A 57,671-nucleotide genomic window follows, 5' to 3' on the forward strand; every position below is an offset into this window, starting at 1 on the left:
CGCGCCGGTCCCGCCCGCCCTGGGCCGGCTGCTGTGGGGGTTCTTCTCCTCCCCCCCCCCCCCCCCCCCCCGCTACCGTAGATGGACCGCATACGCTGCCGGATTGAAATGAATACGCAATCGCCTGTTCATGAGGCGACTCAACCGCTGGCGCGAGCGCTCCGGCAGCGCTACAATTCGCACTCGCCGAATCACCAAAGCCGGACCGGTCCTGAACCGCACGTCCGCGCTTTTTTGCAACCGGATTTCCGTGAAGCACAGGCGTGACTTCGGCACCCCCTCGGTAGCCAAAGTGAGATTTCCGTGACCCAAGCCGCAATCCTCGTCCTCGAAGACGGCACCGTATTCGAGGGCGAATCCGTAGGCGCGCCCGGCCTGTCCGTCGGTGAAGTGGTGTTCAACACCGCCATGACCGGTTACCAGGAAGTGCTGACCGATCCGTCCTACGCCCGGCAGATGGTCACGCTGACCTATCCGCATATTGGCAACACCGGCATGACCGACCAGGACGACGAAGCCTCCAAAGTGTGGTCGGCCGGCCTGATCGTGCGCGATGTGCCGCGCCGCCCCAGCAACTGGCGCAGCCAGGTGTCGCTGCAGGACTGGCTGATCCAGCGTGGCGTGGTGGCCATCGCTGGCATCGATACCCGCAAGCTCACCCGCATCCTGCGCGAGAACGGCGCCCAGAACGGTGCGCTGATGGCAGGTGACATCGATGTTGAGAAGGCGCTGGAAGCCGCCCGCAAGTTCCCGGGCCTGAAGGGCATGGATCTGGCCAAGGTCGTCACTACCGAGAAGACCTATGTCTGGACCGAGGGCCAGCTGGACCTGGATGCCAACGCCTTCGTCAGCGTGCCGGCCCGCTTCAAGGTCGTGGCCTACGATTTCGGCGTGAAGACCAACATCCTGCGCATGCTGGCCGAACGCGGCTGCGAAGTGACCGTGGTGCCGGCGCAGACCCCGGCGGCTGAAGTGCTGGCGCTGAAGCCCGACGGTGTCTTCCTGTCCAATGGCCCGGGTGACCCGGAGCCGTGCGATTACGCGATCGCCGCGATCAAGACCTTCATCGATGTGAAGATTCCGACCTTCGGCATCTGCCTGGGCCACCAGCTGCTGGGCCTGGCCTCGGGCGCGCAGACCGTCAAGATGGGCCATGGCCACCATGGTGCGAACCATCCGGTGCAGGACCTGGACAGTGGCCGGGTGATGATCACCTCGCAGAACCATGGTTTCGCGGTCGATGAAGCCACCCTGCCGGCGACGTTGCGCGTGACCCACCGGTCGCTGTTCGATGGCACCAACCAGGGCATCGCACGCACCGATGTGCCGGCGTTCTCCTTCCAGGGCCATCCGGAAGCGTCGCCGGGCCCGCACGACGTCGGTCCGCTGTTCGACCGTTTCGTGACCCTGATGGAACAGGCCAAGGCGTGATCCGCAGGCCACCGGCCACCGGTGGCACCGCGATGGACCGTAAGCCCCCGCATTGCTGCTGCCTCCCGGCGCGGCGCTGCGGATCGAGATTCCTGATCGACAGCGTGCGATCACTCCCCCTTGTCACGCTGTACTGACTTAGAGAAGAAAATGCCCAAGCGCACTGACCTAAAGACCATCCTCATCATCGGTGCCGGCCCGATCGTCATCGGCCAGGCCTGCGAGTTCGACTACTCCGGCGCCCAGGCCTGCAAGGCCCTGCGCGACGAGGGTTACCGCGTGGTGCTGGTCAACAGCAACCCGGCCACGATCATGACCGACCCGGAGATGGCCGACGCCGTCTACATCGAGCCGATCAACTGGCAGACGGTCGAGAAGATCATCGCCAAGGAGAAGCCCGACGCGCTGCTGCCGACCATGGGGGGACAGACCGCGCTGAACTGCGCGCTGGATCTGGCCGACAACGGCGTGCTGGAGAAGTACAACGTCGAGCTGATCGGTGCCAAGCGCGAAGCGATCCGCATGGCCGAAGACCGCGAGCTGTTCCGCGTGGCGATGGGCGAGATCGGCCTGGAGTGCCCGACCGCCGCCGTCGCTCACACGCTGGACGAAGCGCTGGAGATCCAGACCCGCGTCGGCTACCCGACCATCATCCGTCCGAGCTTCACCCTGGGCGGCAGTGGCGGTGGTATCGCCTACAACCGCGAAGAGCTGGTGGAAATCGTCAGCCGCGGCCTGGAACTGTCGCCGACCACCGAAGTGCTGGTGGAAGAGTCGGTGCTGGGCTGGAAGGAATTCGAGATGGAGGTGGTGCGTGACACCGCCGACAACTGCATCATCGTGTGCTCGATCGAGAATCTCGATCCGATGGGCGTGCACACCGGTGACTCGATCACCGTGGCCCCGGCGCAGACCCTGACCGACAAGGAATACCAGCGCCTGCGCGATGCCTCCATCGCCGTGCTGCGCAAGATCGGCGTCGATACCGGCGGCTCCAACGTGCAGTTCGGCATCAACCCGAAGACCGGCCGTGTGGTCGTCATCGAGATGAATCCGCGCGTGTCGCGCTCCTCGGCGCTGGCCTCCAAGGCCACCGGCTTCCCGATCGCGAAGGTGGCCGCCAAGCTGGCCGTGGGCTACACCCTGGACGAACTGAAGAACGAGATCACCGGTGGCCTGACCCCGGCGTCGTTCGAGCCGTCCATCGACTACGTGGTCACCAAGATCCCGCGCTTCGCCTTCGAGAAGTTCCCGGCCGCCGATGCACGCCTGACCACCCAGATGAAGTCGGTGGGCGAAGTCATGGCGATGGGCCGCACCTTCCAGGAATCGGTACAGAAGGCGCTGCGCGGCCTGGAAACCGGCAAGGTCGGCTTCGACCCGACCGGCCTGGACCTGGCCAACGAGGAAGACCTGCAGACCCTGCGCCGCGAGCTGAAGGCACCGGGTCCGGAGCGCCTGTTCTACGTGGCCGACGCGTTCCGCGCCGGCATGAGCGTGGAAGAGATCCATGCGCTGTCGTTCATCGACCACTGGTTCCTGGACCAGATCGAGGAAATCATCGCTGCCGAAGGTGAAGTCGCTGCCGACGGCATCGACGCGCTCGACGCTGCGCGTCTGCGCAAGCTCAAGCGTGCCGGTTTCTCCGACGCCCGCCTGGCCCAGCTGACCGGCACCAACGAAGCGGCCATCCGCGCACTGCGTCGTGCCCACAAGGTGCGCCCGGTCTACAAGCGCGTGGACTCCTGTGCTGCCGAGTTCGCCACCGGCACCGCCTACCTGTACTCGACCTACGAGGACGAGTGCGAGGCCGCGCCGAGCAACCGCGACAAGATCATGATCCTGGGCGGCGGTCCGAACCGCATCGGCCAGGGCATCGAGTTCGACTACTGCTGCGTGCATGCGGCGCTGGCGCTGCGCGAGGATGGCTATGAAACCATCATGGTCAACTGCAACCCGGAAACCGTTTCGACCGACTACGACACCTCCGACCGCCTGTACTTCGAGCCGCTGACGCTGGAAGACGTGCTGGAGATCGTCGAGCTGGAACAGCCGAAGGGCGTGATCGTGCAGTACGGCGGGCAGACGCCGCTGAAGCTGGCGCGCGCGCTGGAAGCCAATGGCGTGCCGGTGATCGGCACCAGCCCGGACTCCATCGACCTGGCCGAGGACCGCGAGCGTTTCCAGCAGCTGGTGGACAAGCTGGGCCTGAAGCAGCCGCCGAACCGTATCGCCCGCAACGACCAGGAAGCCCTGCTGCTGGCCCGCGAGATCGGCTACCCGCTGGTGGTGCGTCCGAGCTACGTGCTCGGTGGCCGTGCGATGGAGATCGTGTACGGCGAAGCCGATCTGGCCCGCTACGTGCGTGATGCGGTGAAGGTGTCCAACGATTCGCCGGTGCTGCTGGACCGCTTCCTCGACAACGCTGTCGAGTGCGATGTCGACATCATCGCCGACAAGGATGGCAACGTGCTGATCGGTGGCGTGATGGAGCACATCGAAGAAGCCGGCGTGCACTCGGGCGACTCCTCGTGCTCGCTGCCACCGTACTCGCTGTCGGCCGAGACCCAGGCCGAGCTGCGTCGCCAGGTGGTGGAGCTGGCCAAGGCGCTGAACGTGGTTGGCCTGATGAACACCCAGTTCGCGATCCAGACCAGCGACGAGGGCGACGACACCGTCTACCTGCTTGAAGTGAACCCGCGTGCCTCGCGCACGGTGCCGTTCGTGTCCAAGGCCACCGGCATGCCGCTGGCCAAGATCGCCGCACGCTGCATGGCCGGCAAGACCCTGGCCGAGCAGGGCGCGACCGAAGAGATCGTGCCGGACTACTACTCGGTGAAGGAAGCGATCTTCCCGTTCGCCAAGTTCCAGGGCGTCGACCCGATCCTCGGGCCGGAAATGCGGTCCACCGGCGAGGTGATGGGCGTCGGTCGCAGCTTCAACGCCGCCTTCGCACGCGCGCAGGAAGCCGGCGGCATCAAGGCCCCGCCGATCGGCAAGGCCTTCGTGTCGGTGCGCGACCCGGACAAGAAGCGCGTGTTGCCGGTCGCCAAGGCGCTGCTGGCGCGCGGCTACAGCCTGGTGGCCACCCGTGGCACCGCCGCCTGGCTGCAGCAGCATGGCATGCAGTGCGAGATCATCAACAAGGTGGTCGAGGGTCGTCCGCACATCGTCGATTCGATCAAGAACGGCGAGATCGTCTACATCGTCAACACGACCGAAGGTCGCTCGGCGATCAACGACTCGTTCTCGATCCGTCGCGAGGCGCTGCAGCACCGCGTCACCTACTCGACCACCATTGCCGGCGCCAAGGCGCTGGTGGATTCACTGGAATTCCGCGGCACCGGCCCCGTCTGGTCGCTGCAGGAGCTGCACAAGGAGTTGAATGCATGAGAGCCCCCATCACGATGAAGGGCGCGCAGAAGCTGCGCGACGAACTGGATCACCTGAAGTCGGTCAAGCGGCCGAAGGTGATCGCCGCGATCGCCGAAGCGCGTGAGCATGGCGACCTGAAGGAGAATGCCGAGTACCACGCCGCGCGCGAGGAACAGGGCTTCATCGAAGGCCGCATCAAGCAGCTGGAAGGCGAGCTGTCGCACGCCGAGATCATCGACGTGAGCAAGCTCAATGCCGGCTCCAAGGTGGTGTTCGGCGCCAGCGTGACCCTGGCCGACGTGGAAACCGACGAAGAGAAGAAGTACCAGATCGTGGGTGACCTCGAAGCGGATATCAAGCTGGGGTTGATCGCGATTTCCTCGCCGGTGGCGCGCGCGATGATCGGCAAGCTGGAAGGCGATTCGATCGTGATCGACGCCCCGGCTGGGCAGCGCGAGTACGAGATCGTCAGCGTCAGCTACGTGGACTGAGCACGTGGCGACGGCGACCCTGCTGTTGCCCGCACGCAGCCGCTTTGCCGCGGCTGCGCTGCCGGACGATGTGGCACGTGCGCTCGGCCGTGCCACTACGGTGCAGGTCGAGCCGGGTGAACGGGCGCAGCTGATGCGCCATTTCAAGGTCGCCGCGCCGCACTGGCCGGTGGCCGCGCTGACCCGCCAGCGTGACGTGGGCGATGCGGCCGGTGCCAGCTGGCTGCGCGCCGATCCGGCCTGCATGGTGCCGGACATGCATGGCGCGCGGATGATGGCCTACGGCGAAACCCTGCGACCAACCCTGGCAGACAGCCTCGCCCTGCTGCCGGTGCTGCAGCCGTTGTTCGCCGAGGCCGGCTTCGTGCTCGACGCGCCTGATCCGTCGCGCTGGTATCTGCGGCTGCCGATCGATACCGCACTGCCGGCGTTCGACGGTCCCGACGAGGTGCTCGGCGATGACCTGTTCTCGCACCTGCCGGAAGGCGAGGGCGGCCGCCGCTGGCGGGCGCTGATGACCGAGGCGCAGGTGCTGCTGCACAACCACTCCTGGAACCAGCAGCGTGCCGCGCAGGGCCAGCAGCCGATCAATTCGCTGTGGTTCTGGGGCGGTGGCGTGATGCCGGTGTCGGTCAGCACGGTGCATGCGCAGGTGCGCAGCCGCGATGCGCTGCTGCAGAGCCTGGCGCAGGCCGCTGGCGTGGCGGTGGATGGTGAGCAGGCTGTCGATGCGCTGGTTGACCTGCGCCAGCTGCGTTCGCTGCAGCAGTTGGGCAACGAGGCGATCCGCCCGCTGCTGGCCGCGTTGAAGCGTGGCGAACTGCAGCGGCTGGTGCTCGATTTCGAGGACGGCCTGCAGTTCCAGCTGGATCGCGGACAGCGCTGGCAGTTCTGGAAGAAGCCGCGCCAGCTGCACGACTGACCGGGGACTCGGTCGAGCGGGGGTCGGATCCGTTTTCCATCGGAGAACGGCTCTGACCCCGATGTTTGCCGGGGTTGCCGCCAGCGGCCGGCACTACCGCAGGTGCCGGGCGCAATCCCGCCAGCCTCTCCCACGCGCGGTATCATCCCTCTGTCTTTCGTAACCGGCGATGCCGATGTCCCTTGCCGCCGATCCAGCGCTGCCGTCTTCCGATACGCCGACAATCCGACGCCGTGAGGCTGCGACGCCGGCTGCATGGCCGGAAGGAACGCTGCCACTGCTTGCACGTCTCTATGCCAGCCGTGGCGCGGGGACGCCGGAACTGGCGCTGCCGAAGCTGGGCAATCTGCATGCCCCCGAACTGCTGACCGGCATCGACGCTGCGGTCGACCTGCTGGTCGAGGCCATCGCCAATGACAAGCGCATCCTGGTGGTCGGCGATTTCGACTGTGATGGCGCTACCGCCTGTGCGGTCGGCGTGCGCGGCCTGCGCATGCTCGGCGCACAGCATGTCTTCCATGCGGTGCCCAACCGGATGGTGCACGGCTATGGACTGTCGCCCTCGCTGGTGGAGGAACTGGCCGCGCTGAAGCCGGACCTGCTGGTCACCGTCGACCATGGCATTGCATGCCATGCCGGCGTCGCGGCCGCCAAGGCGCGTGGCTGGCAGGTGCTGGTCACCGACCATCATCTGCCGGGCCCGCAGCTGCCTGCGGCCGACGTGATCGTCGATCCGAACCTGGATGGCGACGCATTTCCCAGCAAGTCGCTGGCCGGTGTCGGCGTGATCTTCTACGTGCTGATGGCGCTGCGCCGGCGGATGCGCGAGGCCGGCGTGTTCGCCGATGGCAAGGGCCCGGACCTGACCACGCTGCTGGACCTGGTGGCGGTCGGCACCGTGGCCGACCTGGTGGCGCTGGATCCGAACAACCGCGCACTGGTCAGTGCGGGCCTGCGCAGATTGCGTTCGGGGCAGGGCTGTGTCGGCCTGAAGGCGCTGATCGAAGCCAGTGGGCGCGACGCGGCGCGGCTGACCGCGACCGACATCGGCTTCGCCCTGGGCCCACGCCTGAATGCCGCCGGTCGGCTGGAAGACATGGCGCTGGGCATCGCGCTGCTGCTGACCGAGGACCCGCGGCAGGCGCGGGAGATCGCGCAGACGCTGGAGCAGATCAATGCGGAACGCCGCGCCGTGCAGCAGTCGATGACCGACGACGCGGAGCAGGCGCTGGCGCGGGTCGTGCTGGATACCTCCGGCCAGCGTCCGGTGGCCGCCTGCCTGTTCGATGCGGACTGGCATCCGGGCGTGGTCGGGCTGGTGGCCTCGAAGATGAAGGACCGCCTGCACCGGCCGGTGATCGCCTTCGCGCCGGCCGAGCCCGGTGCCGACACCCTGCGTGGCTCCGCGCGTTCGATTCCGGGCCTGCATATCCGTGACGCGCTGGCATTGGTCGATTCACGGCATCCCGGCCTGATCGAACGCTTCGGCGGTCACGCCATGGCGGCCGGCCTCAGCCTGCGGCTCGATCATGTCGACGCCTTCAAGGCGGCCTTCGTTGCCGTCGTGCTGGAGATGCTCGACCCAGCGGCACTTCAACAGCAGGTGCTCAGCGACGGTGAACTGGCGGCGGACGAGCTCGACCATCGCCATGCCGATGCGCTGCGCCTGGCCGGTCCTTGGGGGCAGGGCTTCCCGGAGCCGCTGTTCGATGGCCATTTCGAGGTGGCCAACTGGCGCGTGCTGAAGGAACGCCACCTCAAGCTGGAACTGCGCCTGCCGGGCGTGCCTGGCACGATCAACGCGATCCATTTTGGCGGCTGGCACGGCAATGCGCCGAGCCGCCATGTGCATCTGGCCTACCGGCTGGCCTGCGACGACTATCGCGGTGGTAGCGCCATCCAGCTGATCGTCGAGCATTGCCTGCCGGCGTGAGGCAGCGTTCGCGCACTCCCGCCGGGGCCAGCGTTGGCGACAGCGTCGCGGGGAAGGAAATGTGAGGAAATTCGCAGTTCCTTGAATTTCCTTAATGAATTCATCTCTCTATCCAGAGGCAAAAGCGTCAAAAAGCTGGCGCATGTCACCTCCCGGTGGCAAAGTCGGGCCACGACCAACATGGGACGACGGAACGCCCGATGTACGCCGAATCACTGCTTCCCGGCGCCGCACTGCAGCGCCTGCACCAGGACCGACGCCTGATCCGCGTCGAAACCGCTCTGGATCCGGATACTTTCCTGGTCAAGCGTTTCGAGGGCAGCGAGGCGGTGTCCAGCCCGTTCGCCTACCGCATCGAACTGCTGTCGATCCAGCCGCGGCTGGAACTGAAACAACTGGTCGGGCAGCCGCTGCGCCTGCAGCTGGGCGATGAATTCGGCAACCGCAGCGTGCACGGCTACGTGCGCGAGTTCGCCAGTACGGGCCAGCAGGCCCAGTTCAGTGCCTACCGGGCCGAGCTCGCGCCCTGGTTCGCCTTCCTCGATTACACCTGCAACTGCCGGATCTTCCAGGACCGCAACGTGCTGCAGATCATCGAGGAGGTGTTCCAGGGCTACGCACAGCTGGCGAAGTTCCGCTACGACCTCAATGCCGGCAAGCTGCCGCCACTGCCGTACTGCGTGCAGTACAACGAGTCCGATTTCGCCTTCGTCAGTCGCCTGCTGGAAGATGCCGGCCTGTACTACAGCTTCGTCCATGACGAAGAGGGCCATACGATGGTGATCAGCGACGATTCAACGCTGAGCACCGCGCACGGCGAACCGCAGCCCATCGCGTTCGTGTCCGACCAGGGCACGCTGGCCAGCACCGGCCTGCACCGCTGGGGTGCACGCCGACGCGTCGGGCCCAGCGTGCAGACCCTGCGCAGTTTCGACTTCAAGCAGCCGGGCCAGACGCTGGATGGCAACCAGGGCAATCAGGTGCCGCTGGGCCTGCTGCCGCCGCTCGAGCAGTACCGCTACGACGGTGCGGCGCGTTTCACCAACAGCCGCATTGGCCAGGCGCTGGCGGCGGTGCGCAACGAGGAAGTGGCGTGGCCGACCAAGCTGTTCGAGTGCGCGGGCAATGCCGGTGAACTCGATGCCGGCGCCTGCTTCGAACTGGAGCGGCACCCGGATTTCATCGGACGTGACGATACCGACCGCAGCTTCTTCGTGGTGAGTGTGCAGCGGGAAGGCCACAATAATTTCGCTGCCGATTTCGGCAGCGCTGAAGCCCCGAGTGTCGAAGTGCAGGCCGAGGTGCTGCGCCGTCGTATCCCCTACAGGCCGCTGCGGCGGACGCCATGGCCACGCATGCCGGGTCCGCAGACCGCCACCGTGGTCGGTCCGCCGGGGGAGGAACTGCATGCCGACCGCTATGGCCGGGTGAAAGTGCAGTTCCATTGGGACCGCCAGCTCGATCGCCGCGAGAATGCCTCGTGCTGGATCCGCAGTGCGAGTCCGTGGGCAGGCGCCGACATGGGTGGCGTGTCGCCGCCGCGCGTGGGCCAGGAGGTGATCGTCGATTTCCTCGATGGCGACCCGGACCGGCCCATCATCACCGGTCGTGTCTACAACGAGGACAACATGCCGCCGTTCGGCATGGAGGTGAGCGGCCTCAAGTCGAAGACGGTCAAGGGCGCGGGCTGGAATGAGATCACCATGCATGATGGCGCCGGTGGCGAGCTGCTGAACATGCGGGCGCAGCGTGACATGGTCACCACCGTGCTCAACGACCAGAACGCCAGCGTCAAGAACAACAAGTCCACATCGGTGTCGGTCAACCATCGAATGGACGTCGGCGCCAACCAGGACATCAGCGTCGGCGGCAACCGTGGCATCACGGTCACCGGCACCGACACGCTCGGCGTTACCGGCACCCGCACCACCAATGTGACCGGCGCGGTGACCGAGAAGTACGAAGCAGGGGAAACCAAGACGATCTCTGCGGCCGGCTATACCGAAACCATCACCGGCGACTTCAAGACCACCCTGACCGGCAACTTCACCAGCCAGCGCACCGGCACGTGGACCGAGACCGTCACCTCGACCTCCAGTCGCACGGTTGGCGGACTGGTGACGGAGACGCTGAATGCCGCGCGGGAGGTGACCATTACCGGTCATGACAAGCGCAGCGTGCAGGGCAAGGTCGACGACAGCAATGTCGGCGAGCGGGTGATCGACGTCACCGGCAATTTCAGCCAGGACGTGACCGGTACGCACAGCCAGGGCTCGGATGGCGCGATGAGCCTGGAGTCGGCGGTCAATCTGTCCACCAAGGTGGGTGGCTCGGTCATCGAGATCACCGACAGCGCCATCAAGATCACCGCCGGTGGCTCGGAAGTGGTCATCGACGCAGGCGGTGTGTCAGTCAACGGCAGCGAGATCAAGCTCAACTGCTGAACAGCACGGGAGATACACCATGCAGGACACCCCCATGCTGCGCGGCCTGAACGCATTGCGCGATGCCTGGCTGGAGGCCAGCGCCGACAGCAGCAGGCGCCTGTTGGTATGGCGTCTGCCGGCTGCCGCCAGCCGCCTGCTGGCCGCGTTCTTCGAGATGCAGCGCAACGACGCAGGGCGTGATACGCCGGACTGCTTCCTGCGCATCGATACCGCCTATGAGCTGGGCTTCCGTTACAGCCGGCAGGTCAAGCAGGATCTGCTCGACCGTTATCTGGCCAGCCAGGACGATCTGCGCGCGCAGCAGGTGCCATTGGGCTGGCGTGGCCCGAGCGAGGCGCATCCGGACAGCGCGCAGGGTGTGGTCGATGTGCTGGAGAGTTTCATCGACCATCACGGCGAGCATCTGCGCCTGCTGGCTGCCGTGCTGGAACCGGAGCGTTGCGTGCCCGGTGAAGGCTTCGAGCGCTGGCTGGATGCGGCGCTGGCCGCTGCGCCGGGAGAGCGCCTGCGACTGGTGCTGGTGGATACCGAAGAGGACCCGCGCTGGCAGCCGCTGCTGGAGCGTCATGCCAGGACCGCACGGGTGGTCACCGCACCGGTCGACATGTTTGCGATTGCCCGGGATACCGCCGCGCAATCCGGTGGTCGCGGTCCGGAAGTGCTGTACCGGCAGCTGCTGGCGGACCTGATGCTGCTGCTGGAGCGAGGCAGTCCGTCGCAGGTGGTGGCCCGCGCCGGACGCGCGCAGGGCCTGGCGCAGCAGCATGGCTGGCAGGACCAGCAGTCGGTGGTGCAGATGATGGTGGCTGGTGCCTGGCTGAAACATGGCGATCACAGCCAGGCGATCAACAGCTACCGGCAGGCACGCAGCGCCGCCGAAGGTGCACGTGCCGGCGGCAATCCTGCCGCGCCGGAACTGGTGATGCAGAGCTGGTTCGGTGAAGCGGGCTGCTGGTTGGCGGCCAAGCAACCCGAGCGTGCGGCACACACCTACCTGCAGGCATCCGCGTCCGCAGCCAGCATTCCGCACCCCATGTTCGCACTGGAGGGCCAGCGCATGGCGGGCTGGTGTCATGTGCAGGCGGGCCAGCGAGAGGCTGCGCGCACGCAGCTGCTGGAGGCGATCCGCATCGCCAAGCCGCTGGCGCCGGCCGACCGCAAGGCGACGACGCTGCCCCAGGCACTGTGGGATCTGCTGCAGCTTCAGGACGCACGACGCTGCGAACAACTGCGGCAGGTCGCCACTGACTACCTGCAGGCCAGCACCGGCCTGCTGGAGAAGGCGGACGCGCAGGGGCGCGCACTCGGCCCGCGTCCTCCGCGTCCGGCGCTGGATGCCATCGACGCCGAGCTCGATGCCGCGCTGGAGCGCGGCTTTCATCGTGCGCAGCAGGAACGCGAGCGGCTGATCCAGGGCGGTGACGAATTCTTCCGCAAGATCGTGGCCGTTGGCCGTGATTTCCTCGACCCGGGCTGGAACGGCCTGCCGGCGATCGAACACCCGCTCGACCACGAGATTCCGGTGTGGAGCGAGCCCCCGGCGATGCAGCCGCTGCCCGATCCCAGTGGCCTGCTGCAGCCGCCCGTGGCCGCGCCTGCCGGGCCCGCCGTTACAGGAGTGGCTGTTGCATGAAGTCGAACAAGACCGTGGTGATGCTGGTGGCCATCGTGCTTGGCATCATCGTCGTGACCTGGATCAGCGCCGAGTACCGTGACGAAGTAAAGGCGTTCCTGCGCGCGTTGTTCCGCGCCTTGTAAAGCAACAGGGAGTGTTGCCGTGAGCATCGCCGCCAAGCATTTCGATCCGCAGTTGGGTATCGACATCCACATGTATGCGGTGCCGCCGTGCCCGCTGCCGACGCCGCACATCGGCCTGGTGCTGGATCCGTTCGACTACATCCCGTTCATCGGTTCGACCATCAAGGTCAACGGCGTGCATCGCGGCACCGCCGGTACCGGCGGCCTGGATATCCACATCCCGCTCGGTGTGTGGGGGCCGCCGTTGGCGGCACCGATGGGCCCTCAGTTCGACGGCGAAGAGATCTTCATGGGCAGTCGTACCGTGTCGGCCGATGGCGAGCCGTTCTCGCGGCTGGCGATGCCGGTGCTGGACTGCAATCTGGCCGGCATGATCAACCCGTTCCGGGTGAAGAAGCCGAAGAAGCCACTTCGGGCGATGTCACTGCCGACCGGCCTGAACGTGGCCATTCCCACCAGCGTCAAGGTGGGAGGACCACCGACGGTGTCATGGACGGCGCTCGCGTTCCGCGCGGCGTTCGCAGGCCTGGGCAAGCTGCGCAAGAGTGCGTTCTTCCGCAAGAAGATGGATGCCTTTGCCAATTGGCGGCGGGGCAAGTGGGGAAACCTGCCCTCGGGTTTCCTGAAGTGCAAGGTGCTTCGCGCCGAGCCGGTGGATATCCGTGATGGCAGCGTGGTGGTCAACCACCAGGATTTCGATGTACCGGGCCGCTTGCCGCTCACTTGGCAACGCAGCTACGGCTCGCGCCACGCGGACGCGCCGGGTCTGTGCGGCGCGGGCTGGCAGACGCCGGCAGACATCCGCCTGGAGCTGCTGGCCGATGGCAGCGTCTGGCTGTCCGGCCCCGACCAGGTCGCGTTCTTCCCCGAGCTGCCGCCCGCTGAGGGAGAGGCTGGGGCGATTCTCGATTTCGTCGATGGCGCGCGCCTGCTGAGGCGGCGCGGGCAGTGGCGGGTGCGCTTCAAGAACGGCCTGCAGTACGTGTTCGGTGGCGAGCTGCCTGCAGGTGTCAGCGCGTTGCCGGGCCCGCAGTCCTGGCCGATCGAGCGCATCGAGGATGCGCATGGCAACCACTGGCGCTTCGAGCGTCGCGACGGCCATCTGGTGCGCATCGTCGAGAGCGGTATCGGTGACCTGCAGGGCCGCTTCATCGAAGTGGAGGCGCGCCACGGCCACATTGAGCGCATGGCCCTGCACGACCCCGCCACCGGCCTGGCCCATCCGCTGGTGAGCTACCGGTACAGTGCCGAAGGTGACCTGCTGGCGGCAGTCGACGCACTGGGGGCGCCACGCACGTTTGCCTATGAACGTCACCGCATGGTGCGGCATACCGACCGCGTGGGCCTGTCGTTCCACTATGCGTTCGATGCGCAGGGCAGGGTGGTGCATTCGTGGGGCGATGGTGGTCTCTACGATTATCACTTCGAGTACGACGCGCTGCTGCGCGAGACCCGGGTGACCGACTCGCTGGGTCACCTGAGCGTGGTCAAGTTCGACGAGAACCAGCTGCCACTGTGCGAGATCGATCCGCTCGATGGCGTGACGCTGTTCGAGTACGACGATTTCGGGCGGACCGTGGCGGTGACCGATCCGGAAGGACTGCGAACGGCGTTTGCCTATGATGCGCATGGCAACCTGGTCTGCCTGACCCGCGCCGATGGCACGTCGATCCAGATGGAGTACGACCTGGACGACCACATGGTGTCGTTGCGTACGCCGGATGGTGTCGACTGGCAGCAGGCCTACAATGGCCAGGGCCTGCTGGTCAGCCAGACCGATCCACTGGGTGCAACCACCCGCTTCGACTACGACGCACAGGGCCAGTTGCAGGCGCAGACCAACGCACGGCACGCGGTCACGCAACTGCGCTATGACCGTCATGGACTGGTGGCCGCGGTTATCGATGCGCTGGGCCATCAGAGCCGGTTTGAGCATGATCCACTCGGCAACCTGCTGCGCCAGGTCGACCCGCTGGGGCAGGTCAGCCGCTACGAGTACGACGCCAAGGGACGCCTACTGGCCACCGCTGGCCCCGACGGCAACGGTGTGCGTTGCGAGTATGATGCCGAAGATCAGCTGCTGCGCTATACCGACGAAGCGGGCGCGCAGACGCGACTGCAGTACGTGGGCATCGGACAGATCAGCAAGCGCCTGCAGGCCGATGGGCACAGCGTGGAGTACCGCTACGACACCGAAGAGCAGCTCATCGCGGTCATCAACCAGCGCGGCGAAACCTATCAGCTGGTGCGCGACGCGCTGGGCCGCATCGTCGAGGAAGTGGACTACTGGGGGCAGTCGCGGCGCTATACCTATGACGCGGCCGGACGACTGACCGCCACCGTGGATCCGCTGGGCCAGCGCATCGCCTTCACTACCGACAAGCTCGGGCGCATCACCCGCAAGACGCTGCCGGATGTACGCCATCCTGGACAGCAGGTACAGGAACACTTTGTCTACGACGTGCAGGGCCAGATTGTCGAGCTGCGCAATCCGGTGCGTACAGTGAAGCGCCGGTATGACCTGCTGGGGCAATTGCTGGAGGAACTGCAGGACGGGTTCCGCGTCGGCTATGCCTATGATGAAGTAGGCAACCGCGTACTGCGCGAGACCGCTGCCGGCAATCGGTTAGCGTTCGGCTACGACTTGCGCGACCAGACCGTATCGGTGGCCATCAATGACGAGCCGCCGATCTCGATGGAGCGCGACGCGCTGGGCCGCACCACGCGCGAGCAGCTGAGCCCGCAATTGCAACGCGAGTTCACCTACGACAGCCGCAACCTGCTGACCTCACAGTCGGTGTTGAAAGATGCCGCCCCGTTGTTCGAGACGCGTTACGACTACGACCGCAGTGGCAACCTGACCAAACGTAGCGACAGCGCACAGGGCGTCGATGAGTACCGCTACGACGCGATCGGGCGCCTGCTGCAGCATATCGACCCGAAGGGAAGGGTCGAGCGCTACTTCAACGATCCGGCCGGCGACCGGCTGCGCACCGAAGTGAAGCAGGTGCAGGCGCGCAAGGTGGTAGGCGGCGACGACGACGACCTGACCACCTGGACGCGCGAAGGCACCTATCAGGGCGTGCACTACGTGTTTGACCGGGCGGGTGATCTGGTGCGCAAGGGCGCACCGCAAGGGGATGCGCCGGATGACCTGACGCTGATCTGGGATGCCAACCATCGGTTGGCGGAGAGCCGCCGCAACGGGCAGTCAACGTACTACGGCTATGACCCGCTGGGGCGGCGGGTGTTCAAGCGCAACCCGACGCAGACGACGTGGTTCTTCTGGGATGGTGATGCGTTGCTGGGCGAAGTGCAGCAGGCCAATGACGCCGAAGAGGCGGCGCCGGTGTGGGTGGGGAATGTGGGCAGCCTGGTCGAGGTACGGCGTCGGCAGCGGCAGCTGGAGAGGCTGCATGAGCGGGTGCGGGAGTATGTGTACTACCCGGGTACGTTTGTGCCGTTGGCGTTGGTTGTAGAGCGCTCCAGCAGGGGCGTAAGCGCAACTAGCAGTGCTCCAACTCCCGCAGCGAGCGGCGCAGATGCTCTGCTACATCGTAATCGTGCTTCAATACCAGTGAGTTCCACAGTTGGGGCCAGTAAACGCGGTATCGGTCTGTTGGGCGGTGGAGCATCATTGGGCTCAAGTGGGTTAATCATTGCCGCCGAGGTGGTCGAGCGCGGTGAAAAGCCACCCGAGCCGCTTCACAGTGAAGCGGCATTTGCCGATCCCGTTTCAAGCCTAGTGGGCGAGCTGGGATCTTCAGGTGCCAAGGTCAAGGAAAACCAACCGGGCAAGGAGGTATGGGTCTATCAAGTTGATCCTAATGGACGGCCCATCCGGCTGCTTTGTCGCGACGGGAGGTGCGGCTGGTCAGGCTCGTATGATGGTTGGGGCAAGTTGCATGAGGAACGCTTCGATGACGGGGTTCACAACTTCATCAGATTCCAAGGGCAGTACGCGGACCTTGAAACCGGCCTCCACTACAATAGATATCGCTATTACGATCCGCACGCGGGTTCGTATGTTTCAGAGGATCCAATTTCTATTGCTGGTGGAGTAAACATATATGGATATGCAAGGAATCCGTTTCGCTGGTTTGATGCGCTGGGGCTCTATGTAACAAAAACACTTGCTGAGTGGTTGAAGGATTACCCAGATCTATTGCAGGAGGCTAGGGATAAATTCAAGAGCGCGCCTGAGTGGCAGGGCATCGACCCGGATAGTACGCCCGTGTTCTATCGGCCGAAATCGGAAGTGGACGTTATTCGCGCTAAACCTGGAGAATCCGGTGGCCATCATCCTCACGGCTTGGCGCTGGGTGGGCCAGAGGGGCAGGTACTAACGATTACGAATGAAACGAGAAAGATTAAGAATCCGAATCATAGTGCTGCAACTGGATTGCAGAGAAGAATAATAAATGTGATAAAGGCGCAGTGTAGGAGCTGATATGAATATTCTGTATTCGAATTTCCTGGATTTTCTTGTGGGAAAGGGCTGGATTTTGGTTGGTAGGGATGGTGGTGATGGATCGCCACCTGTTATCGATGATTCGATAAATGCAGATGTTCCGGCCTTTTACTTGGAGTTTCTTTCGAATTTCACATCGCTCTCGAACAAGGATGAGTCACGGTGGTTCGTCTCAATCGAGGAGTTTGCGGGTGTCTCGGATGGCGCGTTCTCCTGGGATGAGTTTGAGAAGATGAGCATTGACGCTGCAATGACGGATGCTGATGGCGAGGATGTTCGAAAGTTCTGGGCAGAGTATTTGCCGATTTTTATGGCGGTCGACGGAGACTATCAATTCGTTGGGCTGGGCCGGAGCTCTGGGGCGGTTGTGCACGGCGTTGAGCCTGAGTTTGAAAGTGTTACTAGGCTTGCCGAGACATTCGACGAATTTCTCACTGCGGCGATGAATGGCCAGTACGACGAACTATTCTTTGGGCGCTAGTTGCCGGGTGCGCACCGGCAGCATCCGCTGGCGCGCAGACGCGGCTGCAGCACGTGGGCATCGGCCAGATCGGAAAGCGCGTGCAGAAAGTTGTTCTGATGCATGGCAGACACGAAGCAGCATTCCCGACTCCGGGTGCTGAGCTGGTGTTCTTCAACGCCCCTTTCAACACTGAGAGGCTCGCCCGGATCGAGCAGGTTCACCTCTGGTCACCTCCCGGCGACAAGCTCGAAGCGCTTCCGGAGATCCTCAGGGAAATGCGGGGTCTCAAGACGCTCAGCATCGGGCCGGGATCGATCGCACCGTCGATCATGGATGGACTCGAGGAGGGGCTTCTGCCTGAGAGCATCGAGGCATTGAGCATCCATCTTGGCACGGGGACGTTGGCCTGGCCGGGCGTTGTGCTACCCAATCGGAGGACGCTGTATGTCGACGTGCCGGTGCGCTTCGACACATCAAGCTTCCCCGCGTTGAAAGTACTTTCGCTCTATCCAGACAGGTCATTGAAGAATCTCAGGCAGGCCCTGGCCCTGCCTCTGGAAGAACTGAACATTCTGAATGTCCCCGTGGATGGTGAGATCTTCAACATCCTGTCTGCATCGGCTGGTGGCCTCGAACGCCTGGGACTGTTGGGTGGCACGAAGCTGAAAAGCCTCGATGGCATCGAGACACTTGCCGCGTTGACGTCGGTATGGCTGAAGAATCTGAGTTCGCTGACAGACATCCGTGCACTGGTGGGGCTCGAGCAGCTCAGGAAACTGGATATCCAGTACTGCAAGAAGATTGCCAACATCGAGGTCATCAATGATCTTTCCGCGCTTCGTGAGTTGACGCTCGTGGGTTGCGGAAAGGTGGGTCTGAAGAAAATACAGGCAAAGATCGAATCGCTTCAGAAGCGCACCATCGGGGCGACGACCTAGCCACATTGCATGTGCGGTGCCGGTCTGCTGAGCCAGGTGGATCGGTGCCGCTGCGCACCATCCGGCGGGTTGTGCGAGGAGGTGCCGGTGCCCCGGGGACCGCGGAAGCCAGGTGTTCGGGGAAATCGCTCGTCGCGGCGTCGATCCGTGCCCGCTGAAACTGCATAAGGTTCATGCGTGACTGAAACTGCATTCTCCCGCGTTTATGCCTCGGGTTCGTTGGAGGTGAGTGCCCAGGTCCTTCGGGATTTCGGACTGGAACCGTCGACGAGTGAGCTGATGCTTCGGCTGGGGCTTCCTTCACGGCTGCCGGGCGATGTACCTGTTGTTCAGTTCGAAGTGCCCCACGTGGTCGAGATCGATGGCACCGGACTTCTGGCTATCGCGCGAGAGCCATGGGGCGAGGATCTGCTGCTGTGCCTGTCGGCGAGTGGCGAGGTACTTGCCGTGGGCGATGGCGGACGTCAGATCGTGAATGGACGCCTGTCGAGCTTCCTTGGGTTTCTCGAAGCGTATGAGGCATTCCAGGCCCAGGCAAAGGCGGATGATTCCGGTCCGATGGTCTACTCCCAGGCGGAGATGCAGGCCCGGCTGGAGGCATTCGAGCGGGGTGAGATTCCCAAGCGCTCTGCAAAGCCGCGATTCGATCGCAGTAGGGCGATCAGGACGCTGGTGTCGGAGTGGAGGAGGCTTGATGCCGCTGCACTGACGGAAGGGTCACGGTGGTCAATTGTTCTGGAACAGATCCAGGATGGCCTTGTTTGAGATGTCGGTCCTGTAAGGCGACATTCGGGCAGCAGAATCCGGACGACCACTGGGTGGCGTCCGGCAGCAATATCTTCCAGAGCCATCGCGGACGATCACCCGATCAACCCCGATCCGGCCTGCCATGCGTTGAACAGTTCGTCCTCGCTCTGGAGACGTACCATGTCGCCCGTCCTTCGTCGTGTGCTGTGCCTGCTGGCGCTGCTGCTCTGTGCCTTCACCACGGCCGCCCAGACCCACGGCCGTCCGGCCGTCCGCCCGGTTCGTGCGGTCCCGTTGCTGCAGGTCGCGGGCGCCGAGCAGCCCATCGTGCTGCGTCGGGCCTCCATCGAAGGGGAGGTCCAGGCGGGTATCGCCCAGACCCGCGTCACGTTGGAGTTCCATAACCCCAACCGCCGGGTCATGGAGGGCGAGCTGCAGTTCCCGCTGGCTGACGGCCAGCAGATCACCGGCTTCGCCCTGGATATCGATGGCCAGTTGCGCGAGGCGGTGCCCGTGCCGAAGGACCGGGGGCGTCAGGTGTTCGAGGACATCGCGCGTCGCGGCGTCGATCCGGGCCTGCTGGAGCAGACCGCCGGCAATCAGTTCCGCCTGCGTGTCTACCCGTTGCCCGCCGGCGGCAGCCGCCGTGTGCAGCTGGTGCTGCGCGAACCGCTGGCGTTTGCCGCCCACGGCTGGCAATGGACTTTGCCGTTGCAGTTCGCAGCCAGCGCGGCCTCGGTCGAGCTGACCTTGCAGGCGCCGGATGCGGCGACCACGAGCGCAGGGCCGTTCCGCTTCACTGAGGGGCAACTGCATTGGCAGGGCCGAGGCGCCCTGTTGCCGGCGCAGCTGCAGTGGACGCTCCCGGCATCACGTCAGGCACGGGTACAGGTCGCACCGTGGCAGGACGGTCACTATCTGCTGGCACAGCTGCCGGTGCCGGTCGATAACGCGCCGCGTACGCTGCCGACCGATATCGGCCTGCTGTGGGATGGCTCCGGCTCATCAGGCAGGCGTGACCGTTCGCGGGAGTTTGCACTGCTGGACCGTTACTTTGCTGTGCTGGGAAACGGCACGGTCGCGTTGACGGTCCTGCGTGACCGGGCCGAGCCGGTGCGTCGCTTCCGTATCCGCGGCGGTGACTGGTCGGCATTGCGGCAGGCGTTGCAGGCCGTCCGCCCGGATGGCGCCAGCGCGCTGGCGCAGTGGCAGCCGCAGGCAGCCGTGAAGGAGTACCTGCTGGTCAGCGACGGTCTGTTGACCTACGGCCCGCAGGTGTTGCCGACGCTCGCCGCCGACCAGCGCCTGTTCGCGGTCAGCAGTGCGGGCGCACATACCGATGTCGTTCGGCTGCGCGGTTGGAGCGAATCACATGGCGGTCGCTTCATCGCCCTGGGGACGGATGTCGATGCCGCTGCACGCGAACTGCTGTCTTCGCCGCTGGACGTGCAGGTCGATGCGGGCCGCGGTGTACAGGACGTGGTGATCGATCGTCGCAGTGAAGCCCAGGGCTGGCTGTGGCTGCACTCGCGGCTGGCGGCGGACGGCGTGCCGATGCGGGTCCGCGTCGGCGGCCAATGGCTGGCGCTGCCCGCGACACAGACGAGCGGCAATGGAGAACTGCTGGCCGGCCTGTGGGCGCAGGCGCGCCTGCAGCAGCTGGCCGCCGACCGTCGCGGCAACCGTGAGGCGATGCAGCGCCTGTCGCAGCAGTTCGGCCTGGTCGGTCCGGATACCTCGTTGATCGTGCTGGAGACGCTGGACGATTACCTGCGCTACGCGATCCGGCCTGCCGGCGCGCTGCGGACCGAGTACGACGCCCGCTTTGCACGCGTGGTCGCTGACCGCAGCGCCGCCGAGCGCCGTCGCCTGGACGACATCGCCGCACAGTGGCAGGAGCGCCGGGAGTGGTGGCGCCGCAGCTGGCCGAAAGACACGCCGCCGCAGTTGCAGGGAAAGGCGTTGGACAGGGTTGCCGTCTCTGCTTCGGCCGCTGCGCCGGTAGCGATGCTGGCGGCCGCACCTCCCGCGCCCGCACCGATGCTTGCGGCCGCGGAACGCGACGTCCAGGTGTCGCGTGCACGCGCCCGTCGCTCGGCACCTGCACAGGAAGCCGCACGCGATGCGAGCACGGGGAGCGGCGCTGCCGCCGCGCCAGAGGCCGCAGCGAACAGCGGTGCGCTCGGCATCCAACTGGCCGCATGGCAGCCAGATTCGGCCATTGCCCGGCGCCTGCGCCAGGGGCCGTCCTCGCAGCTGTACGACCGCTACCTGGCCGAGCGCGCCGCGCATGCCGACAGCAGTGCGTTCTTTCTCGACGTGGCCGATCTGTTGCTGGAGCAGGGGCAGCGGGATCTGGCCCTGCGCGTGCTGTCCAACCTGGCCGAGATGGACCTGGACAACCGCCATCTGCTGCGCGTGCTCGGCTACCGCCTGATGCAGGCCGACGAACCGATGCTGGCGGTGCCGGTGTTCGAGCAGGTGTTGGCGATGGGCGAGGAGGAGCCGCAGAGCTTCCGTGATCTCGGCCTGGCCCTGGCGGCGGCGGGCCGGCCACAGCAGGCGCTGGCGCCGCTGTACCAGGTGGTGACGCGGCCCTGGGACAGCCGGTTCAACGGCATTGCACTGATCGCGCTGGACGAGCTGACCCAACTGGTTGCACGCAGCACGCCAGGGCTTGATACCTCGGCCATCGACCCGCGCCTGCTGCAGCCGATGCCGCTGGACCTGCGGGTAGTGCTGTCGTGGGATGCGGACAACAGCGACATGGACCTGTGGGTGACGGACCCGAACGGCGAGCGCGCGTACTACGGCAATCGTCTGACCTACCAGGGAGGACAGATGTCACAGGACTTCACCGGGGGCTATGGACCCGAGCAGTTCTCACTGCGTGATGCCAAGCCGGGCAGGTACAAGGTGGAGGCCAATTATTTCGGCAGTCGCCAGCAGCTGGTGACCGGTGCCACGACCCTGATGCTGCGCCTGACCACCCATTGGGGCACGCCGAAGCAGAAGGACCAGCGGGTGACGATGCGATTGAAGGATCGTGCCGAAACGGTGCTGGTGGGCGAGTTCGAGGTCAGATAGCGCCGAGCTCAGTTCGGGCAGGCTTGAGTCGGAGCCGGGCATGACCCGGCTCCACGCGATGGTGTCACGGTGCCGTCGTTGCGCCTGCCACCGAAGGCGATGGCGGATGGACGCGCAGGCCGAACAGGGGGCGCAGCCAGCGGACACGACGGATCAGCAGCTCGTGGATCAGCAGGCAGCCGGCGACGGTGCCGGCAACCAGCAGAGCCGGTTCCAGCCAGGGGCCGAGCTGAAGGGGCCGCAGCCAGTAGAGCAGGACGATCAGCACGGTCTGGTGCAGGATGTACCAGCTGAAGACCGCCTCTCGGCAGTAGTCGAGGCCACGCCACGGCTGGTCGAGCAGCACGCGGGCCCAGCCGAACATCGCCAGCAGTGCGCACCAGGTGTACAGGGCCCGGCCGACGCGCTCGGTCTGCGCCCATGGCAGCGACAGCACCCATGGATCGAGCTGGTCAAGGTCGGGCATCCGGCCCAGGGCGCGGATGCCGAGTTCGACCAGCAGCCCGATCACGGCCAGCGCCAACGTCAGGCGCCTGCCGCGCACGAGCAGGTCCCAGCCGCGTTGCCAGCGTGCGGCCCAGAAACCGGCCAGGAACAGGGGCAGGGATTCGGCATGCACGTAGAGGTCGTTCAGCAGCGCATGGGTGGGCGGCCACGCAGGCATCACCACCAGCAGGGCCCAGGCCAGCCAGAGCACCGGCAGCAGCAGGCCGATGATCGCGATCAGGCGGTCATCGGGCCGCCATGACGGCAGCCGCGCCCACAGGGCCTGCATCGGACCGGCCAGCGCGATGGCCAGCAGGGTGTAGGGCACCAGGTACGCCAGATACCACAAGTGATTCCAGGTGAACCCGTAGGCTGCGCCGTCGAAATGCGCGCCCGGCCACGGCCGGAACTGCCAGTAACGCCACAGGAAGGCGCCGAGTCCTGGCGTCACATCGCCCTTGTCCACCGCTTCGCAGTAAGCCTGCAGCGAGACGACAGCGACGATGCCGAACAACAGCGGCAGCAGCAGGCGTCCGCTGCGTTTCAGTGCGAACCGGTGCCGCCCGTGCCGCGGCAGCGAGAGGCCCAGAGCGATACCCGAGATCACGAACAGCAGTGGCATGCGCCAGCGGTTCAGAGCGATCATCGGCCACTGCAGCCACTCGGCGGTGTAGGCGCTCTTGAGATGGAAGCCCCAGCCATCCACATAGGCCATGGCCGCGTGGTAAAGGATGAGCAGGGCGAAGGCGAGCACGCGGAGCGTGTCGATGTCATGGCGTCGGGTCATGGCCGCAACCGGCAGGAAGGTGACGCCAGACTGCGTCCGCAAAGGTGGAGGCGTAAGCGGCAGGGGGCCACCGGTGCCGCGGTAGTGACCAATGGCGGGCGTGCCGGGATCAACGGGGAGGCTACGCTCGCTCCCTTGATGCACGCTGAGGGACCGCGACGAGATGGATGCAGCAATGGCTCAGGGCAGACTGCCGCGCTGGCGAACGTCAAGTCGTCTGCTGGTGTGGGCCGCGATCCTGTCGGCGACCGCAGTGACGAACGCGCTGGTGGAAGTGATGGATTCCGGGCGCCACGGCACCGCCCTGGCCCTGTGGGAGCCCCTGGTCTGGGAGTTCAGCAGTGCCGGAGCGGTGCTGCTGACCCTGCCGCTGCTGTGGTGGGGGTGCGAGCGCTGGCCGTTGCATGCCGACACCTGGAAGCGCCTGCTGCCGCTGTACCTGCTGGCCAGCGTGGGGTGGTCGCTGCTGCACGTGGTGGGGATGATGGTGATCCGCCACCTCGCGTACGCCGCACTGGGCCATCACTACCAGGACGATGACGGCTGGTTGCAGCGCTTTGCCTACGAGTACCTGAAGGATGTCCGCACGTTCGCGTTGTTCGTGGCGCTGGAGCACCTTGCCGGCTGGTTCGGCCGCCGCCGCCAGGGTGAGGCATCCCTGCTGGCCGCGCCGGATGTCGGTCCGCCGGTCGAGCCGGTCGAGCGCCCGCAGCACTTCCTGGTGCGCAAGCTGGGCAAGGAATTCCTGGTCGCCACCGAGGACGTCGAGTACGCCCAGGCCGCTGGCAACTACGTGAATCTGAGGGTCCGCGGCCATGACTATCCGCTGCGGATCACCATGGCGGTGCTGGAGCTGCGGCTGGATCCGCTGGTGTTCCTGCGGCCGCATCGCAGCTGGCTGATCAACCGCGGGCAGCTGCGCTCCATCGAGCCGCTGGATGGCGGCGAGGCCCTGCTGCACATGGCCGATGGGGCCAAGATTCCCTGCAGCAGGCGCCAGCTGCCGCTGCTGCGGCAGGCGCTGGCGGGAGGATAGGGGCGGGCGGACCTGCGGAGCGCCCGCCCCCTTCGTGCTTACTTCCTGTCCTTCTTGATCATCGCGTCGATGCGCGCGGCGCGGGCTTCCGAGCCGGGGTGCGACGACATCAGGCCGCCTTCGCTGGACAGCTTGCGGAACATGCTGGCCAGGGCTGCCGGATCATAGTTGTGGCGCTTCATGAACTGGTAGCCGTACTCGTCCGCCGCGCTCTCTTCCTTCTGCGAGAACTGGGCGTTGACGAAACCCTCGGCGAGGTCGCCGAGCTGGCCCTGGCTGAGCTGGGTCAGGTTGCCGTTGCCCGACGCTGCCAGGCCTTCGCGGCCGGCCGATGCGAGCAGCGCGGTGCGCATCTTGGTCTTGCTGTGGCCCAGCTTCACGTGGCCGATTTCGTGGCCGATCACGCCACGCACCTCGTCATCGCTGGCCATGTCCATCAGGCCGGTGTAGACGCGGACGCAGCCGTTGGCCATCGCCCAGGCGTTGACATCGGCGGTCCGGTAGACCTTGAAGTTCAGGTTCAGGCCGTCCTCGTTGGCGAGCCCCTGGGTGATCTTGGCCAGGCGCTGGGCATAGGGATCGTTGGCGGGTGCCAGCTGGTTCTCCTTGTCCATGTAGGCGCAGGCCTGGTCGGCGGCCGCCGAGACCTCTGCGTCGGACAGGGTCAGCGCCTTGCCGGCCTTCAGGCCGGTGCTGGTCAGGCCCTTCAGGTCGATGGCCGAGGCATTGGCGGCCAGCAGGCAGGCGGCCAGGCACAGGGTGGAACGCATGATCTTCATTGAAATGGTGCTCCTTGGATTGGGATGGGCCGCGCGTCCCCCTGTTGCCGCGGCGGCCGGGAAGTCTACCGGCTTCAGCCCGCCCCGTGTCCAGCCGCCGGCCGGGCCGCTGGGGGTGCCTCGCCGCCTGCCGGGCGCCTGCGTTATCATTGGCAGTCATTTTTTGAACGCACGACCGCCGACATGATCGAACTGAATCCTGTCCGCCAGCGCATCACCGATCTGACCGATCGCGTGCTGTCGCTTCGGGGGTATCTTTGACTACGACGCCAAGAAAGAGCGTCTTGAAGAAGTAACGCGGGAGCTTGAAAACCCCGACGTCTGGAACAACGCCGAGTACGCCCAGAACCTGGGGCGCGAGCGATCCAGCCTGGAAAAGACCGTGGGCGGCATCGCCTCGGTGCTCGATGGCCTGAAGGATGCGACCGAGCTGCTGGAGCTGGCCGAGTCCGAGCAGGACGAGGACACCGCGCTGGCCGTGGTTGCCGATCTGGACAAGCACCAGTCGCACGTCGAGAAGCTGGAGTTCCAGCGCATGTTCTCCGGCGAGATGGACAATGCCGCTGCGTTCGTCGACATCCAGGCCGGTGCCGGTGGTACCGAAGCCCAGGACTGGGCCGAGATCCTGCTGCGCATGTACCTGCGCTGGTGCGAATCGCGTGGCTGGAAGACCGAGCTGATGGAAGTTTCCGGCGGTGATGTGGCGGGCATCAAGTCGGCCACCCTGCGCGTGGAAGGTGACTATGCCTATGGCTGGCTGAAGACCGAGACCGGCGTGCACCGCCTGGTGCGCAAGTCGCCGTTCGACTCGGACAACCGTCGCCACACCAGCTTCACCTCGGTGTTCGTTTCGCCGGAGATCGACGACAACATCGACATCACCATCAACCCGGCCGATCTGCGCACCGACGTCTACCGTTCGTCCGGCGCCGGTGGTCAGCACGTCAACAAGACCGAGTCGGCGGTGCGTATCACCCACATTCCGACCAACATCGTGGTGGCGTGCCAGACCGGCCGCAGCCAGCACCAGAACCGCGACAACGCGATGAAGATGCTGGCCGCAAAGCTCTACGAGCTCGAGATCCAGAAGCGCAACGCGGAGAAGGATGCCGTGGAAGCGACCAAGTCCGACATCGGCTGGGGCAGCCAGATCCGCAATTACGTGCTCGATCAGAGCCGCATCAAGGACCTGCGCACGGGCATCGAGCGTTCCGATACGCAGAAGGTGCTCGATGGTGACCTCGATGAGTTCGTCGAGGCCAGCCTGAAGGCCGGCCTGGCGGTGGGGTCCAAGCGCGTCGATGCCTGATGCGCACGCCTGCGCCGATATCATCGCCTTCCGCAACGGAGGGCGATGATGCGCAGCGAGAGTGAACGCAGGGAGCTCGGCGGTTTCCTCAAGGCCTGCCGCGCCCGTGTCGACCCGGCCACGCTGGGCCTGCCGGCCGGGCGCAGGCGTACCCCCGGCCTGAAGCGCGAGGAAGTGGCGCTGGCGGTGGGGGTCAGTGTCAGCTGGTACACCTGGATCGAGCAGGGACGTGAAGTGCGTGCGTCGCCGGAAGTGCTCGAGCGCCTGGCCCGGGTATTGCGGATGAGCGATGACGAGCGCGCATATGCGTTCGCGCTGTCCGGCTATGGCGTTCCGCTGGAGTCGCCAGATGAAAGCGTGACTGATGGCCTGCGCCAGCTGGTGGACGCGATGCAGCCGATCCCGGCCTACGTACGCAACACCCGTTTCGACATCCTGGCCTGGAATCCGGCCATTGCCGAACTGTTCGTCGACTACAGCCAGCTGGCGCCGCATGAGCGCAACACGCTGCGGCTGATGTTCCTGTATCCGCCTTATCGCACGTTGATCCTCAACTGGGAGGAGATGGCCCGGGGCCTGCTGGCCGGCTTCCGCGCGGCGATGGCGCAGGCGCAGGACAAGGCGCCTTTCCTGGCGCTGGCCGAGGACATCGCTGCCCACAGCGATACGTTCCGGCAGTGGTGGCCGGAGCATGATGTGCGCCGCTTCGACGAGGGGGCGAAGAAGCTGAACCACCCCACGCGCGGGTTGCTGGACCTGCAGTACGTGGCGCTGGTGCCGGAGAGCCGGCACGACCTGTCGTTGGTCACCTACCTGCCGCGAAAGTAGGTGGGTCGGCAGGGCTGCGCCCTGCACCCGCAGAGGCTTCAAGCCACGGCAACGGCAACGGCGTGCATTCCGTGGGATGGCGGGGCGGCGTCGAAGTGCGGGGACGCCGTGAACCCGTCCATGGGGGCTTGGCAGCCGTATCCATGCGGCTGACACCCCGCACTCCGACGCCGCCCCGCCTCTGACAATTCCCCGCGGCTGTGGGTGGGTGTCGACCTTGGTCGACACATCTTTCAGATATCGAATGAAATTCCGGGGTCAGATCCGTTCTCCTGCGGAAAACGGATCTGACCCCGAGAGTACTTCCAACAGATCGCGGGAAACTGTGTCCGCGGCATGGATGCCGCCGCCCAGCCCCCATGGAGGGGTTCACGACGTCTTCCGCCATCGGCCCCACCCCGCCATCCCGCAGGAATCCAGCTTCTGCTGTTGCTGGGCTGTGGCGTAGGGGGCAGGGCGCAGCCCTGCCAGCAACCCCATTCAGGCAGGTAAGTGCAGGTCACAGGATAAGCAGACGCCTTGTTGCGCGGCAGCTTCGGGTCCACATTCCTGACAGGAGACGGGCAATCGGCCCGTTGCCGAGACAACAGGAGCCCTGCATGTCCGCTGCCCCCGCCATTGCGATTTCCCTCGATCCGGCCACCGGCCAGGAAATCGCCCGCCATCCCTTCGTTACCGACGCCGAGCTGGAGGTGATTCTCGATCGAGGCCAGGCCGGCTTTGCCGCCTGGAGTGCGCAGTCGCTGGAGCAGCGCGCCGATGCCCTGCGTGCGATGGCCGCGGTCCTGCGCCGCGACCGCGAATCGCTTGCGGCGCTGGCCACCGCTGAAATGGGCAAGGTCCATGCCGAATCGTTGGCCGAAATCGAGAAGTGCGCGGTGCTCTGCGAGTGGTATGCGGATAACGGCGCACAGTACCTGCGCGACGAGCCGACGCTGGTTCCCGATGACAAGGCCTACGTGTCCTACCTGCCACTGGGCGTGGTGCTGGGCATCATGCCGTGGAATTTCCCGTACTGGCAGGTGATGCGCGCAGCGGTGCCGATCCTGATGGGTGGCAATGGTTTCCTGCTCAAGCCGGCCGAGAACATCGTCGGTACGGCCCATCTGCTCGATGCCGCCTGGCGCGACGCGGGCCTGCCGGAAGGCACCTTCATCGCCGCCAACATCAGCCGTGAGGGCACCAGTCGTGCCATCGCCGATGACCGCATCGCAGCTGTCACCCTGACCGGCAGCGTCGGCGCAGGCCGCAGCATTGCCGCGCAGGCCGGGCAGGCATTGAAGAAGGTCGTGCTGGAACTGGGGGGCTCGGACCCCTTCATCGTGCTGGACGATGCCGACCTCGACGCGGCGGTGGATGCAGCACTCGCCTCGCGCTTCCAGAACACCGGACAGGTCTGCATCGCCGGCAAGCGCATCATCGTCGAGGACGGCGTGTACGACCGTTTCGTGGCGCAGTTCTGCGCGAAGGTGCAGGCGCTGACCGTCGGTGATGGCCGTGAACCCGGCAACCGCATCGGTCCCATGGCCCGGCAGGACCTGCTCGAGCAGCTCGATGCGCAGGTGCGTGCATCGGTAGAGGCCGGCGCGCAGCTGCTGGTCGGCGGTCATCAGCTGGATCGTCCGGGCAGCTTCTATGCCCCCACGGTGTTGGCCGGTGTCGAGCCGGGCATGCAGGCGTTCGATACCGAGACCTTCGGCCCGGTGGCTTCGATCAGCCGCGCACGCGATGCCGATCATGCGGTGGAGCTGGCCAACCAGAGCGAATTCGGCCTCAGCGGCAACCTGTGGAGCGGCGATCGCGAGCGCGCGATGCGGCTGGCACGCAGGCTGCAGACCGGGGGCGTGTTCGTCAACGGCTTCTCCGCGTCCGACCCGCGCGTGCCGATCGGTGGCGTGAAGAAGAGTGGCTTCGGCCGCGAGCTGTCGCATTTCGGCATCCGCGAGTTCGTGAACGCGCAGACCGTGTGGTTCGACCGTCGTTGACGCACGGCTTGCATCCTTCCTGTAACGATCCACCACCAGTCCAGTGAAGAGGGACGGCATTCCCATGTCCAAGGGTTCAGATCTGCTTGTCGCGGCGCTCGAGAACGAGGGCGTCGAACGTATTTTCGGTATTCCCGGCGAAGAGAACCTCGATGTCGTCGAGTCGCTGCGCCATTCCAGCATCGAGCTGGTCATCACCCGCCATGAGCAGGCGGCGGTGTTCATGGCGGCCACCTACGGACGCCTGACCGGCAAGCCGGGCGTGTGCCTGGCCACGCTCGGCCCGGGTGCCCTCAACTTCACCACCGGTGCGGCCTACGCGCTGCTGGGCGCATGGCCGGTGATCATGATCACCGGGCAGAAGGGCATCGTCGCCAGCAAGCAGGCGCGCTTCCAGATCGTCGACATCGTCAGCACGATGAAGCCGCTGACCAAGCAGGCGCGGCAGATCGTATCGGCGCGCACCATCCCGACCATCGTCCGCGAGGCATTCCGTGTCGCGCAGGAAGAACGTCCGGGCCCGGTCCTGCTGGAACTGCCGGAGGACATCGCGGCCACTGAAGTCGAGGATGTGGCATTGATCCCGACGCATGCGGTGGATCGACCGATCGCCAGTCCCGAGGCGCTCGATCGCGCCGCGCAGATCATCCGCAATGCGAAGCGTCCGCTGCTGATGATCGCGTCCGCGGCGTCACGGCCGCAGTCCAGCGAGGCGCTGTCAGCCTTCGTACTGCGTGCCGGCATTCCCTTCTTCACCACGCAGATGGGCAAGGGTGCGGTAGCGGGCGGATCGGGCCTGTACATGGGGACCGCCGCGCTGACCGAGCGCGACTATGTGCACATGGCCATCGACCAAGCCGACGTGATCGTCACCATCGGCCATGAAGTGACCGAGAAGCCGCCTTTCGTGATGCGACCCGGCGGACCGACCGTCATCCACATCGGCTATTCGCAGGCGGCGGTCGAGCAGGTCTACTTCCCGCAGGTGGAGGTGATCGGCGATATCGGCCGCTCGCTGACCCAGCTGGCCGACCGCATTGAAGGCCAGGTGGCCCATGCCGATGCACTGCTGCCGCTGCGGGCCACCATCCTCGACCATCTCGCCGACCGTGCCGAAGAGGCCGGGTTCACCCCGCAGCGGCTGGTCCACGACGTGCGCCGGGTGATGCCGCCCGACGGCATCGTGGCGCTGGACAATGGCATGTACAAGATATGGTTCGCGCGCAATTACCGCACCCAGGTAGCCAATACGCTGCTGCTGGACAATGCGCTTGCCACGATGGGTGCGGGCCTGCCTTCGGCGATCATGGCCTCGATCCTGTACCCGCAGCGCCGGGTGCTGGCGGTGTGTGGCGACGGCGGCTTCATGATGAACAGCCAGGAGCTGGAAACCGCGCGGCGGCTGGGGCTGAACCTGGTGGTGCTGATCCTCAACGATGGTGCCTACGGCATGATCCGCTGGAAGCAGGCGGTGGATGGCTTCACCGACTATGGGATGACCTTCGGCAATCCTGACTTCGTCAGGTACGCTGAGGCCTATGGTTGCAAGGGCCACGAAGTGACGGCCATCGAGCAGTTCATCCCGACGCTGGAGGCGGCGTTCAACGAAGGCGGGGTGCACCTGGTGTCGGTGCCGATCGACTATTCGGAGAACGAGCGGGTGCTGGTGGATGAATTGCGGCAGGCGTTCCCCGGGAATGCCTGAGGTAGCGCCGGGCCACGCCCGGGGATTCCTGCCGACTGACCGCCGGGCATGGCCCGGCGCTACCGGGCCGTGGGCGCCGGCCAGGGCCGGGGCAGGGTGGTTTTGCTATGCTGTGCAGCCGGCCGTGCCGGGCGCAAGACTCCCCCAACTACACGATTCCCGCAGATCCATGAGCGAAGCTACCGAAACCCCTTCCGTCGACGAAAACAAGTTGATCGCCGAGCGCCGCGAGAAACTCAAAGCGCTGCGCGGGCAGGGGATCGCGTACCCGAACGACTTCCGTCGCGAGGACTTCGCCGGCCAGCTGCAGGACGAGTACAGCGACGCCGAAACCTGGACCGCCGAGGCCCTGGAAGCCAATGGCCGCCAGGTGCGCATGGCCGGACGCCTGATGGCCAAGCGCATCATGGGCAAGGCCAGCTTCGCCCAGATCCAGGACGAGTCCGGCCGCATCCAGCTGTTCCTGCAGGGCGCGGCCCTGGGCGATGACTACGCTGCCTTCAAGGGCTGGGACGTGGGTGACATCATCGCCGTCGAGGGCGGCCTGACCCGTACCCGCACCGGTGAACTGTCGGTCAAGGCCGCAACGATCCGACTGCTGACCAAGTCGCTGCGTCCGCTTCCGGACAAGTGGCATGGCCTGGCCGACGTCGAGCAGCGCTACCGCCAGCGTTACGTCGATCTGATCGTGACCCCGGAGTCGCGCGCGGTGTTCATCAAGCGCTCGAAGATCATCCGTGCCATGCGCGCGTGGCTGGACAACCGCGACTTCCTCGAAGTCGAGACGCCGATGATGCATTACATCCCCGGCGGTGCGGCGGCCAAGCCGTTCACCACCCATCACAACGCGCTGGACCTGGACCTGTACCTGCGCGTGGCGCCGGAGTTGTACCTGAAGCGCCTGACCGTCGGTGGCCTGGAGCGGGTGTACGAAATCAACCGCAATTTCCGCAATGAAGGCGTCAGCACCCGGCACAACCCGGAGTTCACCATGATGGAGCTGTACGAGGCCTACGCCACGTACAACGAGATCATGGACCTGACCGAAGGCGTGATCCGGGACGTGGCCAGGACGGTGAACGGCACTACCGAAGTGGAGTGGGACGGCGCGAAGATCGATCTCGGCCCGGCGTTCCGCCGCTGGCGGATGGACGAGGCCGTGCGGCACCACAATCCGGAGATCTCCGCTGCCGACTGCACCGACCGCGAAGCGCTGCTGCGGCACTGCGAGCGCCTGAAGATCAAGGTCAAGCCGTCCTACGGCTGGGGCAAGCTGCTGCTGGAGATCTTCGAAGCCACCGTCGAGCACACCCTGATCCAGCCCACCTTCATCACCGATCATCCGGTGGAGGTCTCGCCGCTGGCGCGTGCCAACGACAACGACCCCGGCTACACCGATCGCTTCGAGCTGTTCGTGAACGGCAAGGAGCTGGCCAACGGCTTCTCCGAGCTGAACGATCCGGAGGATCAGGCCCAGCGCTTCCAGGCCCAGGTGGCCGCCAAGGAGGGGGGCGATGACGAGGCCATGCACTACGACGCCGACTACATCCGCGCGCTGGAGTACGGCATGGCGCCGACCGGCGGCCTCGGCATCGGCGTCGACCGCCTGGTGATGCTGCTGACCGGCAGCAGCTCCATCCGCGACGTGCTGCTGTTCCCGTACATGCGTCCGGAGCACTGAGCCGGGGTTTTGTGACTCCCGTTTGTGCGCGCCGTCCCGAAACGGGACGGCGCAATTGACGTCTCTGGCACTCGGCGTATCGTAATTGCACTACCTTGACGCCGGCTATGGCTTGATCGGTGACGGGGAAGAGCGCAATGTGGAGAGCCCGCTTCACAATGTGACCACGATCATGAACCGGGACGCATGACACGGGAGTCAGTCCGATGCAGGGTGCCAGCGTGCGCAGCGGCAGCGTTTCCACGCCTGCTGATGACCAAGCGTGGTCGAGAAACCAGGCGGAGTACACGTTGAACATCGTCATCGTCGATGACCAGACCTCCGCGCGGACGATGCTGCGGCACGTCATCGAGGACATCGCGCCGGAACTGAGCGTGCATGACTTCGGCGATCCCCTGACCGCGCTGGCCTGGTGCGAATCGCACCCGGTCGACCTGCTGCTGCTCGACTACCGCATGCCGGAAATGGACGGGCTGGAATTCGCCCGCCGCTTCCGGCGCCTGCCCAAACATCGCGACATCCCCGTGATCCTGATCACCGTGGTGGGCGACGAGCCGATCCGGCAGGCCGCGCTGGAGGCAGGCGTGATCGACTTCCTGGTCAAGCCGATCCGCCCGCGCGAACTGCGGGCGCGCTGCTACAACCTGCTGCAGCTGCGCCAGCAGACCGAGAACGTGAAACAGCGCGCGCTGTCACTGGAACAGCGCCTGCTCGCCAGCATGCACGAGGTCGAGGAGCGGGAGCGCGAGACCTTGTCGCGATTGGCTCGTGCGATCGAGTTTCGTGACGCCGGCACCAGTGCCTACCTGGAGCGGATGGCCCGCGTGGCCGGGCTTATCGCCGAGCAGCTGGGCCTGCCGGAAGACGAGGTACGGCTGATCGAGATGGCGGCGCCCCTGCACGACATGGGCAAGATCGCCATACCGGATGCGGTGCTGCTCAAGCAGGGCAAGCTCAATGAAGAGGAGCTGGCGATCATGCGCCGTCACCCGCGCATCGGCCATGAACTGCTCAGCGGCAGCCAGAACCGCTTCATCCAGGTCGGTGCGCTGATCGCGCTGCGTCACCATGAACGCTACGACGGCAGCGGTTACCCCGATGGGCTGGTAGGCGAAGCGATTCCACTGGAAGCGCGCATCGTTGCCGTCGCCGATGTCTTCGACGCCCTGATTTCCCCGCGTCCATACAAGGAAGCCTGGACGATGGAAGCAACGCTGGCCTATCTGTATGCCCAGCGTGGCCGCCTGTTCGACCCCCGCTGCGTGGATGCGCTGCTGCGGGGCCGCCAGCAACTGCTGGACATCTGCGCGCAGCACTCGACGGCCTCCACGCGACCGGGTGGATGAGATGCAGGACCTGTTCGCACGGCTGAAGCGCCGGCTGTCGCAGCGGCCCGACTCCGAGCACGGGCAGGTGATAGTGCGGATCGCGCTGATCTCGCTGATCCTGGTTTACGTACTGCTGTCCGGGGCCCGGATGCATCGCCTGGAGCAGTACCAGGGCGTGCTCGTGACCGTGCTGACCGGGCTGTCGATATCCCTGCTGCTGTTCGCCTGGTTGCTGTGGAAGCCGGGGCGCTCCGATGCGCGCAGGGTGGTCGGCATGGTCGCCGACTATGGGTTGATGACGGTCGGCATGGTGCAGATGGGCGAGCCTCTGGCCTGGGTCTATGCGGTGGTGATGTGGGTCACGGTGGGCAATGGCCTGCGCTTCGGCAACCGCTACCTGGGCGTGGCGATCGCCATGGCCCTGGTCAGCTTCGGTACCACCGTGCTGTTGACACCGTATTGGCGTGACAACCCCAGCCTGGCCGTGCCCCTGTGGCTGGGCCTGGTGGCGGTTCCGCTGTGCTGCTCCTCCCTGTTGCGACGACGGATGCGACATCCCCCCATGGACACTCCTGCCGTTGAATCCTCCCCGGCCCGGTCGCTGCTGGCCCGGGTGAAGCAACGGCTGTCCGGACGCGAGGACAGCGAGCACGCGCAGAACCTGATCCGCATCGTGATCACCGCGCTGTTCATCAGCTATCTCGGCTGGCGCTACCTGAGCGCGGGTGGCGAGACGCTGACCACGACGTGGCTGATCCTCGCCTTCGAGCTGGCCATCTCGGCGGGCCTGCTGGTGGCGATCCTGGTCGATCCCGGGGTGTCACACGTCCGCCGCGTGATCGGCATGCTGACCGACTACACGTGCATGGCCTGGATCATGACCATCCAGGGTGAGCCGGCAGCTCCGCTGTACGCGGTGATGCTGTGGGTCACGATCGGCAACGGCATGCGCTACGGCAGCACCTACCTGCGGGTGGCAACCGCAATGGGGTGCCTGGCTTTCCTGTGTACCGTGATGCTGTCGCCCTACTGGCGCAGCCACGACTACCTCGGCTGGGGCCTGCTGCTGGGCCTGGGCGCGATTCCGCTGTACTTCGATTCGCTGCTGCATGCCTTGACCCGTGCGGTGGCCGAAGCGCGCCAGGCCAACGAAGCCAAGAGCCGTTTCCTGGCGAACATGAGCCACGAATTCCGTACGCCGCTCAACGGCCTGGCCGGCATGACCGAAGTGCTGGCCACCACGCGGCTGGATGAGGAGCAGCGCGAGTGCCTCAGCACCATCCAGGCGTCCACCCGCAGCCTGCTGGCGCTGGTGGAGGAGGTGCTGGACATCTCGGCGATCGAGGCCGGCAAGGTCCGGGTGGAATGGCATGAGTTCGCGCTGGCCGACGTGCTGCAGGCGATCAACCTGATCCTCACCCCGCAGACGCGTTCCAAGTCATTGGAGTATCGCGTCGACGTGGACGACAACGTTCCGCCGCGGTTGTTCGGCGACGCCGGCCATCTGCAGCAGATTCTGCTGAATCTGATGGGCAACGCGGTGAAGTTCACCGACAGTGGCTTCGTCCATCTGCGTGTCAGCAGCCATGACGAGCGTGGCAGCGAGCGTGCCCGGCTGCGTTTCGAGATCCTCGACAGCGGCATCGGCGTACCCGTGGCCCTGCGCAGCCGCCTGTTCAACGCCTTCGAGCAGGCCGACGTCGGCCTGGCCCGCCGCCATGAAGGCACCGGACTGGGTACGGCGATCGCCAAGGGGCTGGTCGAATCGATGGGCGGGCAGGTCGGTTACCTGCCGAACACGCCGCGCGGCAGCGTGTTCTGGGTGGAAATCGCGCTGGACGTGGCGCCGACGCCGGACGTGCAGGGCGAGCTGCCGGAGGGCGGCAACGTCATTGCGTTCTCCAATCCATTCCTGCGCCATCGGGCCCGTGTACGCAGTCTGCGGGTGCTGGTTGCCGATGACCATGCCGCCAACCGCATGGTGCTGCAGCGGTTGCTCGAGAAGGCCGGCCACAAGGTCACATGCGTCAATGGTGGGGTCGAGGTGCTCGACGCTCTCGAGCAGGCCAATTACGACGCAGCCATCGTTGATCTGCACATGCCCGGCATGAGCGGCCTGGACCTGCTCAAGCAGCTGCGGGTGATGCAGGCCAGTGGCCTGCCGTATGTGCCGGTGATGGTGCTCAGCGCCGATGTCACCCCGGAATCCATCCTGCGCTGTGAGCAGGCAGGTGCACGTGCATTCCTGGCCAAGCCGGTCGTCGCGACGCGTCTGCTGGAGGTGTTGGCCGATGTGGCCGCCAATACGCGTACCGAGCCGGGCATCCAGTCGGTACCGGCCATGGAGGTCGGTGACGGCGTACTCGACACCGCCGTGCTGGACGAGCTGGCGTCACTGGGCATGGGCGATGGCTTCGAACGCAAGTTCATCGACCAGTGCCTGGTGGATGTGGACGCGAGCATGGCGCAGATGCAGGCCTGTGGCGAGCGGCTGGACTGGGAGGACTTCCGCGAACACGCCCACGCCCTGCGTGGCGTGGCGAGCAACCTGGGCCTGGTCCAGGTTGCTGCCGCCAGTGGCGAGATGATGCGCATGGCCGACTGGCAATTGAAGGCCGAGTGGACAATGCGCCTGTCCAGCCTGGTAGGTGCACTGCGCATCGGCAGGAAAGCGCTGGCGTCCCGCGTCGCAGGCATCCAGCAACGCGACGACGGGGAACGCACGCCCTCCTGACCGCGAGGTCTGTCAGCCCGCCTCGCCATTGCGGCGGGCCTGGGCGCGGACCAGCCGGTCCATGGTCCGCAGCGACTTCTCGCCCAGCTGCATGGCGGTGTCGACCCAGATCTCGGTGATGCGCATCATTTCGTGCAGCGGCACCATGGTGGCGATCTCGTTCACTTCGCGCATCGCCGCCCAGGCGTGCGGAATGCGCCGGCTGTCCCGGATCACCTGTTCGACCGCCGCAACGCCTTCGCCCACCGGCACGACGACATCCACCAGGCCCATGTCCTTCAACTGCCGGGCGGTGAAGAGGTTGCCCTCCAGCATGATCTTCTCGGCCAGCCGCGGGCTGACCCGCTGGCACAGGAAGGAGTAGGCGCCCATGCCCGGGAACAGGTCGAACAGCACCTCCGGCAGTCCCATCAGCACGCCTTCTTCGGCGACAATGGTATGGCAGCTAAGCGCGGCCTCGAAGCCGCCGCCCAGTGCATTGCCCTGGACCAGCGCGATGCTGTGGGCGCGTGCGCCCAGCCCGGCGTGGAACGCATGCACGCCGCGCACGCAGCGCTGCGCATAGTCGAGCAGGCGGGCACGGTCGCCCTCGCGGATCAGCCGGCAGAACAGTTCCAGGTCGCCGCCCAGGTTGAATACGTCACTATCGGAGGCCAGGACCACGTGAGGCGAGAGAACGTGGGCAGCACTGAGACGGTCTCCCAGTTCACGCTGATAGTCGACGATGTCGTCTACCAGGCGTGAGGCAAAGCACGGGCGGCCCGGCTGGTTGACCAGGTTGGCATGCATGTGGATCCAGTAGACATCCCGTTCGGTTTCCTCGGTGATGCGCAGGGTCGGGTGCTGCGACGGGCGGGTGATGATGGGGCGTACTGCAGACATGGGTGTTCTCCGAGTGACCGTCCGGCCAACCGCAGAGCGGACGGAGAGATGGAATGTGAGGGAGTGGGCGGAACGTGCGGTGGCGAGTGATTCTATGCACCGCTCGTGAACCGCCTGCAAGCGGCCGCCGCCCGCGCTGGCCGCCAACGAAAAGGGCCCCGCCGTCGCCGGCGGGGCCCTGAGCTGCGTCGAACCGTGGAAACCCTTACTGCGCGGGCGTATCGCGCAGCTCGCGACGGAGTATCTTGCCGACATTGGTCTTCGGCAGTTCCTTGCGGAACTCCACGATGCGCGGGTGCTTGTAACCGGTCAGATTTGCCCGGGCATGCTCCTTGACCATTTCGGCGGTCAGGTTCGGATCCTTCTTCACGATCACCACCTTGACCACTTCGCCGGACTTCTCGTCCGGCACGCCGACCGCGGCCACTTCCAGCACGCCCGGCATCATCGCGATGACGTCTTCGACTTCGTTCGGATACACATTGAAGCCGGACACCAGGATCATGTCCTTCTTGCGGTCGACGATGTAGAAGAAGCCTCGTTCATCCATCTTCGCCATGTCGCCGGTATGCAGCCAGCTGTCGCTGTCGATCGCCTGGGCGGTCTCTTCGGGGCGCTGCCAGTAGCCCTTCATCACCTGCGGGCCCTTGATGCACAGCTCGCCCACCTCACCCAGCGGCAGGATGTTGCCGTTGTCGTCCTTGATGCACGCATCGGTGGACGGGATCGGCAGGCCGATGGAGCCGTTGTACTCCGGCAGGGTAAGCGGGTTGATGCAGGCGGCCGGCGAGGTTTCGGTCAGGCCGTAGGCCTCGACCAACGTCACCCCGGTAACCTTCTTCCAGCGCTCGGCCACAGCGCGCTGCACCGCCATGCCGCCGCCCAGGGTGAACTTCACCGACGAGAAATCGATCTCATCGAAACCGGGCGTATTGAGCAGACCGTTGAACAGCGTGTTGACGCCGGTGATGGCGGTGAAGCGCGTGCCCTTGAGCTCCTTGACGAAGCCCTTCATGTCGCGCGGATTGGTGATCAGATGATTGCAGCCGCCGAACTTCATGAAGACCAGACCGTTCGCGGTCAACGCGAAGATGTGGTACAGCGGCAGCGCGGTGATGATCACTTCCTTGCCCGGCTCGATGCCGGAGGTCGACAGCCATGCCGAGGCCTGCTGCATGTTGGCGATCAGGTTGCGGTTGGTCAGCATCGCGCCCTTGGCCACGCCGGTGGTGCCGCCGGTGTACTGCAGGAACGCCACGTCGTCGTGGTCGATCTCGACCTCGGGCAGGGTGTGGCGGCTGCCGAGCTTGAGTGCCTGCTTGAAGCGGATGGCGCCCTTCACGTGATAGTTGGGCACCATCTTCTTGACGTACTTCAGCACGAAGTTGACGATCGCGCCCTTCGCGCCGAGCAGATCGCCCAGGCCGGTGGTGACCACCTGCCTGACCGGCGTGTCGGCGATGACCTGCTGGACGGTATCGCCGAAGTTGTCGACCACCACCAGCACCGAGGCGCCGGCGTCGACCAGCTGGTGCTTCAGTTCGCGTGCGGTATACAGCGGGTTGACGTTGACCACGGTCAGGCCCGCACGCAGCACGCCGAAGGTGGCGACCGGGTACTGCAGGCAGTTGGGCATCATCAGGGCGACGCGGTCGCCCTTCTTGAGCTTGAGCTCACCCAGCAGGTAGGCCGCGAACTGGTCAACCAGCGCATCGGTCTCGCCATAGGTGAGGACCTTGCCGAAACTGGAGTAGGCGGGGCGGTCGCGGTACTTGGCGACGGAGGCGTCGAAGACGGAGGCTACCGAATGGAATTCGTTGACGTCGATCTCGGCGGGAACGCCTTTCGGATAGCTCTGCAGCCAGGGACGATCCAGACTCATATTCCCCCTCCAGGAATCGTGATTGTTGGGTCCGACCCTGAGCGTACTGACAGCGGCCGGTCATTGCAGCATACCCCGCCGTAGGGGAAACGCGAAGAGGGCATCGCGCGACGGCCTGTGCGATCGCGTCAAATGCCGGCGGGCATGGCCCCGCGCCACCGAACTGGCAGCGCTGGGCCATGCCCGGCGGGTGTTTCAGGGTGCGTGCGGTGCTCAGCCCTGCCTGCGCACCGGCGCACCATTGGCCTTGTAGTAGGGCGCGGTGCTGCGGGGCAGCGGCGCACGGCCGCGGATCACGTCGGCGAGCTTTTCGGCGATCATGATGGTCGGCGCGTTGAGATTGCCGGTCACCACCTGCGGCATGATCGAGGCGTCGACGATGCGCAGGGCCTCCAGACCATGCACACGGCCCTGGCCGTCCACCACCGCCATCGGATCATCGGCGTGGCCCATCTTGTTGGAGCAGGACGGGTGGTATGCCGTCTCAGCATGCTCACGGACGAACGCGTCGATCTGTGCATCGGTCTGCAGTGCACTGCCCGGCGAAATCTCGCGGCCGCTGTATGGAGCCAGTGCCGGCTGCGCGAAGATCTCGCGGGTGATGCGGATCGCCGCGCGGAACTCGCGCCAGTCCTGGTCGTGCGACATGTAGTTGAACAGGATGCTTGGATGCTCGCGCGGATCCTTGGAGCGGACATGGATGCGGCCACGGCTGGGCGAGCGCATCGAGCCGACATGCATCTGGAAGCTGTGTGCCTTGATCGGATTGGACCCGTTGTAGTTGATGGCCACCGGCAGGAAGTGATACTGCAGGTTGGGCCAGTCGAACTCGGCATCGCTGCGGATGAAGCCGCCGGCCTCGAACTGGTTGCTGGCGCCGATACCAGTGCCCAGGAACAGCCATTCAGCGCCGATTGCCGGCTGGTTGTACAGCTTCAGCGCCGGCGCCAGCGAGACCGGCTTCTTGCATTCGTACTGGAGATACATCTCCAGGTGATCCTGCAGATTGGCGCCGACGCCCGGCAGGTGATGCACCAGGTCGATGTCGAGGCTGCGCAGCAGATCGGCCGGGCCCACGCCGGAGCGCTGCAGGATCTGTGGCGAGGCGATGGCGCCGCCGCACAACAGCACCTCGCGGCGGGCAGTGGCACGCTGCGGCTGGTCGTTGCGCAGCCACTGCACGCCCACCGCGCGCTTGCCGGAGAACAGGATGCGGTCGGTCAGCGCGTGGGTGACGATGGTCAGGTTCGGGCGCGGCCTGGCCAGATCCAGATAGCCGCGGGCGGTGCTGGAGCGGCGGCCCTTCGGCGTGACCGTGCGGTCCATCGGGCCGAAGCCTTCCTGCTGGTAGCCGTTGAGGTCATCGGTGCGCGGATAGCCTGCCTGCACGCCGGCTTCAACCATGGCTGCGAACAGTTCGTTGTTGCCGGCCTTGGGGGTGGTCACCCGCAGCGGGCCATCGCCCCCGTGGTAATCGTTGGGGCCGATGTCGCGGGTCTCGGCCTTGCGGAAGTAGGGCAGGCAGTCCAGATAGGTCCAGTCGTCCAGGCCGGGCATGCTCGCCCAGTTGTCGTAGTCCATCGCGTTGCCGCGGATGTAGCACATGCCGTTGATCAGCGACGAACCGCCCAGGCCTTTGCCACGGCCGCAGTCCATGCGGCGGTTGTTCATGAAGGGCTCTGGATCGGTCTTGTAGGCCCAGTTGTAGCGCTTGCCCTGCAGCGGAAACGCCAGCGCCGCCGGCATCTGGGTGCGGAAGTCGAGCCGGTAGTCCGGGCCACCCGCTTCCAGCAGCAGTACGCTCACATCGGCATCTTCGGTCAGGCGGGTGGCCAGCACGTTGCCGGCCGAACCGGCGCCGATGATGATGTAGTCGTACTCGTTATGGGTGCTCATGGTTGTTCTCCTTCAGGCCGGGACACGCTGCAAACAGGCGTCCCGGCGGAATGTCGGATCGGCGCGGTGGCCGGACGAGGGGCGCGGCTCAGAACACGCTGGCGTAGTCGCCCAGTTCGACCTGCACCGACTTGATGCGGGTGTAGTGGCCCAGGGTCGAGAGGCCGTTCTCGCGGCCGACACCGGACTCCTTGTAGCCACCCACCGGCATTTCGGCTGGCGATTCGCCCCAGGTGTTGATCCAGCAGATGCCGGCTTCCAGGCGATGGATGATGCGGTGGGCGCGGCTGATGTCCTTGCTGACCACGCCGGCGGCGAGGCCGAAGGTGGTGTCGTTGGCGCGGCGGACCACTTCATCTTCGCTGTCATAGGCAAGGATGCTCATGACCGGCCCGAAGATTTCTTCCTTGACGATGGTCATGTCGTCGCGGCAGTCGGAGAACACGGTCGGCAGCACATAGGCGCCCTGGGCCAGCGTGCCGTCGGTGGCACGGCCGCCGCCGATCAGCAGGCGCGCGCCTTCGGTCTTGCCGCTTTCGATGTAGCGCAGCACGTTCTCCATGTGCGGGAAGCTGGTCAGCGGGCCGAAGTTGGTGCCCGCGGCCATCGGATCGCCGATGCGGATGCGCTTGACGCGCTCGACCACGGCGGCCTCGAACGCGGCCAGCATGCCGCGCGGCACAAACACGCGGGTGCCATTGGTGCACACCTGGCCGGAGCTGAAGAAATTGGCCATCACCGCGATGTCGGCGGCGCGGTCGAGATCGGCGTCATCGCAGATCACCAGCGGCGATTTGCCGCCCAGTTCCATGGTCACTTCCTTCAGCGAGGAGGAGGCGGCTGCAGCCATCACCTTCTTGCCGGTGGCCACGCCGCCGGTGAAGGAGATCTTCTCGATCACCGGATGTTCGGTGAGCCAGTTGCCGATTTCGCGACCGGGGCCCTGCACGACATTGAACACGCCGGCCGGCACGCCGGCTTCGGTGTAGATCTCGGCAAGCCGGAGGGCGGTCAGCGGCGTGACCTCGGACGGCTTGAACACCATCGCATTGCCGGCGGCCAGTGCCGGCGCCGACTTCCACAGGGCGATCTGGATCGGGTAGTTCCAGGCACCGATGCCGGCGACCACGCCCAGCGGTTCACGGCGGGTGTAGAAGAAGCTGGATTCGCGCAGCGGCAGCTGGATGCCTTCGATGGCGGTCGCCAGGCCAGCGTAATACTCCAGCACATCGGCGCCGGTGACGACGTCCACCGTGGTGGTTTCCGCCAGCGCCTTGCCGGTATCGAGCGTTTCCAGGCGGGCCAGTTCGTCATTGCGCTCGCGCAGGATCTCCACGGCGCGGCGCAGGATGCGCGAACGTTCCATGGCGGTCATTGCCGCCCATGCCTTCTGGCCTTCGGTGGCGCTTTCGACGGCGCGTTCGACGTCGGCCTGGCTGGCGACCTGCACCTCGGCGATGACCTCACCGGTGGCGGGGTTGACCGTGGCGAAGGTCTTGCCGCTGGTGGCATCGACCCGGCGGCCATGGATGTAGAGCTGTTGGACGGGCAGGGTGGTCATGGGGCGTACTCCTCGAAAGGGGGCGGGAAGCTGAAAGCGCTTATAGCGCGTCGGCCTGCAACTGGAAGTCGATGTAGCCGTAGGCGATGCGTCGGGCCTTGTCAGCATCGAAGGCGCCGCCGACCAGGCTGCCGCGCAGCCAGAGGCCATCGATCATCGCGGCCAGGCCGCGGGCGGCGAGGCGTGCCTGTGGGCGTGGCAGCACGCGGTTGAACTGGTGGCACAGGTTGGAGAACAGGCGCTGGTCGTTGGCATGCTGCAGGCGCGCCAGTTCCGGCTGGTGCATGCTCGCGGCCCAGAAGGTGAGCCAGACACGCATCGCGGTGCCATTGATCTGGCTGTCATCGAAGTTGCCATCGACGATGGCGCGCAGCTGGTCGCGGGGATCGTCGCCGACCCCGGCCCGGCAGCGGGCGACCGCGTCCCGCAGTTCGCGCAGGATCTGCCGCATCGCAGCGTTGAGCAGGCCGTCCTTGTCGCCGAAGTAATGGGCGACGATGCCGCTGGACAGCCCGGCCTTCCTGGCGATGGTGGCGACGGTGGCATCGGCCATGCCCATTTCGTCGATGGTCTGGAAAGTGGCCCGGATCAACTGTTCGCGACGGACCGGCTCCACGCCCTTCTTCGGCATTGTCTCTCCACGGATTGCGACCCGAGGCATCGGGTTGGCCATCATTATGCTTTTTATTGATTGAACGTTCAATCAATAAACCCTAGGATGCGCTCGCGCCCCACGCCATGGGCCCGGTTTCCCGGTCCGGCCCCGCCCATGTGCTCCTTCGGACTGATGAGACGATCCCATGTCTTCCCAGGCTCATCCCAAGCGTTCGCCCCTGCGCTTGAACCGCTTTGTCTTCCTCAGCTCCTCGGTGTCGATCGGCATTCTCGGGCTGCTCACCGTCCTCTATCCCGATGCCAGCGAGCACTGGCTGCAATGGGCGCAGGCCGAGATCTCGGCTGCGTTCGGCGCGTGGTACATGCTGCTGGTCGTGCTGTGCCTGGGATTCGTACTGTGGCTGGCGTTCTCGCCCTATGGCCGTATCCGCCTGGGCCACAACGAGGAATCGCCCGCCTTCGGCTACGTCGCGTGGGTGTCGATGCTGTTCTCGGCGGGTATCGGTATCGCACTGCTGTACTACGGCGCCTATGAGCCGCTGGACCATTTCCTCAATCCGCCGGGCCAGCCGGGCGGCACGGTGGCGGCCGGGCGCGAGGCGATGGTGCTGACCTTCCTGCACTGGGGCCTGCATGGCTGGGCGCTGTACGCGCTGGTCGGGGTGGCGCTGGGCTATTTCGCCTATCGCCGCAACCTGCCGCTGGCATTGCGCTCGGCGCTGTATCCGATCTTCGGTGAGCGCATTCATGGCCGCATCGGCGACATGGTCGATGGCTTCGGCATTCTCGCCACGCTGATCTCCATGGTCACCAATCTCGGCATCGGTGCGCTGGTGCTGCAGTCCGGCCTGGTCTATCTGTTCCACATCCCGGACACACCGCAGGTGCTGGTCGCGATCGTGCTGGTGATGATGGTGGTGGCCACCATCGGCGTAGTGGCGGGGGTCGAGAAGGGCATCGCCTGGCTGTCCAACCTCAACGTGCGCCTGTTGTGCGCGCTGTTGTTGTTCGTGCTGGTTACCGGCCCGACCCTGCATCTGTTCGATGGCCTGGTGCAGAACACGGGCGACTATCTCGGCGCATTCGTGCGCAAGAGCTTCGACATGTATCTCAACGATCCGCAGGGCCGCGCCTGGATGGGTTCCTGGACGCTGTTCTACTGGGCGTGGTGGATCGCCTGGGCGCCGTTCGTGGGCCTGTTCGTGGCACGCATCTCGCGCGGCCGCACCATCCGCGAGGTAGTGATGGGCGTGCTGTTGATACCGCTCGGCTTCACGCTGGCGTGGCTGTCGATCTTCGGCAACACCGCCATCGACCTGGTGCTCAACCATGGCCAGGCGGTGCTGGGGCAGGTGGCGCAGCACGATGCAGCGATGACCCTGTTCAAGCTGCTGGAGTACCTGCCCGGCGCACCCTATGTAGCCGGTGCCGCAGTGGTGATCGGTTTCGTACTGTTCCTGACCCCGGTCGATTCGGGCACGCTGATGATCGCCAACCTGTGCACCCGCCGTGTCGACGACGGGGTGGAGGATGGTCACGATGCGCCGATCTGGCTGCGCGTGTTCTGGGCGGTGGGCATCACCGTGGCCAGCATCGGCCTGCTGCTGGCGGGCAACTTCAGCGCGATGCAGACGGCCGTGGTCCTGTGCGGTCTACCGTTCTCGTTCACCCTGGCGTTCTACATGCTGGGCCTGCTGCGCGCATTGCGCACCGATCCGGACGCGCCGCGGCGCTGAGCGCACTGCCGGCCCTTGGCATTACAGGCGCAGGGCGGCTTCCAGCAGAGCTGTCGCCCATGGGGGCGTGCGCTGCAGCTGCTGCAGGTCATCGGCGGCCGGCCATTGCAGGTGGCCGTCCTCCATCTGCAGCAGCAGCTGTGGATCGGGCACGGCCTCGCCCGGCGCGGCGTCGGCGCTGTTGTCGTAGACCTGCAGCTGCGCCAGCACCGGCATCAGCCCGATCAGGTTCTGCTGCGCCAGCGGCCAGCGGCGGCGGATGTCGACTTCGGAAATGGGGTGGCCACCGGCCTGCACCCGTGCGCGTACCCGGGCGATGTGCTGCTCCGGGCTGGACAGTCCACAGAACCACATCAGCACGTCATGGGTGCGGCTGGCCTCACGCAGCAGTGCGGTGATGGAGTTGCCCCCCAGCGTGGTCTCGAAGGCATGGTTGCGGGCGTGATCCAGGGCGTCGCGGATACGGTTGACACCCTCCTGCCAGGCTTCGGCATTGGCCTCCATGGCGTCCAGGCCGGCCCGCTCGCGCAGCCCGCGGGCGAACGTATCGGGGTTGAACCATTCCAGGCCGGCTTCGCGCAGCACGTGGCCACCCACCGAACTCTTGCCGGCGCCATTGACGCCGGCAAGCACATACAGGAACGGGCGTGGCATCAGTGGCCCGTGCCCGCCTTGACCTGGCCCTTCAGGCGGGCAGGGCGACGCAGCAGCGCGCGTGCAGCATCACCGGCCTGGGCGTGCTGCATCACCGCCAGGCGCTGGTCGAAGCCGGCACGCAGATCCGCCAGGGCCGGGTCCTGCCCACGCAGTTCCTCCAGCGAGCTTTCCAGCGCTTCGACCTTGGCCTGCAGCGCGCGGTACTGCTCGATGGAAACGATCACCGCCTGCGGTTCGTTGTGATTGGTGACCACGACCATGTGCTGGTCGCGCACTTCCTGCATGACCTTGCGCCAATGTTCCTTCACCGACGAGGCGGTGGTGTGGGTCAGCTCGTTGATCGGGTCGAAGCGGACGGGGGCGTGCAGCATGGCGGTGCTCCAGGGGACCTGTGCGATCACCTTACGCCTGTTTCATGCAAATTGCATGAATGGTGAAAAATATCAAAAATATGATTCATGGGCGATTCGGCCCCGGCGGTAACGCCGGGGCCGGGTTTCCGCCCGCCGGATGCCGCGCGCCGGGTCAGCGGGCAGCCAGCTGACGCAGCACGTACTGCAGCAGGCCGCCGTGGTGGGCGAGGAGGCGCGGTTGCGAACCACCGGTTCGCGCGCCTCCGCAGCGCCCCGGCGGTGACGCCGGGGCCGGGCTTCCGCCCGCCGGATGCCGCCCGCCGGGTCAGCGGGCAGCCAGCTGACGCAGCACGTACTGCAGCAGGCCGCCGTGGCGGAAGTATTCCACTTCCTTCGGTGTCAGCAGCATCACCGACACCTCGAAGCGCTTCTGCGTGCCATCGGCCCGGGTCGCGGTGACCGTGGCGCGCTTGCTCGCACCGTCCTCCAGGCCGGTGATGTCGATGACTTCCGAGCCATCCAGCCCCAGCGACTGCGCGTTCTCACCATTGCGGAACTGCAGCGGCAGCACGCCCATGCCGACCAGGTTGGAGCGGTGGATGCGCTCGAAGCTCTCGGCGATGACCGCCTTCACGCCCAGCAGCAGGGTGCCCTTGGCGGCCCAGTCGCGCGACGAACCGGTGCCGTACTCCTTCCCGGCCAGCACGACCAGCGGCACCTTGTCGGCCTTGTACTTCATCGCCGCGTCGTAGATCGCCAGCTTCTCCGGCTGACCACCGCCGGCCGGGTAGTACAGGGTGTTGCCACCCTCCTCGCCGCCGAACATCAGGTTCTTGATGCGGATGTTGGCGAAGGTGCCGCGGACCATCACGTCATCATTGCCGCGGCGGCTGCCGTAGCTGTTGAAGTCGGCGGGCTGCACGCCCCGGGCCTGCAGGTAACGCCCCGCGGGCGAATCCTTCTTGATGTTGCCGGCCGGCGAGATATGGTCGGTGGTGATCGAGTCGCCGAACAGACCCATCACACGCGCGCCATGCACGTCGTCGATGCTGCCGGTCTGCATGGTCATGCCATCGAAGTACGGTGGGTTCTTGATGTAGGTGGAGTCATCGCTCCACTCGTACAGATTGCCGTCCGGCGAGGCGATGGTGTTCCAGCGCGTATCGCCCTTGAACACGTCGGCGTAGTTCTGCTTGAACATCTCTGGGCCGATGGTGGCGGCGATGACATCGCCGATTTCCTTGTTGCTCGGCCAGATGTCGCGCAGGTAGACCGGCTGGCCGTCGCTGCCGGTGCCCAGCGGCTGGGTGGTCAGATCGATGTCGGTGGTGCCGGCGATGGCGTAGGCGACCACCAGTGGCGGGCTGGCCAGGTAGTTCATCTTCACTTCGGGATGCACGCGGCCTTCGAAATTACGGTTGCCCGACAGCACGGAGGTCACCACCAGGTCACCGGCGGCGATGCCGGCACTGACCTCGGTCGGCAGCGGGCCGGAGTTGCCGATGCAGGTGGTGCAGCCGTAGCCGACCACGTAGAAGCCGATCTTCTCCAGCTCCTTCAGCACCCCGGCCTTTTCCAGATAGTCGGTGACCACGCGCGAGCCTGGGCCCAGCGAAGTCTTCACCCAGGGCTTGCGATCCAGGCCCTTGGCCGCCGCGTTGCGCGCCAGCAGGCCGGCACCGATCATCACCGCCGGGTTGGACGTGTTGGTACAGGAGGTGATCGCGGCGATGACCACCGCGCCATCCTTCAGGCGGACCTTCCGGCCTTCGATCTCGATGTCGGCGAAGCCCTTGGCCAGCTGTTCGTTGCCGACCGCTGTGCCGCCGCCCTCGTTGAGGAAGGAGGCCACATCGTCGCTGCGCTTGTCACGGTTGCTGGTCAGGCCGACGAGGGCTTCGCGGTAGTTCTTCTGCACGTCTTCCAGCAGCACGCGGTCCTGCGGGCGCTTCGGTCCGGCCAGTGACGGCTTCACCGTGCCCATGTCCAGCTCCAGCGTGGTGCTGTACTGGGCATGGGGGCTGTCCGGTTCGTGCCACAGGCCCTGCGCCTTGGCGTAGGCCTCGACCAGTTCGATCTGTTCTTCGCTGCGACCGGACAGGCGCAGGTAGTTCAGTGATTCGGCGTCGATCGGGAAGATGCCGCAGGTGGCGCCGTATTCCGGTGCCATGTTGCCGATCGTGGCGCGGTCGGCCAGTGGCAGGTGCTGCAGGCCATCGCCATAGAATTCGACGAACTTGCCGACCACGCCCAGCTTGCGCAGCATCTGGGTGACGGTCAGCACCAGGTCGGTGGCGGTGGCGCCCTCAGGCAGCCGGCCGGTGAGCTTGAAGCCGACCACCTGCGGGATCAGCATCGACGACGGCTGGCCCAGCATGGCCGCTTCGGCTTCGATGCCGCCCACGCCCCAGCCAAGCACGCCGATGCCGTTGATCATCGTGGTGTGGCTGTCGGTACCGAACACGGTGTCCGGGTAGGCCACGGCCCTGCCATCCTTGTCCGCGGTCATCACCACGCGGGCCAGGTTCTCCAGGTTCACCTGGTGGACGATGCCGGTGTTGGGCGGCACCACCTTGAAGTTGTCGAACGCCTTCTGGCCCCAGCGCAGGAACCCGTAGCGTTCCTGGTTGCGCTGGAATTCGATCTTGCCATTGAGATCGAGCGCGTCCGGCTTGCCGAACACATCGACCTGTACCGAATGGTCGATCACCAGTTCCGAAGGGATCTGCGGGTTGATCTGTTCCGGCTTGCCGCCCAGCTTGACCACCGCATCGCGCATGGCGGCCAGATCGACGACACACGGTACGCCGGTGAAGTCCTGCAGGACCACGCGCGCGGGCATGAAGGCGATTTCGGTGTCCGGCTCGGCCGCCGGGCTCCAGCGGGCAACGGCCTCGATGTGCTCCTTGCCGACGGTGACGCCGCCGTCTTCGTGCCGGAGCAGATTCTCCAGCAGGATCTTCATCGAGTAGGGAAGGTGGGAGATGTCGAAGCGCTGGCCCAGTGTGGGCAGGCTGAAGTAGTCGTAGGTCTTGCCGCCGACGTCCAGCTGGCTGCGGGTGGAGAACGAATCGCTCATGCGGGATGACTCCTTCTTGCGGATGGCTTGCAGTGGCCCGTGCATGGACGGACCTGCTTGCGTATGCCGGGGCTCTCCGCCACCGGATCCCCGCCAGTATGGCGGAGCCGGCGCGGCCGGGAACGTCCTCGGCGCAGGACGCAAGGTTACATGGCTGTATGTAGTGCCGATGTCACGGCTTGCCCCGCCACTGGCTCATCAGCATCTGCAGGAAGCGTTCGGCCGTGGGCGAGAGCAGGGCACCACGGCGGCGCACGATGCCGATGGTGCGCGAGACCACCGGATTGCCGATCGGCCGGGTCACCAGGATGGGATGGTCGCCGTCCGGGGTAGCCATCTTCGGCAGCACCGACACGCCGATCCCGGCCTCGACCATGCCCAGGGAGGTGGACAGGTGGGTCACTTCGTAATGCCAGCTCAGCTTCAGGTTCTCACGGGCGAGGGCGCCATCGAGCAGGGTCCGGTTGCCACTGGTGCGATGCACGGTGATCAGCTGGTGCTGGGCAAGATCGGCCCATTCCACGCGGCGCTTGCGGGCCAGCGGATGATCGCGGCGGCAGGCCAGCACGAACGGGTCCTCGGCCAGTACATCGAAATCCAGGTTGGGATCGTTGGCACCCATGAAATTGATGCCGAACTCCACTTCGCCGCGTTCCACTGCCTGCAACCCCTCGGTGGCGGGAATGTCGAGGATGCGGAAGCGGACGTGCGGATGCGCGTCGTGGAAGCGTGCCATGACACTGGGCAGGAAGTAGAACGCCGCGGTGGGCAGGCAGGCGATGGTGACCGTGGCGCCGCGCGTGTCGTCGTGCCCGCGCAGCGAGAACAGCGAACCATCGAATTCCTCCAGCATGCGCCGTACCAGCGGCAGCAGGTTCTCGCCGACCGCGGTAGTGCTGACGCTGCGGGTGGTGCGTTCGAGCAGCGGTGAGCCGACGGCCTGCTCCAGCTTCTGGATCCGGCGGCTGAGCGCGGGCTGCGAGACGTGCAGGGTTTCAGCGGCGCGATGGAAGCTGCGCGTCTCGGCGACGAGCAGGAACGCGCGCAGATCGAGGATTTCGCAATTGATGCTCATACGGTATCAATCATCCAAAAATCAGCAATTCACAGATCAATCCGGCTCATGCCAGTATCGAATCACAGAAGGGTCATTCATCCCCTATACGCATCAATCTAGCACACGTATGTCGAACGATCTGCTCAGTATCCCCTGCGTCCTCATGCGTGGCGGCACGTCCAAGGGGCCGTTCTTCCTGGCCTCGGACCTGCCGGCCGACGCCGGCCTGCGTGACCAGCTGCTGCTGGAGGTGATGGGCTCGGGCCATCCGCTGCAGATCGATGGCATCGGCGGTGGCAATGCGCTGACCAGCAAGGTGGCGATCGTCAGCCCCGCCAGCCGCGCCGATGCCGATGTCGACTATCTGTTCGCGCAGGTCCGGGTCGAGCAGCGGGTGGTGGATACCACCCCCAACTGCGGCAACATGCTGGCGGCGGTCGGTCCCTTCGCGATCGAACGCGGACTGGTTCCTGCGCGCCACCCGCGCACCGAAGTGCGCATCCACAACGTCAACACCGGCAAGTTGATCGTGGCCACGGTGGAAACCCCGAACGGCCAGGTGGCCTACCGGGGCGACACGCGTATCGCGGGCGCGCCTGGCGCTGCCGCGCCGGTCCGCCTGGCCTTTCTCGATGCGGCCGGTGCACGTACCGGCCGGCTGCTGCCCAGTGGGCGGCCGCAGGATATGATCGACGGCATCGCCGTCAGCCTGGTGGATTGCGCGATGCCGATGATGATGGTGCGCGCGGCCGATATGGGTGTCCGCGGTGACGCCTCGCCGGCGGAACTGAACGCGGATCATGCGCTGCTGGCGCGGTTGGAAGCGATGCGCATCGAGGCGGGTACGCGCATGGGCATCGCCGACGCGGGCAGCAAGGTGATTCCCAAGCCAGTGCTGCTTTCCGCACCGCAGCAGGGCGGCGACCTGCAGGTGCGCTACTTCATGCCCCACCAATGCCACACCGCGCTTGCCATCACCGGCGCGGTCGGTCTGGCCACCGCCGCAGTCACGCCCGGCACCCTGGCCAACACTTTCGTCGGATGCCTGCCGATGCCGGGCAGCATTACCCTCGAACATCCGAGCGGCCTGCTGGAAGTGGGCCTGAGCCGCAGCTCGGACGATGCGCCGGTCGTTGCCAGCGTGGTCCGTACCGCGCGCCGCCTGTTCGAAGGGCGCGTGTTCGCGACTTCGCCTGCCACTGCCGAAACCCATTCCACCGAAGCCCGCCAATGGACCTCAGCGGCATGACCTGAAACCGGTCGGGGTCGCGCAGATGCGCGTGGCCAGGCCACTACAACGCAGATGCTTCACTCCTGGGAGGGATGATGTACAAGCAGTTCTTCATGGCCGCGCTGTGCGCGGCGAGCCTGGCCGTGTCCGGTTGCGGCAAAGACGATGCCAGCGGGGCCTCGGCGCCCGGCGGCGACGATGCGCCGGTGCGGATCAGCGTCGGTTCCTACAACCTCAACAACCTGCCGTTCTTCATCGCCGACGCCAAGGGCTACTTCAAGGACGTCGGCCTGCAGGTGAAGACCGAGAACTTCGCGCAGGGCGGCTCCAAGGTGCTGCAGGCCCTGGTCGCCAATTCGACCGACGTGGCGGTCGGCTTCTACGACCACACCATCCAGATGCAGGCCAAGCACAAGGACGTGGTCGGCTTCGTGCTGCTGTCGCGCAATTCGGGCCTGGTGATGGCCGGCCGCGAGGATGCCAGCTTCGATCCGGCGCGCCCGCAGTCCATCAAGGGCCAGAAGATCGGCATTACCGCCCCGGGTTCGTCATCGGACTTCTTCGTGCGCCACTTCCTGGCCCAGCACGACATCCCGGTGGACAGCATCTCGCTGATCGGCGTGGGTTCTGGTGCGGCGGCGGTGGCGGCGCTCGAGCAGGGCAAGATCGACCTGCTGGTCAACTACGATCCGGCCGCGACCCTGATCACCGAGCGCAAGGTCGGCAGGATCATCATTGATGCGCGCAGCGACGAGGGGGCACGCCAGGTGTACGGCGGTCTCTATCCCACCTCGGTGATGTACGCCAACCGCAGCTTCCTGGAGGCACGTCCCGAAGCAGCCGAGAAGATCGCCCGCGCCGAGCAGATGGCATTGAAGTTCATCGCCGACAACAGTGCCGAGGACATCGTCGCTGCGCTGCCGGACAGCTACGTCTCCGGCGACCGCGCCACCTACGCGCGCGCCGTGGAGAACGCCCGCGCCATCTTCACCACCGATGGCCACTTCACGCCCGCGGACCTGGAAACGCCGTTGAAGGTGCTGCGCGAGTTCAACAAGGACGTGGCCAACGCGGACATCGACCTGTCCCGGACCTACACCAATGCCTTCGTCGAGCGCGCCAGCGCCGCGACGCAGGCAACCCAACCGTAAGCGGAGATAACCCATGGCCCTCAATGCCACCGTGCGCCAGTTCAATGGCGCGCCGCAGCTGGAGCCCGCACAGACCATGGTCGCCATCAACAAGGTGACCATGTCCTTCGGTGACTTCACCGCCGTGCGCGATGTCGATATCCAGGTCGGTAATGGCGAGTTCCTCGCCATCGTCGGTCCCACCGGGTGCGGCAAGAGCACCATCCTCAATTCCGTGGCGGGCCTGCTCAAGCCCAGCGCCGGTGACGTGAGCATCGACGGACGCGCCGTCAATGGCGTGCAGGCGTCCGTCGGCTACCTGTTCCAGCAGGACGCGCTGCTGCCGTGGAAGACCGCCTTCCAGAACGTGGAACTGGGCCTGAAGTTCCGCGGCGTCGATGAAGCCGAGCGCCGGCAGAAGGTCACCACCTGGTTGGCCAAGGTCGGCTTGACCGGCTTCGAGCACCGCTATCCGCACCAGCTCTCCGGCGGCCAGCGCAAGCGCGTGCAGATGGCACAGGCACTGATCGTGGAGCCCAAGGTGATCCTGATGGACGAGCCGTTCTCGGCATTGGACATCCACACCCGCCATCTGATGCAGAACGAACTGCTGCGCCTGTGGCAGGAAGACCGTCGCTCGGTGATCCTGATCACCCACGACCTGGAAGAGGCCATCGCGCTGGGCGACCGCGTGGTGGTGCTGTCCTCGGGTCCGTCAAGCCGCGTGGTGCGCAGCTTCGATGTGGACCTGGAACGCCCCCGCAACGTTGCCGAGATCAAGCTCGACGAACGTTTTACCGACCTGTACCGCGACATCTGGGCCTGCCTGCGCGGCGAAGTGGAGAAGAGCTATGCACGCCAGGACTGACCGTTTCATCCAGATCGCACTGGTCATCGCCGTGTTCGGTGGCTGGGAGGGCGGCATCGCGCTGGGCTGGATCGACCCGTTCTTCTTCCCCGCGCCCACGGCCATCGCCCAGCAGGCGTGGAACTGGTTGTCGGATACCTCGTTCTACCAGCACGTGTACATCACCCTGACCGAAACCGCGCTGGGCTACCTCATCGGTACCGGGCTGGGCGTTGCAGGCGGTGTGTGGCTGGGCCTGAGCCGGCGCTCGGCGCGCATCCTCGATCCCTTCATCAAGGGCTTCAATGCCATCCCGCGCGTGGTGCTGGCGCCGATCTTCGTGCTGTGGCTGGGCCTGGGGCTGTGGTCGAAGGTGGCACTGGCGGTGACGCTGGTGTTCTTCACCACGTTCTTCAATGCCATGCAGGGCGTGCGCGAAGTGAACCCGGTGGTGCTGGCCAATGCCCGCATTCTCGGTGCCAGCCGCAGTGACCTGCTGCGTCACGTGTACTTCCCGGCGGCGGCGAGCTGGATCCTGTCCTCGCTGCGCACCTCGGTGGGCTTTGCCGTGGTCGGCGCGATCATCGGCGAATATCTGGGTGCCTCGGCGGGCCTGGGTTACCTGATCGCGCAGGCAGAAGGCAACTTCAATGCCGTGGGCGTGTTCGCCGGCATCATCATCCTGGCCGCCTTCGTGCTGGTCATCGATGCACTGCTCGACGTGGTCGAGAACAAGCTCATCACCTGGCGTCCAAACGCCCAGGCCCAGGCCACCAGCTGAGCCTTCCTGGCGCGCCGCTGGAATGATCCGGCGGCGCGCCCTTCCGTAATTCCCCCGCATCATCGCAACGGGCCAGCGCCAGGCCAGGGGGCCGGCTGGCTGGAGAGAACACCATGCATAGCCATCCCGTGCTGCCGCGCGCAGCGCTGACGGTCGCCCTTGGCCTGCTGCTGGCCAGCGGCCATGCCGGAGCACAGTCCGCCACGGCCCCGCCGGCCCCGCTGAGCCAGGCCGAACTCGCCGCGCTGGTGCAGCAGCAGGCGCAGCAGATCCAGCAACTGCAGTCGCGACTGGATGCGCTGGAAGGCGTCGGTACGACCGCCGGCAACGCGGCGGCTGCCCCTCCTGCGCCTGCCCTGGAAACCCGTGTTGCGGCGCTGGAAACCCAGCAGTCCAAGGCGCCGAAGGTGTCGTGGTCGAAGGGCGCGCCGGAATTCAGCAGCGCTGACGGCAACGTGATCTTCCGCCCGCGCGGTCGTCTGTTCGTGGACGGCTCCAGCACCGACGGCTCGTCCAGCAGCGACCGCAACATCTCCGGTACCGAGATCCGTTCGGTGCGCCTGGGCGCGGAGGGCCGCTACGGCACGCTCGGCTGGGTGGTTGAGGGCGACTTCGCTGACAACGAGGTGGCGTGGAAGTCGGTGTATGCCACTGTGGACCACAGGCTGTTCGGCCTGCCTGCCGACCTCACCGTGGGCAACCGCCTCAACGACCGCGGCATCGATGGCTCCAGCAGCACCTCCAACACGCCGTTCCCGGACCGCAACGTGGTGGGCACGCTGATGCTGCCGCAGCGGGGCCTGTTCGGCGTCGGCCTCACCGAGCGCGTGTACGGAAAGGGCTGGCACGCCAGCCTGTCAGTGGCCGGCAACGACCTCAACAATGCCGGTGACAACAACGACAGCCAGACCTGGGCCACCCGCGTCCACTGGAACCCGATCGACAGCAAGGCCGCGACCGTGCATCTGGGAGCGTGGGCGTTCCACGAAGAGATCGCCGCAGGCTCCTCGGGCGTGCTGCGCAGCTCCGCCATTGCCGGCCACTTCAACGATCTGGTCAAGATCACACCGGGCACGCTGGTCGGCACCGATCGCAGCACCGCCTACGGTGTGGAGGCGGCGGGCTTCTTTGGCCAGGGCTGGGCCACGGGCGAGTGGGGTACGCGCAACCTGCGCGGTGCCGATGCCAGCGGCCGTTACGACCTCGATCACCAGGCCTGGGCGATTTCCGCCGGCTGGTTCCTTGGCAGGGCCAGCCCGGCGTACTCGGGCAAGACCGGCACCTGGGGCCGGGTCAAGGTGGCCGATCCGGTCACCCGTGGCGGGCGGGGCGCATGGGAGCTGCGTGCGCGCTACGAGGACGTGGACTACTCGGAACTGCCGACCGGCGGCACCGGACATGCGTGGACGGTGGGTGCCAACTGGTATCTCAACGACTACAGCCGGGTGATGCTCGACGTGATCCGCTGGCAGACCGACAACCCCACCGGTACGGTGCGCGGCAAGGACGAGGGCACGACGGTCAATACCCGGCTGCAGGTTGCGTTCTGAGTGAAGGCATCAAGCTGAACGGACAATGCCGGCCACGTGCCGGCATTGCCGTAAGGGGGGGGCGGCTGGCGGTATGACGCCTTGAGTATGTATAATTCGTACATACCGAAGAGGGCCTACCCATGGAAGCCACTGTCGCCGAACGCGGTCAGATCACCCTGCCCAAGGCTGTGCGTGACGCCCTGGGCCTGACCAAGGGCACCCAGCTCAAGGTCGAACTGGACGGCAGCCGCATCATTCTGCGCAAGAGTGTCGACGACGCGATTTCACGGGCGCGCGGCAAGTTCGCGCTGGACGGCTTTGATTCCGCCGACGCCGCCGTACGCGCGGTGCGCGACGAGGACTAAGCCGTGATGATCGCCGTCGATTCCCCTGTGCTGGTCGAACTGATGAGCAATGGCCCGCAGGCCGACGCCGTCGAGGCCTGCCTGCGGCAGAGCCTGGTCGGCGGCAAGGTGGTGGTGTGCGGGGCGACCTTGGCCGAAGTCTGCGCCAGCCTGCGTGGCGGGGCCGAGGTGCTGGAAGCGCTGGAAGAGATGGGCGTCCACTTCAACGCGCTGGAAGCCAAATCGGCATTGCGCGCCGGCGAGATGCATCGCCGCCACCGCCAGCGTGGTACCCAGCGCCGCAGCCTGGACGACTTCATGGTGGGGGCCCATGCACTGCTGCAGTGCGACGGGCTCATCACCTGGAACGACACGTTTTACCGCGACTACTTCAAGGGCCTGAAGCTGATCGTGCCGCACGCCTGAGCCCGTTGCATTCCTTTCACTGTTCCATAACCGCATTACCCGGGAGTTGTCATGTTGGAAGCCTATCGCCACCACGTAGCCGAGCGCGCCGCGCTTGGCATCCCGCCGCTGCCGCTGACCGCCCAGCAGACGGCAGACGTCATTGAACTGTTGAAGAACCCGCCGGCGGGCGAGGCCGAGTTCCTGCTCGACCTGCTGACCCACCGTGTGCCGGCCGGCGTGGACGACGCCGCCAAGGTCAAGGCCTCGTACCTGGCCGCGATCGCGCTGGGCAGCGAGCAGAATCCGCTGATCAGCCGCGAGCGCGCCACCGAGCTGCTGGGCACCATGCTGGGCGGTTACAACGTGGCCCCGCTGGTGCAGCTGCTGGACGACGCCAGCGTCGGCACCATCGCCGCCGACGGCCTGAAGAACACCCTGCTGGTGTTCGATGCGTTCCACGACGTGCAGGACAAGGCCAAGGCCGGCAATGCCAATGCCCAGGCCGTGCTGCAGAGCTGGGCCGACGCCGAGTGGTTCACCAGCAAGCCGGAAGTGCCGCAGAGCCTGACCATCACCGTGTTCAAGGTGCCGGGCGAAACCAACACTGACGACCTGTCGCCGGCGCCGGATGCCACCACCCGTCCTGACATTCCGATGCACGCCCTGGCGATGCTGAAGAACAAGCGCGATGACGCGCCGTTCACTCCGGAAGAAGACGGCAAGCGCGGTCCGATCCAGCAGATCCTGTCGCTGAAGGAAAAGGGTCACCTGGTGGCCTACGTCGGCGACGTGGTCGGCACCGGCTCTTCGCGCAAGTCGGCGACCAACAGCGTGCTGTGGTGGACCGGCGACGACATCCCCTACATCCCCAACAAGCGCGCCGGTGGCGTGTGCCTGGGCGGCAAGATTGCCCCGATCTTCTACAACACCATGGAAGATGCCGGCGCGCTGCCGATCGA

41 protein-coding genes (1 of these 41 running past the window's edge) are annotated in these 57,671 nt (G+C 65.8%); 30 read left to right on the forward strand and 11 right to left on the reverse strand.

All coding sequences use genetic code 11. The features are described 5' to 3' along the window. Window positions 1–303 precede the first annotated feature (303 nt). The 13 genes from carA (at window position 304) to ACVOJ1_RS16725 (ending at window position 22,063) form a co-directional block, all read left to right on the forward strand. Window positions 304–1,431: a glutamine-hydrolyzing carbamoyl-phosphate synthase small subunit gene (carA, locus tag ACVOJ1_RS16665; protein WP_053519346.1), complete on the forward strand. Its 1,128-nt coding sequence runs from the start codon at window positions 304–306 to the stop codon at window positions 1,429–1,431. A 150-nt stretch (window positions 1,432–1,581) separates the two neighbouring features. Continuing rightward, a complete protein-coding gene (gene carB, locus ACVOJ1_RS16670; protein ID WP_065182678.1) occupies window positions 1,582–4,824 on the forward strand; it encodes a carbamoyl-phosphate synthase large subunit in 3,243 nt (1,080 codons plus the stop codon). 8 nt (window positions 4,825–4,832) lie between these two features. Further along, window positions 4,833–5,297, forward strand: coding sequence for a transcription elongation factor GreA (gene greA / locus ACVOJ1_RS16675; protein WP_026347191.1), 465 nt, complete (start codon window positions 4,833–4,835; stop codon window positions 5,295–5,297). A gap of 4 nt (window positions 5,298–5,301) precedes the next feature. Continuing rightward, window positions 5,302–6,219 (forward strand): phosphoglycerate mutase, encoded by a 918-nt coding sequence (locus tag ACVOJ1_RS16680; protein WP_263178096.1) that lies wholly within the window; start codon window positions 5,302–5,304, stop codon window positions 6,217–6,219. Between the two features lie 175 nt (window positions 6,220–6,394). After that, entirely contained in the window at window positions 6,395–8,152 is a 1,758-nt protein-coding gene (recJ, locus tag ACVOJ1_RS16685; RefSeq protein WP_322522781.1) for a single-stranded-DNA-specific exonuclease RecJ, read from the forward strand. Window positions 8,153–8,352: 200 nt separating this feature from the next. Then, the gene (locus ACVOJ1_RS16690) at window positions 8,353–10,596 is read left to right on the forward strand and encodes a type VI secretion system Vgr family protein (protein WP_346480671.1); all 2,244 of its coding nucleotides are present in this window, start codon (window positions 8,353–8,355) and stop codon (window positions 10,594–10,596) included. 19 nt (window positions 10,597–10,615) lie between these two features. Further along, a complete protein-coding gene (locus tag ACVOJ1_RS16695; protein WP_346480672.1) occupies window positions 10,616–12,232 on the forward strand; it encodes a hypothetical protein in 1,617 nt (538 codons plus the stop codon). Then, window positions 12,229–12,357 (forward strand): hypothetical protein, encoded by a 129-nt coding sequence (locus tag ACVOJ1_RS16700; RefSeq protein ID WP_006441023.1) that lies wholly within the window; start codon window positions 12,229–12,231, stop codon window positions 12,355–12,357. The genes ACVOJ1_RS16695 and ACVOJ1_RS16700 overlap by 4 nt, the downstream gene beginning before the upstream one ends. A 19-nt stretch (window positions 12,358–12,376) precedes the next feature. Then, window positions 12,377–16,807, forward strand: a complete 4,431-nt coding sequence (locus ACVOJ1_RS16705; RefSeq protein WP_346480673.1) for an RHS repeat-associated core domain-containing protein — start codon at window positions 12,377–12,379, stop codon at window positions 16,805–16,807. Between the two features lies 1 nt (window position 16,808). Continuing rightward, window positions 16,809–17,309, forward strand: coding sequence for an SMI1/KNR4 family protein (locus ACVOJ1_RS16710; protein ID WP_053519334.1), 501 nt, complete (start codon window positions 16,809–16,811; stop codon window positions 17,307–17,309). 53 nt (window positions 17,310–17,362) lie between these two features. Continuing rightward, entirely contained in the window at window positions 17,363–18,229 is an 867-nt protein-coding gene (locus tag ACVOJ1_RS16715) for a hypothetical protein (protein ID WP_346480674.1), read from the forward strand. A 177-nt stretch (window positions 18,230–18,406) separates the two neighbouring features. Continuing rightward, window positions 18,407–18,994, forward strand: coding sequence for an SUKH-4 family immunity protein (locus ACVOJ1_RS16720; protein WP_065175611.1), 588 nt, complete (start codon window positions 18,407–18,409; stop codon window positions 18,992–18,994). Window positions 18,995–19,156: 162 nt separating this feature from the next. Further along, the gene (locus ACVOJ1_RS16725) at window positions 19,157–22,063 is read left to right on the forward strand and encodes a VIT domain-containing protein (protein ID WP_346480675.1); all 2,907 of its coding nucleotides are present in this window, start codon (window positions 19,157–19,159) and stop codon (window positions 22,061–22,063) included. A 64-nt stretch (window positions 22,064–22,127) separates the two neighbouring features. Here ACVOJ1_RS16725 and ACVOJ1_RS16730 read toward each other — a convergent pair whose 3' ends face one another. Beyond that, window positions 22,128–23,336, reverse strand: coding sequence for an acyltransferase family protein (locus ACVOJ1_RS16730; protein WP_346480676.1), 1,209 nt, complete (start codon window positions 23,334–23,336; stop codon window positions 22,128–22,130). Window positions 23,337–23,511: 175 nt separating this feature from the next. Here ACVOJ1_RS16730 and ACVOJ1_RS16735 point away from each other — a divergent pair, with 175 nt between their 5' ends. Continuing rightward, window positions 23,512–24,372: a LytTR family DNA-binding domain-containing protein gene (locus tag ACVOJ1_RS16735; RefSeq protein ID WP_065175614.1), complete on the forward strand. Its 861-nt coding sequence runs from the start codon at window positions 23,512–23,514 to the stop codon at window positions 24,370–24,372. Between the two features lie 38 nt (window positions 24,373–24,410). On the opposite strand, the gene ACVOJ1_RS16740 is transcribed toward ACVOJ1_RS16735, so the two are convergent. Beyond that, window positions 24,411–25,151 carry a M48 family metallopeptidase gene (locus ACVOJ1_RS16740; RefSeq protein ID WP_053519322.1) on the reverse strand — a complete coding sequence of 247 codons (741 nt, stop codon included), beginning with the start codon at window positions 25,149–25,151 and terminating at the stop codon, window positions 24,411–24,413. Between the two features lie 183 nt (window positions 25,152–25,334). On the opposite strand from ACVOJ1_RS16740, the gene prfB reads away from it, so the two are divergent. The 7 genes from prfB (at window position 25,335) to ACVOJ1_RS16775 (ending at window position 36,721) form a co-directional block, all read left to right on the forward strand. Then, a protein-coding gene (gene prfB, locus ACVOJ1_RS16745; RefSeq protein ID WP_111186457.1) for a peptide chain release factor 2 occupies window positions 25,335–26,460 on the forward strand; the annotation gives its coding sequence in 2 pieces (ribosomal slippage) (window positions 25,335–25,409 and window positions 25,411–26,460; 1,125 coding nt in all). Between the two features lie 45 nt (window positions 26,461–26,505). Next, window positions 26,506–27,288: a helix-turn-helix transcriptional regulator gene (locus tag ACVOJ1_RS16750; RefSeq protein WP_053519318.1), complete on the forward strand. Its 783-nt coding sequence runs from the start codon at window positions 26,506–26,508 to the stop codon at window positions 27,286–27,288. A gap of 599 nt (window positions 27,289–27,887) precedes the next feature. Then, on the forward strand, window positions 27,888–29,273 hold the full coding sequence (locus tag ACVOJ1_RS16755) for an NAD-dependent succinate-semialdehyde dehydrogenase (RefSeq protein WP_053520219.1): 1,386 nt from the start codon (window positions 27,888–27,890) through the stop codon (window positions 29,271–29,273). 64 nt (window positions 29,274–29,337) lie between these two features. Beyond that, window positions 29,338–30,978 (forward strand): acetolactate synthase large subunit, encoded by a 1,641-nt coding sequence (locus tag ACVOJ1_RS16760; protein ID WP_312552708.1) that lies wholly within the window; start codon window positions 29,338–29,340, stop codon window positions 30,976–30,978. A gap of 169 nt (window positions 30,979–31,147) precedes the next feature. Then, entirely contained in the window at window positions 31,148–32,659 is a 1,512-nt protein-coding gene (lysS, locus tag ACVOJ1_RS16765) for a lysine--tRNA ligase (RefSeq protein WP_053520221.1), read from the forward strand. Between the two features lie 206 nt (window positions 32,660–32,865). Continuing rightward, window positions 32,866–34,005 (forward strand): cyclic di-GMP phosphodiesterase response regulator RpfG, encoded by a 1,140-nt coding sequence (gene rpfG / locus ACVOJ1_RS16770; RefSeq protein WP_053520222.1) that lies wholly within the window; start codon window positions 32,866–32,868, stop codon window positions 34,003–34,005. 1 nt (window position 34,006) lies between these two features. Further along, window positions 34,007–36,721 carry a response regulator gene (locus tag ACVOJ1_RS16775; RefSeq protein ID WP_080375356.1) on the forward strand — a complete coding sequence of 905 codons (2,715 nt, stop codon included), beginning with the start codon at window positions 34,007–34,009 and terminating at the stop codon, window positions 36,719–36,721. A gap of 12 nt (window positions 36,722–36,733) precedes the next feature. Here the strand turns inward: ACVOJ1_RS16775 and rpfF are convergent, their stop codons facing one another. The 5 genes from rpfF to betI form a co-directional block, all read right to left on the reverse strand. Then, the gene (rpfF, locus tag ACVOJ1_RS16780; RefSeq protein WP_053520223.1) at window positions 36,734–37,603 is read right to left on the reverse strand and encodes a diffusible signal factor synthase RpfF; all 870 of its coding nucleotides are present in this window, start codon (window positions 37,601–37,603) and stop codon (window positions 36,734–36,736) included. A gap of 205 nt (window positions 37,604–37,808) precedes the next feature. Beyond that, the gene (locus tag ACVOJ1_RS16785; protein WP_053520224.1) at window positions 37,809–39,485 is read right to left on the reverse strand and encodes a long-chain fatty acid--CoA ligase; all 1,677 of its coding nucleotides are present in this window, start codon (window positions 39,483–39,485) and stop codon (window positions 37,809–37,811) included. Window positions 39,486–39,698: 213 nt separating this feature from the next. Further along, window positions 39,699–41,381: a choline dehydrogenase gene (betA, locus tag ACVOJ1_RS16790; protein ID WP_053520386.1), complete on the reverse strand. Its 1,683-nt coding sequence runs from the start codon at window positions 41,379–41,381 to the stop codon at window positions 39,699–39,701. Between the two features lie 88 nt (window positions 41,382–41,469). After that, on the reverse strand, window positions 41,470–42,942 hold the full coding sequence (gene betB, locus ACVOJ1_RS16795; protein WP_346480677.1) for a betaine-aldehyde dehydrogenase: 1,473 nt from the start codon (window positions 42,940–42,942) through the stop codon (window positions 41,470–41,472). Between the two features lie 40 nt (window positions 42,943–42,982). After that, window positions 42,983–43,573 carry a transcriptional regulator BetI gene (betI, locus tag ACVOJ1_RS16800; RefSeq protein ID WP_053520388.1) on the reverse strand — a complete coding sequence of 197 codons (591 nt, stop codon included), beginning with the start codon at window positions 43,571–43,573 and terminating at the stop codon, window positions 42,983–42,985. A gap of 169 nt (window positions 43,574–43,742) precedes the next feature. On the opposite strand from betI, the gene ACVOJ1_RS16805 reads away from it, so the two are divergent. Then, window positions 43,743–45,293, forward strand: a complete 1,551-nt coding sequence (locus ACVOJ1_RS16805) for a BCCT family transporter (RefSeq protein ID WP_346480678.1) — start codon at window positions 43,743–43,745, stop codon at window positions 45,291–45,293. 21 nt (window positions 45,294–45,314) lie between these two features. Here the strand turns inward: ACVOJ1_RS16805 and ACVOJ1_RS16810 are convergent, their stop codons facing one another. From ACVOJ1_RS16810 to ACVOJ1_RS16825, 4 genes are all read right to left on the reverse strand, one after another. After that, window positions 45,315–45,947, reverse strand: coding sequence for an ATPase (locus tag ACVOJ1_RS16810; RefSeq protein ID WP_065175621.1), 633 nt, complete (start codon window positions 45,945–45,947; stop codon window positions 45,315–45,317). Next, window positions 45,947–46,321: a type II toxin-antitoxin system Phd/YefM family antitoxin gene (locus ACVOJ1_RS16815; RefSeq protein ID WP_346480679.1), complete on the reverse strand. Its 375-nt coding sequence runs from the start codon at window positions 46,319–46,321 to the stop codon at window positions 45,947–45,949. The genes ACVOJ1_RS16810 and ACVOJ1_RS16815 overlap by 1 nt, the downstream gene beginning before the upstream one ends. A gap of 307 nt (window positions 46,322–46,628) precedes the next feature. Beyond that, window positions 46,629–49,382: an aconitate hydratase AcnA gene (acnA, locus tag ACVOJ1_RS16820; protein ID WP_053519986.1), complete on the reverse strand. Its 2,754-nt coding sequence runs from the start codon at window positions 49,380–49,382 to the stop codon at window positions 46,629–46,631. 172 nt (window positions 49,383–49,554) lie between these two features. Continuing rightward, window positions 49,555–50,457 (reverse strand): LysR family transcriptional regulator, encoded by a 903-nt coding sequence (locus ACVOJ1_RS16825; protein WP_053519987.1) that lies wholly within the window; start codon window positions 50,455–50,457, stop codon window positions 49,555–49,557. Window positions 50,458–50,566: 109 nt separating this feature from the next. Here ACVOJ1_RS16825 and ACVOJ1_RS16830 point away from each other — a divergent pair, with 109 nt between their 5' ends. The 8 genes from ACVOJ1_RS16830 to acnB form a co-directional block, all read left to right on the forward strand. Further along, window positions 50,567–51,688, forward strand: a complete 1,122-nt coding sequence (locus tag ACVOJ1_RS16830) for a 4-oxalomesaconate tautomerase (RefSeq protein WP_164152603.1) — start codon at window positions 50,567–50,569, stop codon at window positions 51,686–51,688. Between the two features lie 77 nt (window positions 51,689–51,765). Next, a complete protein-coding gene (locus ACVOJ1_RS16835) occupies window positions 51,766–52,821 on the forward strand; it encodes an ABC transporter substrate-binding protein (protein ID WP_340044782.1) in 1,056 nt (351 codons plus the stop codon). Window positions 52,822–52,834: 13 nt separating this feature from the next. Beyond that, on the forward strand, window positions 52,835–53,668 hold the full coding sequence (locus ACVOJ1_RS16840) for an ABC transporter ATP-binding protein (protein ID WP_164152601.1): 834 nt from the start codon (window positions 52,835–52,837) through the stop codon (window positions 53,666–53,668). After that, the gene (locus ACVOJ1_RS16845) at window positions 53,652–54,428 is read left to right on the forward strand and encodes an ABC transporter permease (RefSeq protein ID WP_053519990.1); all 777 of its coding nucleotides are present in this window, start codon (window positions 53,652–53,654) and stop codon (window positions 54,426–54,428) included. Before ACVOJ1_RS16840 ends, ACVOJ1_RS16845 begins: the two co-directional genes overlap by 17 nt. Before the next feature lie 113 nt (window positions 54,429–54,541). After that, the gene (locus ACVOJ1_RS16850; protein ID WP_346480680.1) at window positions 54,542–55,978 is read left to right on the forward strand and encodes an OprO/OprP family phosphate-selective porin; all 1,437 of its coding nucleotides are present in this window, start codon (window positions 54,542–54,544) and stop codon (window positions 55,976–55,978) included. A 122-nt stretch (window positions 55,979–56,100) separates the two neighbouring features. Then, window positions 56,101–56,325: an AbrB/MazE/SpoVT family DNA-binding domain-containing protein gene (locus ACVOJ1_RS16855; protein WP_053519992.1), complete on the forward strand. Its 225-nt coding sequence runs from the start codon at window positions 56,101–56,103 to the stop codon at window positions 56,323–56,325. A 6-nt stretch (window positions 56,326–56,331) separates the two neighbouring features. Continuing rightward, complete coding sequence (locus ACVOJ1_RS16860; protein ID WP_346480681.1) at window positions 56,332–56,730, forward strand: type II toxin-antitoxin system VapC family toxin; 399 nt, start codon at window positions 56,332–56,334, stop codon at window positions 56,728–56,730. A 51-nt stretch (window positions 56,731–56,781) separates the two neighbouring features. After that, window positions 56,782–57,671, forward strand: partial view of a bifunctional aconitate hydratase 2/2-methylisocitrate dehydratase gene (gene acnB, locus ACVOJ1_RS16865; RefSeq protein ID WP_053519994.1) — the beginning only. Its footprint extends 1,702 nt past the window's final position; the window shows 890 of its 2,592 coding nt (coding positions 1–890); its start codon is at window positions 56,782–56,784; the stop codon falls past the right edge of the window.

This window comes from Stenotrophomonas sp. STEN225, assembly GCF_056756445.1.

What these genes read in the sequence shown, in the direction of transcription:
- carB (WP_065182678.1), top strand. Translation starts at nt 1,582, where the DNA reads ATGCCCAAGCGCACTGACCTAAAGACCATCCTCATCATCGGTGCCGGC.
- recJ (WP_322522781.1), top strand. Translation starts at nt 6,395, where the DNA reads ATGTCCCTTGCCGCCGATCCAGCGCTGCCGTCTTCCGATACGCCGACA.
- ACVOJ1_RS16690 (WP_346480671.1), top strand. Translation starts at nt 8,353, where the DNA reads ATGTACGCCGAATCACTGCTTCCCGGCGCCGCACTGCAGCGCCTGCAC.
- ACVOJ1_RS16695 (WP_346480672.1), top strand. Translation starts at nt 10,616, where the DNA reads ATGCAGGACACCCCCATGCTGCGCGGCCTGAACGCATTGCGCGATGCC.
- ACVOJ1_RS16700 (WP_006441023.1), top strand. Translation starts at nt 12,229, where the DNA reads ATGAAGTCGAACAAGACCGTGGTGATGCTGGTGGCCATCGTGCTTGGC.
- ACVOJ1_RS16710 (WP_053519334.1), top strand. Translation starts at nt 16,809, where the DNA reads ATGAATATTCTGTATTCGAATTTCCTGGATTTTCTTGTGGGAAAGGGC.
- ACVOJ1_RS16725 (WP_346480675.1), top strand. Translation starts at nt 19,157, where the DNA reads ATGTCGCCCGTCCTTCGTCGTGTGCTGTGCCTGCTGGCGCTGCTGCTC.
- ACVOJ1_RS16730 (WP_346480676.1), bottom strand. Translation starts at nt 23,336, where the DNA reads ATGACCCGACGCCATGACATCGACACGCTCCGCGTGCTCGCCTTCGCC.
- ACVOJ1_RS16735 (WP_065175614.1), top strand. Translation starts at nt 23,512, where the DNA reads ATGGCTCAGGGCAGACTGCCGCGCTGGCGAACGTCAAGTCGTCTGCTG.
- ACVOJ1_RS16740 (WP_053519322.1), bottom strand. Translation starts at nt 25,151, where the DNA reads ATGAAGATCATGCGTTCCACCCTGTGCCTGGCCGCCTGCCTGCTGGCC.
- ACVOJ1_RS16750 (WP_053519318.1), top strand. Translation starts at nt 26,506, where the DNA reads ATGATGCGCAGCGAGAGTGAACGCAGGGAGCTCGGCGGTTTCCTCAAG.
- ACVOJ1_RS16755 (WP_053520219.1), top strand. Translation starts at nt 27,888, where the DNA reads ATGTCCGCTGCCCCCGCCATTGCGATTTCCCTCGATCCGGCCACCGGC.
- ACVOJ1_RS16760 (WP_312552708.1), top strand. Translation starts at nt 29,338, where the DNA reads ATGTCCAAGGGTTCAGATCTGCTTGTCGCGGCGCTCGAGAACGAGGGC.
- lysS (WP_053520221.1), top strand. Translation starts at nt 31,148, where the DNA reads ATGAGCGAAGCTACCGAAACCCCTTCCGTCGACGAAAACAAGTTGATC.
- rpfG (WP_053520222.1), top strand. Translation starts at nt 32,866, where the DNA reads ATGCAGGGTGCCAGCGTGCGCAGCGGCAGCGTTTCCACGCCTGCTGAT.
- ACVOJ1_RS16775 (WP_080375356.1), top strand. Translation starts at nt 34,007, where the DNA reads ATGCAGGACCTGTTCGCACGGCTGAAGCGCCGGCTGTCGCAGCGGCCC.
- rpfF (WP_053520223.1), bottom strand. Translation starts at nt 37,603, where the DNA reads ATGTCTGCAGTACGCCCCATCATCACCCGCCCGTCGCAGCACCCGACC.
- ACVOJ1_RS16785 (WP_053520224.1), bottom strand. Translation starts at nt 39,485, where the DNA reads ATGAGTCTGGATCGTCCCTGGCTGCAGAGCTATCCGAAAGGCGTTCCC.
- betA (WP_053520386.1), bottom strand. Translation starts at nt 41,381, where the DNA reads ATGAGCACCCATAACGAGTACGACTACATCATCATCGGCGCCGGTTCG.
- betB (WP_346480677.1), bottom strand. Translation starts at nt 42,942, where the DNA reads ATGACCACCCTGCCCGTCCAACAGCTCTACATCCATGGCCGCCGGGTC.
- betI (WP_053520388.1), bottom strand. Translation starts at nt 43,573, where the DNA reads ATGCCGAAGAAGGGCGTGGAGCCGGTCCGTCGCGAACAGTTGATCCGG.
- ACVOJ1_RS16805 (WP_346480678.1), top strand. Translation starts at nt 43,743, where the DNA reads ATGTCTTCCCAGGCTCATCCCAAGCGTTCGCCCCTGCGCTTGAACCGC.
- ACVOJ1_RS16810 (WP_065175621.1), bottom strand. Translation starts at nt 45,947, where the DNA reads ATGCCACGCCCGTTCCTGTATGTGCTTGCCGGCGTCAATGGCGCCGGC.
- ACVOJ1_RS16815 (WP_346480679.1), bottom strand. Translation starts at nt 46,321, where the DNA reads ATGCTGCACGCCCCCGTCCGCTTCGACCCGATCAACGAGCTGACCCAC.
- acnA (WP_053519986.1), bottom strand. Translation starts at nt 49,382, where the DNA reads ATGAGCGATTCGTTCTCCACCCGCAGCCAGCTGGACGTCGGCGGCAAG.
- ACVOJ1_RS16825 (WP_053519987.1), bottom strand. Translation starts at nt 50,457, where the DNA reads ATGAGCATCAATTGCGAAATCCTCGATCTGCGCGCGTTCCTGCTCGTC.
- ACVOJ1_RS16830 (WP_164152603.1), top strand. Translation starts at nt 50,567, where the DNA reads ATGTCGAACGATCTGCTCAGTATCCCCTGCGTCCTCATGCGTGGCGGC.
- ACVOJ1_RS16835 (WP_340044782.1), top strand. Translation starts at nt 51,766, where the DNA reads ATGTACAAGCAGTTCTTCATGGCCGCGCTGTGCGCGGCGAGCCTGGCC.
- ACVOJ1_RS16840 (WP_164152601.1), top strand. Translation starts at nt 52,835, where the DNA reads ATGGCCCTCAATGCCACCGTGCGCCAGTTCAATGGCGCGCCGCAGCTG.
- ACVOJ1_RS16845 (WP_053519990.1), top strand. Translation starts at nt 53,652, where the DNA reads ATGCACGCCAGGACTGACCGTTTCATCCAGATCGCACTGGTCATCGCC.
- ACVOJ1_RS16850 (WP_346480680.1), top strand. Translation starts at nt 54,542, where the DNA reads ATGCATAGCCATCCCGTGCTGCCGCGCGCAGCGCTGACGGTCGCCCTT.
- ACVOJ1_RS16855 (WP_053519992.1), top strand. Translation starts at nt 56,101, where the DNA reads ATGGAAGCCACTGTCGCCGAACGCGGTCAGATCACCCTGCCCAAGGCT.
- ACVOJ1_RS16860 (WP_346480681.1), top strand. Translation starts at nt 56,332, where the DNA reads ATGATCGCCGTCGATTCCCCTGTGCTGGTCGAACTGATGAGCAATGGC.